Origin of the sequence: Klebsiella sp. LY (assembly GCF_004010915.1) — a bacterium.
Lineage (GTDB): Bacteria > Pseudomonadota > Gammaproteobacteria > Enterobacterales > Enterobacteriaceae > Klebsiella > Klebsiella quasipneumoniae.
The window spans coordinates 847,775-905,445 of the sequence record NZ_CP022444.1 but is presented as its reverse complement, the minus strand read 5'-3'; the positions used below and the strand labels follow the sequence as shown (position 1 = coordinate 905,445).

Sequence of the window (57,671 nt, the reverse complement as noted above, 5' to 3'; positions counted from 1 at the left end):
CCAGTCGCTAAACCTCAAACCCGCCAGCCTGCCGACGGTCAGCGCGCAGCTGCCGGATACCCTCGGCTATGAGCTGCTGGCGCGCCGCCCGGATCTGCAGGTCGCTCACTGGTATATCGAGGCGTCGCTGAGCGAAGTGGACGCGGCGAAGGCGGCGTTTTATCCGGACATCAACCTGATGGCTTTCCTGCAGCAGGATGCCCTGCACTTAAGCGATCTTTTCCGCCATTCGGCGCAGCAGATGGGCGTCACCGCCGGACTGACGCTGCCGATCTTCGACAGCGGTCGTCTCAATGCTAATCTGGATATCGCCAGCGCGCAGAACAGCCTGTCCATCGCCCAATACAACAAAGCGGTGGTGGACGCCGTCAACCAGGTGGCGAAAACCGCCAGCCAGGTTGAGACGCTGATGGCCAAAAGCCAACAGCAGCAGCAGGTTGAAAAAGACGCCCAGCGGGTGGTGGATCTGGCGCAGGCCCGAATGGCGGCGGGGATCCTGCCCGGCTCCAGGGTGAGCCTGGCGAAACTCCCGGCGCTGCAGGAGCGTATCACCGCCTTGCGCCTGCACGGCCAGTGGATTGACGCCAGCATTCAGCTGACCTCGGCCCTTGGCGGCGGCTACCATCAGACGGTGAAGTAACCGCCAACCACGGTGCGCCCGCGGGCGCGCCGCTCAGTCTTTCTTCTTACTCTCGCGCCGCCTGAGCCACCAGTGGGCGGCCACGACCACCACCACCGCGAGGATCAGCCAGATCCAATGCTTAAGATGGGCGTCCAGATGGTGCAGCCACGGGCCGACCACCTCGCCGCCAAGATAGCCTATGGTAGTAAACAGCAGGGCCCACACCAGCGCTCCGACAATATTCAGCGGCAGGAAAATGCGCGGCGGCAGGCGGCTGGCGCCGATCAGCAGGGGGCCGATCACCCGGAAGCCGTACATAAAGCGGGTGCCGATGACAAACAGCCACGGCCGGTGCTGGATCATGCGCTGCGCTTTCCGGATCCGCGCCTTCTGGCTGGCGAAACGGCGCAGAATGCGCCCGCCGAAGCGGCGACCAAGCAGATAGAGCAGCTGATCGCCAATCATCCCGCCGAGGGCGACGGCGATCACCACCAGGGGAAACTTCAGTAGCCCCTGATGCGCTGCGACGCCGCCCAGCAGGGTAATGGTCTCACCTTCCGCCATGCTGCCGACGATCAGCGCCGCGTAGCCATACTGGGAAATCAGGTGATTGATATCCATAAACAGCTTTTCTCCTTACCTCATCACCTCTTAATCATACACCCTGCTGACCAAAACGCGGCGAAGCAGATTTTTTGCGCTGTACACAAAATAATCTGCAGGGTGAATTATACTTGAATCAGTGCAGTACGAAGCCGTGACAAGGGGGACGCTATGAACCATGTCTGGGGGCTCTTCGCTCATCCCAACCGGGAGATGAGCGTGATTAAGAGCGAGAATGAAACCATTTCTCATCACTATACGCACCATGTGCTGCTGATGGCGGCGGTTCCGGTGGTTTGCGCCTTTATCGGCACCACGCAGTTGGGCTGGAACTTCGGCGACGGCACTATTATTAAACTGTCGATGTTGACCGGGCTGGCGCTGGCGGTGCTGTTTTATGCCGTGATGCTCGCCGGGGTGGCGATCATGGGGCGGGTCATCTGGTGGATGGCCAGGCAGTATCCACAGCAGCCTTCCCTGAAACGCTGCATGGTATTTGCCGGCTATGTGGCCACACCGCTGTTCCTGAGCGGGATTGTGGCGCTCTATCCGCTGGTCTGGCTATGCGCGCTGATCGGTACCATTGCCCTGTTCTATACTGGCTATCTGCTCTATCTCGGGATCCCGACCTTCCTGAGCATTAACCGGGAAGAGGGGCTCAGTTTCGCCAGCTCAACCCTGGCCATCGGGGTGCTGGTGCTCGAAGTCCTGCTGGCGATCACCGTGGTGCTGTGGGGGTATGGCTACCGACTCTTCTGATCGGACGTAACGGGTCAATATGCATTGCCGGCAAATATGTATTTTATGTCGGCAATGCAGCATTTCTTCACGATTCTTATTAGGCACAGGGCCTTACAGCGCGGTATGATGGCGTTTGCCAGCGAAGTTGCCCACTTAACCTCGCGGCGTACGTTGCATAACGTGCAAAAATACTTTTCAGAATGCCCATGATGCCGAAATTTCGAGTCTCTTTGCTCAGCCTGACCTTGCTGCTGGCTGTGCCTTTTGCGCCCCAGGCGTTAGCAAAAACCTCCGCGGCGGTGACCGCCTCGCAGCCGGACATCGCTTCCGGCAGCGCCATGATCGTCGATCTGGCCACCAAAAAAATCATCTACGCCAGCCAGCCGGATCTGGTGCGCCCGATGGCGTCGATCACCAAGGTGATGACCGCCATGGTGGTGCTCGATGCCCATCTGCCGTTGGATGAGATGCTGACGGTGGATATCAGCCATACCCCGGAAATGAAGGGGATTTACTCGCGCGTGCGTCTCAACAGCCAAATCAGCCGCCGCGATATGCTGCTGCTGGCGCTGATGTCTTCCGAGAACCGTGCGGCCGCCAGCCTGGCGCATCACTATCCGGGCGGCTACGACGCCTTTATTCGCGCGATGAACGCCAAAGCGCAGGCGCTGGGGATGACCCATACCCGCTACGTGGAGCCCACCGGTCTGTCAGTGCATAACGTCTCCACCGCCCGCGATCTGACCAAACTGCTGATCGCCAGCGAGCAGTACCCGCTGATCGGCCAGCTGAGCACCACCAAAGAAGAGACCGCCACCTTTGCCCATCCGGCCTACAGCCTGCCGTTCCGCAACACTAACCATCTGGTGTATCGCGACAACTGGAACATCCAGCTGACCAAAACCGGCTTCACCAACGCCGCCGGCCACTGCCTGATTATGCGCACGGTGATCAACCAACGCCCGGTGGCGCTGGTGGTGATGGATGCCTTCGGCAAATATACCCACTTTGCCGACGCCAGCCGTTTGCGCACGTGGATCGAGACCGGGAAGGTGATGCCGGTGCCGGCTTCGGCGCTGAGCTATAAGAAGCAGCGCGAAGCGCAGATGGCGGAGGCGATGCTGAAAGGCGGCGCCCAGACCGCGCAGAACGATTAATCTGCACATCCCCCGGATGACGGCGCATTGCGCCTTATCCGGGCTACGTGATTTGGCACCCGGTTCGCCCCCTTCGTAGGCCCGGCAAGCGCAGCGCCGCCGGGCAATCAGGCCGAGTGGCGGATGGTGGCTGACGCCTTATCCGGCCTGGGTGATTTGGCGCTGGGTTCGCCCCCTTCGTAGGCCCGGCAAGCGCAGCGCCGCCGGGCAATCAGGCCGAGTGCCGGTGGTTGTGGCGGATGGTGGCTGACGCCTTATCCGGCCTGGGGAACCGCGCTGAACGGTAGCCCGGCTGAGGCGTTTACGCCGCGAGCCGGGGATTTGACGCCGAATATTACTCCGGGAGCGTCCAGTCGCCGTCACCCAGCGCGCGCTGCATAATCAACGTATCCCGCCAGTCGCCCATCTTATAGCCGACGCTGCGCAGCTGACCCGCCACGGTAAAACTGAACTTTTTATGGATCGCCAGCGAGCCGGCATTGTTATGGCCATCGCCGATGATCGCCAGCATCTGCCGCCACGGGCCTTTCTCGCATTCGGCGATCAGCCGCGACAGCAGCGCGCTGCCGATGCCGCGCCCGCCCATTCCGGACTCCACGTAGATCGATTCCTCGAGGGTATAGCGATAGGCCGGGCGCGGGCGATAGAAAGTGGCGTAGCAGTAGCCGACGATAGCCCCGCGCCACAGCGCGACCAGCCAGGGCAGCCCGTTATCGCGCACGGTCTGGATCCGTTTACGCATTTCGTCAACGGTGGGGGGGATCTCTTCGAAGGAGGCGCGGCCATTAAGCACGTGCCAGACATACAGCGCGGCGATGGCGTGCGCATCGTCGGGCAGCGCTTCACGAATTTCTAAATCACTGTCGAGTAACGGGGCCTCTGCGGGCATGGCGGCGCTCCTGAATCTGCCGGAGAGACATTCTCCGGCGTGCAGCGTAATACAGAAGCGCCAGGCTGAATAGTCCTGCCGCCGATTATTGCGGATCCGCCGGGGAGACCGGCGCCGGGGCCGCTTCACCCCAATATTTCTGCTTACTGGTTTTACCAATCCCCGGGTTCATGCTGTTGGTCGGATCGTTCTGGCGATAGAACTGCTGCAGGCTCTCCGGCGCTTCATACAGATGACCCACGTTATGCTCCGCCGGGTACTGGGCGCCGCGCGCTTTCAGCAACTCCAGCATCTGCTCCTTCAGCGCATGGGCATCGACCCCTTTCTTGACGATGTAATCCTGATGGAACACATGACACATAAAGTGGCCATAGTAGAGCTTGTGCACCAGCTGGCTGTCGATCTCCGGCGGCAGATGTTCGAACCACTCGGTATCGTTGCGGCGCAGGGCGATATCCAGCGCCAGAATATCTTCGACTTCGTCGGCATGCACCGCCTGATAGCGGATCGCCGCGCCGGCGGCGGCAAAGCGATGGAGAAACGCCTTACTGCCTTCCTCCGGCGTACAGGCGAAGAAATCTCCCTCGGCCTGCTGGAAGTATTCCGTCAGCCAGCGCTGTGCTTCTTCGATGCCGTCGCCGGCCATCTTCAGCAGCAGATGGTGTTCATATTTGTCGCGCCAGGTTTTCATCCGCTCCGGTAAATGCGCCGGGAAGACGTGGCCGAGCTTCTGCATAAAGCGGTCGGTAAAGTGCGGTTTAAACAGCGACACTTTCTCCAGCATCGCGTCGGTTCGCCCCTTCATGGTGAAGAAGAACGGCATTTTGTCGGTGCCGAGCTTGTCGATCATCAGGAAGGTGTCTTTGCCATACTTCTCGGCGATATCGTAAATATCGCGGTGCATATATTCCCCGGCCACCGGCAGATGCTGGAACTCGGCGAGGATATGGCGGCGGATCTCGGTCAATACCTGCGGCTGGTTCGTGCCAATGTAAAACACCTGCTGGCGCTTTTCCGCCGGGAAGGTATCGAGACGCACGGCGAAAACCGCCAGCTTGCCGGCGCAGCCGGAGGATTCGAACAGGCGGTCCGGGTCAGCGTTGTAGCGTGCCGGGGTGTCGGCATCGACATCGCGCACGCGGGTAACATAGTCGTGATCGTGGGCGTGGCGGCCATCGTGCAGCACATCGCTATCGCTGATCCGCTCGTCGTCGAGTCGGCTGAGGATCTGCTCCGGCGTACTGCCGAGATCGATGCCCAGATGGTTGACCAGCTTCAGCTTGCCGTCGGCGTCAATCTGTGCGAACAGCGACATCTCGGTGTAGGCCGGCCCGCGCTGCACCAGGGAACCGCCGGAGTTGTTGCAGATCCCGCCGATCACCGACGCGCCGATGCACGATGAGCCGATCACTGAGTGCGGCTCGCGCCCCAGCGGTTTCAGCGCTTTTTCCAGTGAGTAGAGCGTGGTGCCGGGCCAGGCCAGCACCTGCTCGCCTTTGTCCAGCAGATGCAGTTTATCCAGGCGCAGAGTGCTGATAATCACGATCTCGCGATCGTAATCATTGCCGTTGGGGGTGGAGCCTTCGGTCAGGCCGGTGTTGGCCGCCTGCATCAGAATGATTTTATCGGCGTCGACGCAGGCGTTGAGCACGCGCCAGAGTTCCAAAAGGGTGCCGGGAAAGACAACCGCCAGCGCCTCGCCCTGACCGGAGCGGAAGCCTTTGCGGTAGCGCTGGGTTTTTGCCGGGTCGGTCAGCAGATGCGAAGGGCCAACCAGGCGCGCGAGGTCAGCCAGAAACGTTTTATTGGTGTTAGTGGGTGCAGATGACATGTTCCACTCCTTGTGGTGGTGCGCGAAATATCGAGGATAAGCATAGCGCTTTGTATGACAATTTGATGCATGAATGTTTCGCAAAAATCAGAGAAGAACCTTAGCATTCTGCGGGCGCGTTGTTTATATATATGGCAAACTGCGGTTTTTATTATGTTTTACCGAGTCCCCGTCTGAGAAAAAGCGAGATAACAATGAAATGGCTCTGCACTGTAGGCGTCGCCGTGAGTCTGGCGCTGCAACCCGCGCTGGCGGATGAACTGTTTGGTAACCACCCCCTGACCCCGCAGGCGCGGGATGCCTTTGTCACCGACCTGCTGAAAAAAATGACCGTAGACGAGAAAATCGGCCAGCTGCGTCTGATAAGCGTCGGCCCGGATAACCCCAAAGAGGCGATCCGTGAAATGATCAAAAACGGTCAGGTGGGGGCGATTTTTAATACCGTTACCCGCCCGGATATCCGCGTGATGCAGGATCAGGTGATGCAGCTCAGCCGCCTGAAAATCCCGCTGTTCTTTGCCTACGATGTGCTGCACGGCCAGCGCACCGTCTTCCCGATAAGCCTCGGCCTGGCCTCGTCGTTTAACCTCGACGCGGTGAAGACCGTGGGCCGGGTGTCAGCTTATGAAGCCGCCGATGACGGGCTGAACATGACCTGGGCGCCGATGGTCGACGTCTCCCGCGACCCGCGCTGGGGACGCGCTTCCGAAGGGTTCGGGGAAGACACCTATCTGACCACGATGATGGGTCAGGCGATGGTGGAGTCGATGCAGGGCAAAAGCCCGGCGGACCGCTATTCGGTGATGACCAGCGTCAAGCACTTCGCCGCCTACGGCGCGGTGGAGGGCGGGAAAGAGTACAACACGGTCGACATGAGCCCGCAGCGCCTGTTCAACGACTATATGCCGCCGTATAAAGCCGGGCTGGATGCCGGCAGCGGCGCGGTGATGGTGGCCCTGAACTCGCTGAACGGCACCCCGGCGACCGCCGATTCCTGGCTGCTGAAAGATGTCCTGCGCGACCAGTGGGGCTTTAAAGGCATCACGGTCTCCGACCACGGCGCCATTAAAGAGCTGATCAAGCACGGCGTGGCCTCCGACCCGGAAGACGCGGTGCGCGTGGCGCTCAAGTCCGGCATCAACATGAGCATGAGCGACGAGTATTACAGCAAGTACCTGCCGGGGCTGGTGAAGTCCGGCAAGGTGACCATGGCCGAGCTGGATGACGCCACCCGTCACGTGCTTAACGTCAAATATGATATGGGGCTGTTCAACGATCCGTACAGCCACCTGGGGCCAAAAGATTCTGACCCGCAGGACACCAACGCAGAAAGCCGTCTGCATCGTAAAGAGGCGCGGGAAGTCGCCCGCGAGAGCCTGGTGCTGCTGAAAAACCGGCTTGATACGCTGCCGCTGAAAAAATCCGGCACTATCGCGGTGGTGGGCGCGCTGGCGGACAGCAAACGCGACATGATGGGCAGCTGGTCGGCAGCGGGCGTGGCCGACCAGTCGGTGACCGTCCTGACCGGCATCAAAGAAGCGCTGGGCGATAACGGCAAAGTGATTTACGCCAAAGGGGCGAACGTTACCGACGACAAAGGCATTGTCGATTTCCTCAACCTGTATGAGAACGCGGTGCAGGTTGACCCGCGCTCGCCGCAGGAAATGATCGACGAAGCCGTCGCGGCGGCGAAGCAATCCGACGTGGTGGTTGCCGTAGTGGGCGAGGCGCAGGGCATGGCCCATGAGGCCTCCAGCCGGACCGACATCACCCTGCCGCAGAGCCAGCGCAACCTGATTGCCGCCCTCAAGGCCACCGGCAAACCGCTGGTGCTGGTGCTGATGAACGGCCGTCCGCTGGCGCTGGTGAAAGAGGATCAGCAAGCCGATGCGCTGCTGGAGACCTGGTTTGCCGGCACCGAAGGCGGGCATGCCATCGCCGACGTGCTGTTTGGCGACTATAACCCGTCGGGCAAGCTGCCGATGTCCTTCCCGCGCTCGGTGGGGCAGATCCCAACCTACTACAGCCACCTGAATACCGGTCGTCCGTATAATCCTGAGAAGCCGAACAAGTACACCTCGCGCTACTTCGATGAAGCCAACGGCCCGCTGTACCCGTTTGGCTACGGCCTGAGCTATACCACCTTTAGCGTCTCCGATGTCACCATGTCGTCGGCCACGCTGCCGCGCGACGGCAGCGTGACCGCCAGCGTGCAGGTGACCAACACCGGCAAACGCGAAGGGGCGACGGTCATTCAGCTGTATCTGCAGGATGTCACCGCCTCCATGAGCCGGCCGGTAAAAATGCTGCGCGGCTTTAAAAAGGTCAACCTCAAGCCGGGCGAAACGCAAACCGTCAGCTTCCCGATCGACGTCGACGCGCTGAAGTTCTGGAACCAGCAGATGAAATACGTCGCTGAGCCGGGCAAATTCAATGTCTTTATCGGCGTGGACTCCGCCCGCGTGAAGCAGAGCGAGTTTGAGCTGTTGTAAGACATAGCCCTTAAGCGCAACGTCACACTTAAAAGGCCGATTAATCGGCCTTTTCTTTTTCGTATCGCTGGCAAATGGACTACGCTTTTCTCTTAAGCTTCTGTAAGCGAAGCGCAAAAGAACTGAGGGATGCGGGATGAAGATGGCGACGAAATGGTCCGGCGCGCTGGCGCTGGCCGCCCTGATAAGTGTGCCGCTGCAGGCGGCAGAGCCGGTGAAGGTCGGCTCGAAAATTGATACCGAAGGGGCGCTGCTCGGTAATATGATCCAGCAGGTGCTGGAAAGCCACGGCGTCAAAACGATTAACAAAATCCAGCTCGGCACCACGCCGGTGGTGCGCGGGGCGATTGTCGCCGGCGAGCTGGATATCTACCCGGAATATACCGGCAATGGCGCTTTTTTCTTTAAAGATGAAAACGACCCGGCATGGAAGAATGCCCAGCAGGGCTATGAGAAGGTGAAGCGCCTGGATCAGGAGAAACATCAGCTGGTATGGCTTACCCCGGCGCCGGCCAACAACACCTGGACCATCGCCGTGCGTCAGGAGCTGGCGGAGAAAAATCACCTGACTTCGCTGGCCGACCTCAGCCGCTATCTGCAGCAGGGCGGCGAATTTAAGCTGGCGGCCTCGGCGGAGTTTATTGAACGCCCGGACGCGCTGCCGGCGTTTGAAAAAGCGTATGACTTTAAACTCAACCAGAACCAGCTGCTGTCGCTGGCCGGGGGCGATACGGCGGTGACCATCAAAGCGGCGGCGCAGCAGACCTCCGGTGTCAACGCGGCGATGGCCTACGGCACCGACGGCCCGGTGGCGGCCCTGGGATTACAGACGCTGAGCGACCCGCAGGGCGTGCAGCCGATTTACGCCCCAACGCCGGTGGTGCGCGAGACGGTGCTGAAAGCCTACCCGCAGATCGCCGACTGGCTGAAGCCGGTCTTCGCCAGCCTCGATGAAAAGACCCTGCAGCAGCTCAACGCCCGCATCGCAGTGGAAGGCCAGGATGCGAAGCGCGTGGCGGCAGATTATCTGCAGCAGAAAGGCCTGCTGAAGTAAGCCACCGGTGACCATTCGCTGTACTCACCGCGTCGGCCTGCTGCTGACAGGCCTGCTGCTGGTTACGCTGGCGCTGCCGTTTATCACTTACGCGCCGAATCGCTTACTCTCCGGGGAAGGGCGCGGGCTGTGGCAGGTGATGCCCTGGCTCGCCGGCGTTCAGCTGGCGGCAGCCCTCGCCGGGATCCTGCTCTGCTGGCTGCCGGGCAGGGTCGCGCCGCTTCTCCATCTGCTGCTGGCCGAACTGCTCTTCCCGCTGCTTATCTGGGGCAGCGGCCAGGCGGCGCTTGAGCTCTCCCGGCACGGCTCGCCGCTGGCGCGCACCTCGCCCGGCAGCGGCCTGTGGCTGTCGCTGGCGCTCTGCCTGCTGCTGGCCAGCGAGGCCATTCGTCATCTTACCGCCCGGCCGCTATGGCGCTGGCTGCTCAATGCGCAAGTCTGGCTTCTGCCCATCATCCTGCTCGCCGCCGGGGCGCTCGATCAGCTCTCGCTGCTGAAAGAGTATGCCAACCGCCAGGAGGTGTTTGACGACGCTCTGCGCCAGCATCTGCTTCTGCTGTTTGGCACCCTGCTGCCGGGCCTGCTGATCAGCCTGCCGCTGGGGGTATGGCTCTGGCGGCGTCCGCGCTGGCAGGCGCCGGCCTTCACCGTGCTCAATGTGATCCAGACTATCCCGTCGGTGGCGCTGTTCGGCCTGCTCATTGCCCCGCTTGCCGGTGTGGCGCGCTATTTTCCGGCGCTGGGCGAGCTGGGCGTCTCCGGGACCGGCGTGGCGCCGGCCCTGATTGCCCTGACGTTGTATGCGCTGTTGCCGCTGGTGCGCGGGGTGGTGACCGGCCTGCAGCAGGTGCCGCAGGATGCGCTGGAGAGCGCGACGGCGATGGGCATGAGCGCCGGGCAGCGCTTTCGTCAGGTGCAGCTCCCGCTGGCGATGCCGGTGCTGCTGCGCAGCCTGCGGGTGGTCAGCGTGCAAACCGTCGGCATGGCGGTGGTGGCGGCGCTGATCGGCGCCGGCGGCTTTGGCGCGCTGGTATTTCAGGGGCTGCTGAGCAGCGCGCTGGATCTGGTGCTGCTGGGCGTGGTGCCGACCATTGCCCTGGCGGTGGTGGTGGATGCTCTGTTCGCGCTGTGGGGCGCCTGGCTAAAAGGAGAGGCCAATGATTGAATTTCAAGGGGTCAGCAAAGCGTTTGCCGGCCACCCGGCGGTGAAGGACCTGACCCTGGAGCTGCGCGAAGGCGCCTTTTCGGTGCTGGTGGGGACCTCCGGCTCGGGCAAGTCGACGACGCTGAAAATGATCAACCGCCTGCTGGAGCCGGACCGGGGCATGATTCGCTTTGCCGGCGAAGACATCCGCCAGCAGCCGCTCCTGACCCTGCGGCGACGGATGGGCTATGCCATCCAGTCTATCGGCCTGTTTCCCCACTGGACGGTGGCGCAGAATATCGCCACCGTGCCGCAGCTGCAAAAATGGCCGCGGGCGAGGATCGCCGACCGGGTCGACGAGCTGATGGCGCTGCTGGGGCTGGAGGCGACGCTGCGCGACCGCTACCCCCATCAGCTTTCCGGCGGCCAACAGCAGCGGGTCGGGGTGGCGCGGGCGCTGGCGGCAGACCCGGAGGTGCTGCTGATGGATGAACCCTTCGGCGCTCTCGACCCGGTGACCCGCGAGGCGCTGCAGCAGGAGATGCTGCGCATTCACCGCCTGCTGGGGCGGACGATTGTCCTGGTGACCCATGATATTGACGAAGCGCTGCGTCTGGCGGACCACCTGGTGCTGATGGACGGTGGCGAGGTGGTCCAGCAGGGGGCGCCGCTGGCGATGCTCCTGCGGCCAGAGAATAGCTTTGTGCAGACCTTTTTTGGCCGCAGCGAGCTGGGCGTGCGCCTGCTGTCGCTGCGTGAGGTGCGGGACTATCTGCGCCCCGACGAGCGGCTGGCGGGCGAGGGGCTGATCGTCACCATGACCCTGCGGGAAGCGCTATCGCAGTTTGTCGCCCGGCGCTGCGAGGCGCTGCCGGTGGTGGATGCCGAGGGGCAGCCCTGCGGCACGCTGCATTTTGCCGATCTGCTGCGCCAGGAGGCGAGTCATGAAGGCGCTTCGTGAGCCGTTGTGGTGGCTTATCGCGCTGTTCATCGGCCTGCTGATGGGGCTACCCTACAGCGCGCCGCTGTTCAGCCGGCTGTTTCCGGAGCTGCCGCGGCCGGTTTACCAGCAGGAGAGCTTCTGGGCGCTCACTCTCGATCACGGCTGGCTGGTAGTGGTATCCAGCCTCGTGGCAACCGCCGTCGGGCTGGGGGCAGGGGTGGCGGTTACCCGGCCCGCGGGCAGCGCGTTTCGTCCGCTGGTGGAGACCATCGCCGCTATCGGGCAGACCTTTCCGCCGGTGGCGGTGCTGGCGATGGCGGTACCGGTGCTGGGCTTTGGCTGGCTGCCGGCGCTGATCGCCCTCGCGCTGTATGGCATACTGCCGGTGCTGCAGGGGACGCTGGCCGGGCTGGGATCGATACCGTCGGGCGTGTCAGATGTGGCAGAAGGGATGGGAATGACCGGCTGGCAGCGTCTGTATAAGGTGGAGCTGCCGCTGGCGGCCCCGGTGATCCTGGCGGGGATCCGCACCTCGGTCATCGTCAATATTGGTACCGCGACGATAGCCTCGACGGTGGGGGCCAATACGCTTGGGACGCCGATCATCATCGGCCTGAGCGGGTTTAATACCGCCTATATTGTGCAGGGGGCGCTACTGGTGGCGCTGGCGGCGATCATTGTCGACCGCGCGTTTGAGCGTCTGACCCGCTGGATCAGCCGACACCGCCACGCACAATAAAGGAATAGCCGGCCATCATTACGCCGCTGATCCCGCCGATGGCCATAAGTAAGAAGAGAGTGACGACCGCGATTTTCGCTGGCTTCATAATAGGCTCCTGATGTTAACAGGGGGATTATACGGTGAAGCGCAGGTGTTAATGAAACATTAATTGCGGTTTAGCGCGCCGCGCCGGGCTTTTTGCCTATTTGGCTGAGCAACGCGCCGCAAAAAAGTGTGATCCTGCCCGTCATTTTTCATTTTTATGCAGGGCTTCAAAGAAAGTTTTCGCCAGTCAGGGTATGGTACGCGCTTTCTGAAATGTGTGGTTTGCGGGTATGTACGAGTTTGATCTGGTGTTGCTGCTGCTTCAGCAGATGTGCGTATTTTTGGTCATCGCGTGGTTGATGAGCAAAACCCGACTGTTTATCCCCCTGATGCAAGTCACCGTTCGCCTACCGCACAAGCTGCTGTGCTACGTCACCTTCTCCATTTTCTGCATTATGGGGACCTATTTTGGTCTGCATATCGAAGACTCTATCGCCAACACCCGCGCCATCGGCGCCGTGATGGGCGGCCTGCTCGGCGGCCCGGTGGTCGGCGGGCTGGTGGGGCTGACCGGCGGCCTGCACCGCTACTCGCTGGGGGGGATGACCGCCTTAAGCTGTATGGTCTCCACCATCGTCGAGGGGCTACTGGGCGGTCTGGTGCACAGCGTGCTGGTCAAACGCGGCCGGCCGGACAAAGTCTTTAGCCCGCTCACCGCCGGGGCGATCACCTTCGTGGCCGAGCTGGTGCAGATGATGATCATTCTGCTGATTGCCCGCCCGTTCCAGGACGCACTGCATCTGGTGCAGAGCATTGCCGCGCCGATGATGGTGACCAATACCGTCGGTGCGGCGCTGTTTATGCGCATTCTGCTGGACAAGCGGGCGATGTTCGAGAAGTACACCTCCGCTTTTTCCGCCACGGCGCTGAAGGTGGCGGCGTCCACCGAGGGGATCCTGCGTCAGGGGTTCAACGAAGAGAACAGCATGAAGGTGGCCCAGGTGCTTATCCAGGAGCTGGATATCGGCGCGGTGGCGATCACCGATCGCGACAAGCTGCTGGCGTTTACCGGCATCGGCGACGACCACCATCTGCCGGGCAAACCTATCTCCTCGTCGTATACGCAACGGGCGATTGAGACCGGGGAGGTGGTGTATGCCGACGGCAACGAGGTTCCCTACCGCTGCTCGATTCATCCGCACTGTAAGCTGGGATCGACGCTGGTGATCCCCTTACGCGGTGAGAACCAGCGGGTGATCGGCACCATCAAACTGTATGAGGCGAAAAACCGTCTGTTCAGTTCGATCAACCGCACCCTCGGAGAGGGGATTGCTCAGCTGCTGTCGGCGCAGATCCTCGCCGGGCAGTACGAGCGGCAGAAGGCGCTGCTGACGCAATCCGAAATCAAGCTCCTGCATGCCCAGGTTAACCCGCACTTCCTGTTTAACGCGCTCAACACCCTGAAGGCGGTGATCCGTCGCGACAGCGAGCAGGCCGGCCAGCTAGTGCAGTATCTGTCGACCTTCTTTCGCAAGAACCTGAAGCGGCCGACGGAAATCGTCACCCTCGCCGATGAGATAGAGCATGTTAACGCCTATCTGCAGATTGAGAAGGCCCGCTTTCAGGCTAACCTGCAGATCCAGATGGCGGTGCCGGAAGGGCTGGCGCATCACCAGCTGCCGGCCTTTACCCTGCAGCCGATCGTGGAGAACGCCATTAAGCATGGCACATCGCAGCATCTTGGCGTCGGCGAAATTACCATTCGCGCCAGCCAGGACGATCGCTGGCTGCAGCTGGATATCGAAGATAACGCCGGGCTGTACCAGGCCAACCCTCAGGCCAGCGGGCTGGGGATGAATCTGGTGGACAGGCGGCTGCGGGCGCGTTTTGGCGCCGACTGCGGCATCAGCGTCACCTGCGAGCCGGAGCGCTTTACCCGTGTCACCCTACGTCTGCCCCTGGAGGAGAATGCATGCTGAGAGTATTGATCGTCGATGATGAGCCGCTGGCGCGGGAAAACCTGCGTATATTGCTGGAGACACAGCGCGATATCGAGATCGTCGGCGAGTGCGGCAACGCGGTGGAGGCGATTGGCGCGGTACATAAGCTGCGTCCCGACGTGTTGTTTCTCGACATCCAGATGCCGCGCATCAGCGGTCTGGAGATGGTCGGGATGCTCGACCCGGAGCACCGCCCCTATATTGTGTTTCTCACCGCCTTTGATGAATACGCGGTGAAAGCCTTTGAGGAGCACGCTTTTGACTATCTGCTCAAGCCGATTGAAGCTGCGCGGCTGGAGAAAACCCTCGCCCGCCTGCGCCAGGAGCGTAATCTGCAGGATGTGTCGCTGCTGGATGATGCTCAGCAGACGCTGAAATACATACCCTGTACCGGTCACAGCCGTATCTGGCTGCTGCAGATGGAGGATGTAGCCTTCGTCAGCAGCCGGATGAGCGGCATCTACGTGACCGACCGCGAGGGCAAGGAAGGGTTTACCGAGCTGACCCTGCGCACCCTTGAGAGCCGCACGCCGCTGCTGCGCTGCCATCGCCAGTATCTGGTGAATATGGCGCACCTGAAGGAGATTCGCCTGGAGGAGAATGGTCAGGCGGAGCTGCTAATGCGCGCCGGGCAAACGGTGCCGGTGAGCCGACGCTATTTAAAAAGCCTGAAAGAGGCGATTGGCCTGTAAAGCTGCTACACTGCGCCCCATTGCATCATCGACAGTAAAAGGCACTCATGCTCAGTAATGATATTCTTCGTAGCCTGCGCTACACCCTGAAAGTCAATAATAACGATATGGTGCGCATTCTTGCGCTATCCGCTATGGAATCCACCTCCGCCAGCTTCGACACCTGGACCACGAAAGAGGATGAAGAGGGCTTTGTCCGCTGCCCGGACATTATCCTGTCGGGTTTCCTCAACGGCCTTATCTATGACAAGCGCGGCAAAGACGATTCGGCGCCGGAGTTAGCGCTGGAGCGTCGGGTGAATAACAACACGGTGCTGAAAAAGCTACGGATCGCCTTCTCGCTGAAAACGGACGATATTGTGGCGATCATGAGCGAGCAGAAATACCGCGTGTCGGTGCCGGAAGTGACCGCCATGATGCGATCGCCTGACCACAAAAACTACCGCGAGTGCGGCGACCAGTTTCTGCGCAATTTCCTGCGCGGGCTGACCCAGCGGGTGCATCACCCGAAACCGTGATTTTTGCCGGGTGGCGGTTTCGCCTTACCCGGTCTACATAACCCGTAGGCCCGTGCAAGCGCAGCGCCGCCGGGCAAAAAAAAGCCGGATGGTTAATCCGGCTTTTTTATTATTTCACCTGCTGACCCGGCCTGGCGCCGTCGTCAGGGCTTAACAGGAAGATATCCTTCCCGCCAGGGCCGGCGGCCATCACCATCCCTTCCGAGATACCGAAGCGCATTTTGCGCGGCGCCAGGTTGGCGACCATCACCGTCAGGCGGCCAATCAGCGGCTGCGGATCCGGATAAGCGGAGCGGATGCCGGAGAAGACGTTACGTTTCTCGCCGCCCAGATCCAGCGTCAGGCGCAGCAGCTTGTCGGAGCCTTCAACAAATTCCGCGTTCTCAATCAGCGCCACGCGCAGATCGACTTTGGCGAAATCATCAAAGGTGATGGTGTCCTGAATCGGATCGTCCGCCAGCGGGCCGGTCACTGGCGCAGCTGCGGCTTTCACCTCTTCTTTTGACGCTTCAACCAGGGCTTCCACCTGTTTCATCTCGATGCGGTTGTACAGCGCCTTAAACGGATTGACCTTGTGCGCCAGCAGCGGCTGCTGAATGGCGTCCCAGCTCAGCTCGCTGTTGAGGAACGCTTCCGCACGCGCGGCCAGCTGCGGCAGGACCGGTTTCAGCCAGGTCATCAGCACGCGGAACATGTTCAGACCCATGGTGCAGATGGCCTGCAGGTCGGCGTCGCGGCCTTCCTGTTTCGCCACCACCCACGGCGCCTGCTCATCGACATAGCGGTTGGCCACGTCGGCGAGCGCCATGATTTCGCGGATGGCCTTACCGAACTCGCGGCTGTCCCACGCTTCGCCGATGCTTTCCGCCGCGTCGGTGAAGGTTTTGTACAGCGCCGGGTCGGCCAGCTCAGCGGCCAGCACGCCGTCAAAACGCTTGCTGATAAAGCCGGCGTTGCGCGAGGCGAGGTTAACCACCTTGTTGACGATGTCGGCATTCACGCGCTGGATAAAGTCTTCCAGGTTAAGGTCGATGTCATCGATGCGCGAAGAGAGCTTGGCGGTGTAGTAGTAGCGCAGGCTGTCGGCATCAAAGTGTTTCAGCCAGGTGCTGGCCTTGATAAAGGTGCCGCGCGACTTGGACATCTTCGCGCCGTTGACCGTCACGTAGCCGTGCACGAACAGGTTGGTCGGCTTACGGAACTGGCTGCCTTCCAGCATCGCCGGCCAGAACAGGCTGTGGAAGTAGACGATGTCCTTGCCGATAAAGTGATACAGCTCGGCCGTGGAGTCTTTCTTCCAGTATTCGTCGAAGCTGGTGGTGTCGCCGCGCTTGTCGCACAGGTTCTTGAAGGAGCCCATGTAGCCGATCGGCGCGTCCAGCCAGACGTAGAAGTATTTGCCCGGCGCGTTCGGAATTTCGAAGCCGAAGTACGGCGCATCGCGGGAGATGTCCCACTGCTGCAGGCCGGACTCAAACCACTCCTGCATTTTGTTCGCCACCTGCTCCTGCAGCGCGCCGCTGCGGGTCCACGCCTGCAGCATTTCGCTGAATGACGGCAGGTCGAAGAAGAAATGTTCGGAGTCACGCATCACCGGCGTGGCGCCGGAGACCACCGATTTCGGGTCGATAAGCTCGGTAGGGCTGTAAGTCGCGCCGCACACTTCGCAGTTATCGCCGTACTGGTCCGGAGATTTACACTTCGGACAGGTGCCTTTCACAAAACGGTCCGGCAGGAACATGCCTTTTTCCGGATCGTAGAGCTGAGAGATGGTACGGTTTTTGATAAAACCGTTCTCTTTCAGACGAGTGTAGATCAGCTCCGACAGCTCGCGGTTCTCATCGCTATGCGTCGAGTGATAGTTATCGTAGCTGATGTCGAAGCCGGCAAAATCGGTCTGATGCTCCTGACTCATCTCGCCAATCATCTGCTCCGGAGTGATACCGAGCTGTTGCGCCTTGAGCATAATCGGCGTGCCGTGGGCGTCGTCGGCGCAGATGAAGTTGACTTCATGGCCGCGCATTCGCTGGTAACGGACCCAGACATCAGCCTGGATGTGCTCCAGCATGTGGCCGAGGTGGATGGAGCCGTTGGCGTACGGCAGGGCGCACGTTACCAGAATTTTCTTCGCGACTTGAGTCATAGTGAGCATTACATCTTCTGTTGTAAAAAGGGCTTCCGATATTACCAAAAGGGCTGTGGGTGCGCCATAAATGGCTGCCCATATATGGATAATCCTTACCTGTGATAAACTCTGTGATTACTGAAAGCATCTCAAAACAACAAAGGAGTCGGGATGAATTCGCAATCCCAGGCCAAATCCCCCGAGCGCCTACGTGCGATGGTCGCCGGGACGCTGGCCAATTTCCAGCACCCAACCCTGAAGCATAACCTCACCACCCTCAAGGCGCTGCACCATGTCGCCTGGCTGGATGATACCATTCATATTGAGCTGCAGATGCCGTTCGTCTGGAGCAGCGCCTTCGAAGCGCTGAAAGAGCAGTGCAGCGCCGAGCTGCTGCGCATCACTGGCGCGAAGGCTATCGACTGGAAGCTGACCCACAGCATCGCCACCCTCAAGCGCGTGAAAAACCAGCCCGGGATCAACGGCGTGAAGAACATTATCGCCATCAGCTCCGGGAAAGGCGGTGTCGGTAAATCCTCCACGGCGGTAAACCTGGCGCTGGCACTCGCCGCGGAAGGGGCGAAGGTGGGCATTCTGGATGCCGATATCTACGGCCCGTCGATTCCGACCATGCTTGGCGCGGAAGACAGCCGCCCGACCTCGCCGGACGGCACCCATATGGCGCCGATCATGAAGTACGGGCTGGCCACCAATTCCATCGGCTACCTGGTGACTGACGACAACGCCATGGTCTGGCGCGGCCCGATGGCCAGCAAGGCGCTGATGCAGATGCTGCAGGAGACCCTGTGGCCGGATCTGGATTACCTGGTGCTGGATATGCCGCCGGGCACTGGCGACATTCAACTGACGCTGGCGCAGAACATTCCGGTCACCGGCGCGGTGGTGGTCACCACGCCGCAGGACATCGCGCTGATCGACGCCAAAAAGGGCATCGTGATGTTCGAGAAAGTGGAAGTGCCAGTGCTGGGGATCGTGGAAAACATGAGCATGCATATCTGCAGCAACTGCGGGCACCACGAGCCGATCTTCGGCACCGGCGGCGCGCAAAAACTGGCCGAGAAATACCACACCCAGCTGCTGGGCCAGCTGCCGCTGCATATTACGCTGCGGGAAGATCTGGATAACGGCACGCCGACGGTGGTGGCGCGTCCGGAAAGCGAATTTACCGACATTTACCGCCAGCTGGCGGGCCGGGTGGCGGCCCAGATGTACTGGCAGGGAGAAGTGATCCCGGGTGAGATTGCCTTCCGCGCCGTTTAAGGCCGCGGCGAGCGCATCAGCCAGTATCCGCCCTCGGGCGAGGCGCCCTGTGCTTCGATGGTCCAGCCGTGACGCTGGTAGAAGCGCAGGGCGTTTTTATTTTCCATCAGGCACTTCAGCGTCCCGCTGGCGGTAAAGGTCCGTTCGACCTGCGCCAGCAGCGCGCTGCCGATATGTTTGCCCTGCCAGTCCGGGTCGACGAACAGATGGTGAAGGAAATTATCGGCGGTCCATACGGCGGCAAAGCCCACCGGCAGGCCGTCGCATTCCGCGACCCACAGCTGTTCATCCGCGGTGGCGGCATCGAAATCTTCCAGCCGCCAGGTCGTGGAGGGAAGCCAGGTCCACGATACACTGCGCGCCCGCAGGAAGAGCTGGCGCAGCGCCGGAGAGTCCGCTGGTTCGCCGGGGCGGATGCGGATATTAAGCGGATCAGCGATGATAGAAGATCTCGCCATCGTACACCTTGAGGATTTTGCCTTCGGTGTCGGTGATCAGCACGTAGTTACCGCCCATATAGGTCCAGTGGCTGCCGGCGTCCGGCGCGGGAAGATTACGCTGCTGCCAGCCTTTGATGTTGTATTCCGGGGTAAGGTACATCGCCGGAACGGTGTCGCCAATGTGAAACTGGGTGAAGTCGGCGGTGAACTCTTTCAGCGCATACTGCTCGATCCCCGCGGCAGAAGCCGTCCAGCTGGCGCCAGCGGTGGCAAGGAGTACGCCCAGAAGCATCATTTTTGTTTTACGCATAATTTCCTCAATATTACCTGGACTCAAAATAGCAGCCTCGTATCATTCCTGATGCGTTGCTGAAATGGCAAGCACTGGATTTTTAAAAAGTGTAAGCAAAACACGGCGCAAGTCCGGCGCCGCTTGCGTTGCAGCGACGGTGATGCGTATTTTGGGAGCAATCTGAAGCAGGGGAGAATCGGCATGTTCAGGCTGGAAGATCTGACCTTATTTGTCCGCGCCGCGGCACTGGGCAGTTTTAGCGACGCCGCGCGCGAGGCGGGGCAGCAGCCGGCGCAGGTGAGCGCGGCGATTAAACGTCTGGAGACGATCCTCAATATTCGCCTGTTCGCCCGCTCGACCCGCAGCCTGCGCCTGACGCCGGAGGGGGAGACCTGGCTGCCGTATGCCACCCAGATGCTCGATACCCTCGAGGCCGGCCTGCAGAAGATCCAGACCCCGGATGATGAAATTCGCGGCATGCTGCAGATTGCCGTGCCGTCAGACCTCGGGCGTAACCTGCTCCTGACCTTGTTCCGCGACTTTCGGCAACGCCATCCGGCGCTGCGCCTGCGGCTGCTCTTTTCCGACCAGCTGACCGACGTGTTTAAAGATCCGGTGGACGTCGCGTTCCGCTATGGCAATAACGATGACGCCTCGTTTATTTCGCTGCCGGTGGCGCCGGAAAATCGTCGGGTGCTGGTGGCCTCCCCAGAGTGGATCGCCCGCCACGGCGAGCCGCAGACCCTTCAGGAGCTCGGCCAGCACAATGCGTTGATCTACATTTTGCGCGGCCGCCCGTTCGACCGCTGGTCACTGAGCCTCGACGGAGAAGTTCAGCAGCAGAAGGTCTCCGGCACGGTGATGAGCGACGACGCGGAGGTGATCCGGCGGCTGGCGGTGGCCGGGGAGGGCATTGCCTATAAATCGATGCTCGACGTCAGCGACGATCTGCGGGCGGGCCGCCTGCGGCGCCTGCTGCCGCGTTACCAGGGGGATATGGTGCCGTTGAACCTGATTTGTCCGCACCGCAAGCAGCTCTCTGCCGCGGTGCGTTTGTTATATGAAGAGGTGAAAGCACATTGTGAAGGGCTTAATGTCTGACTAAGGTCGCGAAGTAGTAGACCAGAGGGACGGCCAGCACCCACAGGCCAATCGGGATTTCCCGCCACTTGCCGGCGATGGCCTTGATCACAATGTAAAACAGCAGCCCGCCGGCGATACCGGTGCCGAAGCTGTTGGCGATGAGGGTGATCATCACCATCATCAGTACCGGCAGGCCGTCGGTGAAGTTGCCGAGATCCACTTTGCGCAGGCCGCTGAACATGTTCAGGCCGATCAGGATCAGCGCCGGGGCGGTGGCCTCCTTCGGGATCATCAGCGCCACCGGCGTGAACAGCAGCATCAGCAGGAACATCACCGCCGCCGACAGCGCGGTGAGGCCGGTTTTGCCGCCGGCTTCCGCTGCCGCCGAGGACTCGATCAGCGCCGTTGCCGCCGGAATCCCCACCCACGGGCCGAGCGCCGCAGCAATCGAATCGACCATAAACGGGCGATTAATCTGCGGCATGTTGCCTTCTTCATCCAGCAGACCTGCCTCGCCGCCCACCGCCAGCGTCGTCCCCATGGTGGAGAAAAACTCAGAAGCGAAAAAGACGAACAGGAACGGCAGGAAGGCGATGTTTAACGCCCCCAGCAGGTCGACCTGTCCCAGCACCGGCGCCAGCGAGTGGGGGACATCGATAAAATGCGTCGGCAGTTTGGTCACGCCGAACGGGATCCCCACCAGGGTAGCGCACAGAATGGCCCACAAAATGGCGCCCGGCACCTTACGCGCCTGCAGGGCTATCGCCAGGAACAGGCCGCACAGCGCCACCAGCGCGCTGGGGGCGAGAAAGTCGCCGAGCATCAGGGCGTTGGTTTTGGCATTGGCGAGCACCAGCCCGGCGTTGCGAAAGCCGAGAACGGCGACAAACAGGCCGATGGAGGCCGTCAGCCCCAGCTTGATCGACTGTGGCACCGAGCGGGTGACCACTTCGCGCAGGCCAAAGCGGGTCAGCAGGAAGAAGAGAACCCCTGACCAGCAGGCGATCCCGAGGCCTGTCTGCCAGCCAATCCCCTCGCTACCTGCCAGCGTGACCCCTACCAGCACCGAGCCGCCAATGCCCGGGCCGACGATAAACGGCAGGTTGGCGTAAAACGCCATCAGCAGCGAACCGACGACGAAGACCAGAATGGTGCCGGTGGTCGCGGCGCCTTTGTCCATCCCGCCGATCGCCAGCAGTCCCGGGATGACCACCAGTAAATAGGCGGCGGCGAGGAAACCGGTGATCCCGGCCAGGCATTCAGTGCGTAGCGTGCCGCCGCGCGAGCGCAGCGCAAAGCGGCGCTCCAGCCAGTTATCGCGGGCGGAAGAGTGAAGTGTGTTATCGGCCATGCTCAGGCTCCCTGAGGATTATTGTTGTGAGGCGTTGGCGCCGGGGTCTCCCGGCAGGCTATCAACGGGTCGACTATCTGGCGGCTGCCGCCGTCGGTGAGACCCAAATCGGTTAAATGCGGCCCGGCGTTACAGGCAAGACAGGTGCCTTCAATAGCCTTGAAGACCCGGTACGGCGGCTCCCAGTCAGCGACTCTGCTGCTCAGATCGCGCAGCTCGCGGAACTGACGCGCCAGCTCGACGGCCGGCAGATCCGACAGCATGCCGGCAATCGGCATCGCCACATGGGCGAGGATCTCGCCCTGTTGCGCCAGCGCCATCCCGCCGCCGGAGGCGATAAGCTGGTTGGCCGCCAGCGCCATATCCTCAGCATCGCGCCCGAGCACCACCAGATTGTGTGAGTCGTGGGAGTAGCTGGTGGCGATGGCGCCGCGCAGCTCGCCCCAGCCTTCAAGCAGGGCGATTTGCGGCGTCGCCTGATGGCGGCCGTGGCGGTGCTTGACCCAGATCAGGCTGAAGCCGGCGGGCAGCTGGACCTGGCCGTCGCGGATCTGCACCTCGACCTCACCCCACTGGGTGAAGCGCGCGCCGCGGATATGGCGCAGGCGGGCGACGCCGTGGCGAATGCCCTTGATGCGCAGGATAAAGTCATCGGCGGCGAGGGGGGCTATCTGTAAGGTATCGCGCGGCGGCGTTACGCCCGGCGCCGGGGCGATCGGCTTCAGCAGGCGGCCGGCCTGGGCCAGCCGTTCCCCGCCAACATAGACTTCGCGGGCCGCCAGTTTTTCCAGGGAGTCAAACACCACCAGATCGGCGCGCCGCCCGGCGGCAATCAGCCCGAGATCGTGGCGCTGCAGACGAATAGCGGCGTTGAGGGTGGCGAAACGCAGCGCGTCGACCGCCGGTAAACCGTGCTCGATCAGCAGGTTGAGCAGGGCGATGATCCCGCCTTTCTCCAGCAGCATATCCGGCGGCACGTCATCGGTGCAGACGGTGATCTGCGAGGAGAGGTGCGGCAGCGTTTTCAACGCCGCGACGATATCCGGCAGCAGATAGGGGTGCGAGCCGCGGATCTCGATCGTCAGTCCGGCGCGCAGTTTTTCCAGCGCGTCGTCCGCCGAGGTCAGTTCATGATCGGAGGTGACGCCGGCGGCGAGGTAGGCCTGCAGGTCGGCGCCGCTCAGGCCGCGGGCATGGCCTTCAATCAGTTTACCGCTGTTAAGACCGGCCTGGACAATCTCCTGCATCCGCTCGCTGCCGTGCAGCACGCCGTGCATATCCATCACTTCCGCCACGCCGCGCACTTCCGGCCAGCCGAGCATGGTCTCCATTTCCGCGCCGGCGAAATCGGCGCCTGACATTTCGAGGCCGGGGGTGGAGGGGACGCTCGACGGCGCGGCGACCATCACCTGCAACGGCAGGTGGCGGCTGGCGTCTACCGCGTAGCGCACGCCCTCGACGCCGAGGACATTGGCCAGCTCATGCGGATCCCAGAACACCGCGGTGGTGCCCTGGGTGAGGACGATTTCGGCGTAGCGCTCGGGTGGCAGATGCGAGCTTTCGAGGTGCACGTGGGTGTCCATCAGGCCGGGCGACAGATAGCTACCGGCCAGGGAACGCACTTTATGGGCGTCGGCGCGGCTGCCGCGGGGGTGGACGCTGGCGATCATCTCGCCGACGATACCGACGTCAGCGGGGCGAATTTCGCCCGTGGCCATATCGACGATCTGCGCATCGACCAGCAGCAGATCAAACGGGGATTCGCCGCGCGCGGCCTGCACGGCGCGACGGCGGACTTGAGCATTGCTGGACATAACCACTCCGGCACAAGGATAATGCGGATACTCTAGAGGCACAGCAAACGTTTGCCCAGATGAATAAATTTATCACCCGATAAGCTCGGGTTATTGTGCAGGACCACCGTAGCGAACCCGATAATGAAAGAACCCTGGCAGCGACTGCCCGCGCTCTCACTTAAACAGCTTCAGTATTTCGTCACCCTGGCCCAGCTGCGCCATTTTACCGATACCGCCAGTCGGCTGGCGATTAGCCAGCCGGCGCTGAGCAGCGCCCTGCGGCAGATTGAAACGGTGCTCGGCGGCAAGCTGGTCAACCGCACCGCTTCGGCGGTCACCCTGACTGAGCTGGGGGCGGCGATTTTACCCCACGCCCAGCGGATCCTCAGCGTGGCGCAGGCGGCCTTTTTCGATATGCAGCAGATCGTCGAGGCGGGCGGCGACGGGACGGTGCGCATCGGCCTGGTGCCGTCGGTCAGTTCGCTGCTGTTTCCTCTGCTGCCGCAGACCCTGGCCCAGGCCTTTCCCCGCCTGCGCATTGAATTTCACGATCAGACCAACGATGCGCTTATCCTGGCGCTGCAGCGTGGCGAGATTGATTTCGGCATCGGGGCGATCGACAGCTCACTGCCCGCGGAATTGCTGGTCTATCCGCTGCGCGACGATCCCTTCGTGGCGGTGCTGCACCGCGACGATCCGCTGGCCGCGCAGGCGCATCTGCCGTGGAAACAGCTGGTGGGGCGGGACATTGCCGTGTTCTCGAAGGGCAATATCCAGCGGCTGGTGGCGGCATTAGTGGAGAGCCATCGCCTGACGCTGACCACCCGCTACCAGGTGGACTATATCGAAACCCTGTATGGCCTGGTACGCTCGCGCTTAGCGGTGGCGATTCTGCCGGAGCTGTACACCACCCATCTGCAGGACCCGGCGCTCAAGGTCGCGCAGCTGCAGCAGCCGGCGTTGACCCGCACGGTGGCCCTGATGCGCGGGCCGCAGGCGCTGCCGCCGCTTATCGAAGACTGTTTTTCCCTGCTACAGGCCGCCTTGCGCTAGGGCAGGTGCTTGATCAGCACGTCTATGGTTAAGTGGTTGATGTACTCCAGCGAGTGTGAGGAGAGGACGCCCAGCAGCCGGTTATGGTGCCCGGCAATAATTAAATCGATCTGCCGCTGTCGAATGCAGGCTTCGACATCTTCAAACCGGCGAGTGGTCACCAGCGAGAGAGTATCCACCGGCAGGGAGACGGTGCAGGCCAGCTCGTTGAGCAGGGCTTTGGCCTGGATCACCTCCTGCGAGACCTGATCGTCGCGCAGGCTGTCGGAAACATAGTTCAGCGCCCGGTAGTCGGTGCTGATGTGGGCGATGGTGATGCGCATGCCGTTCTCTTCTGCCATTCTGGCGGCATGCTCGAGCAGCGGGACGCCGTCCTGACTGCTGTTGATCAGTACCAGCGCATGGTGATAAACGGCCATGGCGTATATCCTCGGTAGGCTAAATAGCGCGTGATGTCATCATTTTCTGCTCGCCAGCAGCGGAATGCAATCTCGCCCGGTCGATTGATAAGCATGATAGCCGCGATGGTGTCGTTGCAGGGCTAAAGGCTTGTTGTATGAACCGGTGAGTTGCGGTAAATTCCACAACGCTTAACAATTTCACTATTTTGACTCGGGGTGCCCTTCTTAAATGAAGGCTGAGAAATACCCGTACCACCTGATCTGGATAATGCCAGCGTAGGGAAGTCAGAGACCGCAGGGTCATTGCTTCTACCTCGTCTGGCGGGAGCAAACCATGCCTGAGCTGCTGAATCCCGCGCCTGTCGCGCACCTGCGCCATCTGCTGCGCGCCCATTCCCCCCTTGTGCACTGCATGACCAATGACGTGGTGCAGACCTTTACCGCCAATGTTCTGCTGGCCGTCGGCGCCTCGCCGGCGATGGTGATCGATCCTCGCGAAGCGGCGCAGTTCGCCGCCATCGCCGATGCGCTGTTAATCAACGTCGGCACCCTGACCGCAGACCGCGCCGTGGCCATGCGCGCCGCAGTGGAGCAGGCCCGCCAGGCCGGCAAGCCCTGGACGCTGGATCCGGTAGCGGTCGGCGCCCTGACCGTGCGCACGGCCTTTTGTCACGAGCTGCTGGCCCTGCAGCCGGCGGCCATTCGCGGCAATGCCTCTGAAATTCTGGCGCTGGCCGGGATGAGCGGCGGCGGGCGCGGGGTGGATACCACCGATACGGCCGCCGCAGCGCTGCCGGCGGCCCAGGCGCTGGCTCGTCAGCTGAGTACCGTAGTGGCGGTCACCGGCGAGGTGGACTACGTCACCGACGGCGAGCGGGTGCTCAGCGTGGCGGGCGGCAGCGCGCTGATGACCCGGGTGGTGGGCACCGGCTGCGCGCTGTCGGCGGTGGTGGCGGCGAGCGCGGCGCTGCCGGGCGACCGGCTGGAAAACGTGGCCGCCGCCTGCGGGCTAATGAAGCAGGCCGGGGAAATCGCCGCCCGTCAGGGAGGCCCAGGCAGCTTTATTCCGGCGTTTCTCGACGCGCTGTATCAGGAGGTGCAGGGATGAAACGCATCAACGCCCTGACCATCGCCGGCACCGATCCCAGCGGCGGGGCCGGTATCCAGGCCGATCTGAAAACCTTCTCCGCGCTGGGAGCCTATGGCTGCTCGGCGATCACCGCCCTGGTGGCGCAGAATACCCGCGGCGTGCAGTCGGTCTATCGTATTGAACCGGACTTTGTGGCGGCGCAGCTCGATTCGGTGTTCAGCGATGTGCGCATCGATACCACCAAAATCGGCATGCTGGCGGAAACCGATATTGTGGAAGTCGTGGCCGAGCGGCTGGCGCGCTACCGGGTGGCCAACGTGGTGCTGGATACCGTCATGCTGGCGAAAAGCGGCGATCCGCTGCTGTCGGCCTCGGCGGTGGAGACCCTGCGTCAAAGATTGTTGCCGCAGGTGTCGCTGATCACCCCGAACCTGCCGGAAGCGGCCGCCCTGCTCGATGCTCCCCATGCGCGCAACGAGCGCGAAATGCTGGAGCAGGGGCGGGCGCTGCTGGCGCTGGGCTGCGGCGCAGTATTAATGAAAGGCGGCCATCTCGACGATGCCGAAAGCCCGGACTGGCTCTTCACCCGCGAAGGGGAACAGCGATTTACCGCGCCGCGAGTGCAGACCAAAAACACCCACGGCACCGGCTGCACACTCTCCGCCGCGCTGGCGGCGCTGCGCCCGCGTCACGCCGACTGGGCGGCCACCGTTACCGAGGCCAAGGCCTGGCTGTCGGCGGCCCTGGCCCAGGCCGACTCCCTGGAGGTGGGCCACGGCATCGGACCGGTACACCATTTCCACGCCTGGTGGTAAATGGCAGCGTAACGGGACAGCAGAATCTCCTGAAAAAATGCCCTCCCGGCTGGAAAATAGGCTAAGTCGGTACCAGGCTTAACCTGCCCAAAATAATTGGGTTGGGATAATGCATGCCGGCTCCGGCCGGCCTTACGGGAGATTGCTATGACTGATATTACGCAGTTGCTGGGCAAAGATGCCGAGAGCCTTTTGCAGCACCGTTGTATAACCATTCCGGCCGACCAGCTGTATCTGCCTGGCGCAGATTATGTTGATCGGGTGATGGTGGATAACAACCGGCCACCGGCGGTGCTACGCAATATGCAAACCCTGTACAACACCGGACGTCTGGGGGGGACCGGCTACCTTTCCATTCTGCCGGTCGACCAGGGCGTGGAGCACTCGGCGGGGGCCTCCTTCGCCGCCAACCCGCTGTACTTCGATCCGAAAAATATCGTCGAGCTGGCGATCGAAGCCGGCTGTAACTGCGTGGCGTCGACCTACGGCGTGCTGGCCTCGGTGTCGCGCCGTTACGCGCATCGCATTCCTTTCCTGGTGAAGCTCAACCATAACGAAACGCTGAGCTACCCCACCGAGTACGACCAGACCCTCTACGCCAGCGTTGAGCAGGCGTTCAATATGGGGGCGGTGGCCGTGGGCGCGACGATCTATTTCGGCTCGGAACAATCGCGTCGTCAGATAGAAGAGATTTCCGCTGCCTTTGAGCGGGCGCATGAGCTGGGCCTGGTCACCGTGCTGTGGGCCTATCTGCGCAATTCGGCTTTCAAGAAAGACGGTGTCGACTATCATGTTTCCGCTGACCTGACCGGTCAGGCCAACCACCTGGCGGCCACCATCGGCGCCGATATCGTTAAGCAGAAAATGGCGGAGAATAACGGCGGCTACAAAGCGGTTAACTTCGGCTATACCGACGACCGGGTGTACAGCAAACTGACCAGCGATAACCCTATCGATCTGGTGCGCTACCAGCTGGCCAACTGCTATATGGGCCGCGCCGGGCTGATTAACTCCGGCGGCGCGGCGGGCGGGGAGACCGACCTTGCCGACGCGGTGCGCACGGCGGTGATCAATAAACGCGCCGGCGGCATGGGGCTGATCCTTGGCCGTAAAGCGTTTAAGAAATCGATGGCCGACGGCGTGAAGCTGATCAATGCCGTGCAGGATGTCTACCTCGACGGCAAAGTCACCATCGCCTAAGGCGAAAATCCGGGCGTCACCGCCCGGATTGCTCGTTGTTCCTACCCGATGTCGGGTTTATTAAGACTCCGCCGCGTTGGCGGTAAACGGTTTTGCACTCTGAGCACTGGTAAAGCCTGGCTGTTCAACGCGGATTAACGGGCACAGGAAGAAGGCCAGAATATATAAGGCGGTATAGGCAATAACCACCCCGATGGTGCTGAAATAGGGCAGCAGCACCACGGCGATCGCCGGCGCCAGAAAGTTCGACAGCCCGGCTGACAGGTTATAGACCGAAATCGCCGCGCCTTTATGGTTCGGCTCCAGCGCCGGGAACACCGCCGCCATCGGCACGAATGCGGCGACGAAAATACCCAGGGCAATAGCCGGCACCAGCGCCATCGCAAAGCTGTGGCCAAAGTGCTGAGGGATGTAGTAAAACGCCAGGCTGGAGAACGCCATCCCGATGCAGCCGAACCAGCGAATCACCTTCATCCAGCCCATTTTCTCCGCCACGATCCCCCAGAAAACGTTCGAAAAGATAGTGGTGAAGAAGAAGGCCGCCCACACCTGGAGCCACTCCGAGGTGGTAAACCCCAGCTCATCAACGAACATCATCGGCATAATCACCGCAAAACCAAACAGCGACAGGGTGTTAATAATGCGCACAATGCTCGAGAACAGGATGCTGCGGTTGGTATAGAGCAGCGTCGCGGCGCGCCCCAGTTCGGCGAGTTTCTCGCGAGTGGTCAGGTTCTGCATATGGCGCGGCGTTTCGGTATGACGCATCGACACCAGCGCAATGATGCCGCCGGTGGCGCAAAAGACCAGCGCCAGCCACAGGGTCCCCATTTCGCCAATGTGGGGAATGGTGAAACTCGGAATATAGCTGCCGAACACGCCGATGCCCACGGAGTAGACCGCCCAGAACCAGCCCAGCGCAGAGCTGGAACTGTCGCTGCGAACGTTGTGGATAATGGCGACGATAAATGAGTAGAGGAACAGCGGGTAGGCCAGGCCGCGGATGCCATAAAACAGCAGGATCAGCGCATAGTTGGCGCGACCGAGGCCGAAGACGAGGAACAGCACGTGGAACACGCACCACAGCACGAAGCCGATCATCATGGCCTTGCGTGGGGTGATGATCTCCGCTACCACGCCGGAGACCCACGCCGACAGGGCGGCGGCCAGACCGTATAGCGTAAAGGCAAAGGAAGCCTGCGCCGGGGTGAATCCGAGTGCTTTGATGTAGTGCGAGAGAAAAGCCAGCTCAAAGCCGTCGCCGGTCATAAACACGGCGATGGCGACATATCCCCAGATGAGGTTGAGCGGTAGACCGTACCACTGTTTGTTATTAACGGACATGTTGACCTCGATTTCAGAGTGCAGATGAGTGTCTCCGCTGCACAGCAGCGGAGCATTATTGTTATTAAAAAAGAGGGTTGTTATTCGCGAATCAGCCTGCCGGCCTGTTGTAGCGCCTTATAGGCCTCATACCTGCGCTGATGTAGCGAGCTAAACGCAGTCTCGCTGTGATAGGTGGCATCCACCTGAGTAAATTGCTTCATGGCCTCCGGCAGCGAAGCCGTGATTCCGCCCGCGACGGCGCCGAGGATGGCGGAGCCTAACAGCACCGGCTCGCTGCAGGCGGTGCTCACGACGCTAACGCCGCAGGCGTCGGCCAGCAGCTGCCGCACCAGCGGATGCTGTCCGGCCCCGCCGCTGATGACGATATTTTCACTCTCAATTCCGCAGGCGCGCTGGGCGTCGAGGATCTGTCGCAGGCCATAGCCAATCCCGCATAACCCGGCAACGTACAGCGCGGTCAGGTTATCCAGGTCCCGCTCCATCCCCAGCCCGGCAATCAGCGCTTTCGCGTGGGGGTCGGCAAGCGGCGCGCGGTTACCGAGAAACTCGGGCACCACGTGTAGACCGGCGGCCAGCTTGACAGCCTCAGAAGGCGAGGCAGCCTGCGCCAGTACGCGATCTGCCAGCCAGACCGGCAGAGGGACGCCCGCGGCTTTAGCCTGCTCGCAAGCCGCCGCCGCCGCCGGATGGAAGCTCAGCAGCTGGTCGATTGCTGCGCCGGCGGCGCTTTGTCCGCCTTCAATCAGCCAGTAGCCCGGGACCATCGCCGAATAGTAGGGGCCCCAGACGCCGGGGACGAACACCGCTTCCTCAGTGGTGGTCATGGTGCAGGAAGAAGTGCCGAAGACGTAGGCCATATTGTTGACCGCGCCGTTAAGCACCCCAACGGTGCCGATGCCGCCCGCGTGGGCGTCAATCATCCCCACCGCCACCGGCGTGCCGATCGGCAGGCCCATCTCTTCTGCCGCCGTGGCGCAAAGACCGTCGCCGCAAGGGGTTCCAGGGGCGACAATCCGCTGGCCGATGCGGACAAAATCTTCATCCGCCAGCTCGTCGAGGCCAATCTGGCGGAAGTAGCCGGCATCCCAGCGTTGTTCATGCGCCAGGTAGGTCCATTTACAGGTCACAGTGCAGACCGAGCGGGCGTCATCGCCGGTTGAGCGCCAGGTAAGGTAATCGGCGAGGTCGAAGAAGTGGCGCGCCTGCTGATAGATGTGCGGGCGATTCTCCTTCAGCCACAGAATTTTCGGCGTTTCCATCTCCGGCGAGATTTTGCCGCCAACGTACTGCAGTACCGGGTGGCCCGTCGCGTTGATCTTTTCCGCCTGCGCGGTGGCGCGATGATCCATCCAGACAATAATATTGCGGTCCGGATCGTCCGAAGGCCCGACCGCCAGCGGCGCGTCGTTATCGCCAATCACCACCAGCGAGCAGGTGGCATCGAAGCCGAGCCCGGCGATCGACGACGGCGGGACGCCGGCGCTGGCCACCGCGGTTTTAATGCAGTAGCACACCGCCAGCCAGATTTCACGGCTCGACTGCTCAACCCTATTCCCGGCGCTGCGAAACAGGGTAATTTCCCGGGTCGCGTGGGCGAGAAGCTCGCCCCGCAGATTGAAGACTCCGGCGCGCACGCTGCCCGAACCGACATCCACACCAATAATGTTTTGCGTATCGTTTTGCATCACATCCTCTCACAGGCTGGTTACGGGTCAGAGATCCACGCTGTTCGGCAGGATCACAATGTCGCGTACGGTGACGTTTTTCGAACGCGTCACCATAAACAGCACTGACTCCGCCACTTCAATCGGCTGCATCAGACTGCCGTTGGCCAGCGCTTCATCCATTTTGGCTTTTGGCCAGTCGTCCAGCAGCGCGGTCACCACCGGGCCCGGCAGTACGGCGCCGACGCGCACGCCATACTGCGCCACCTGACGACGAGTGGTGTGGACAAACGCCTGCACAGCGAATTTCGACGCGGTATAGACAGGCTCCCAGATCACCGGCACCACGCCCGCGATGGAGCTGGTGAAAATAATATCCCCGGATTGTTGCGCGATCAGATGCGGCAGGACGCTGCGCACGCAGCGGAAGGCGGCGTTGATGTTGAGGTGCAGCACGCGGTCCCAGACGTCCGGGTCGCCCTCGGCCACCGGCCCGCCGATATAGGCGCCGGCGTTGGCGTGGAAGATATCGAGACGCCCGGTAAGCTGCAAAATGCCCTGCAGAAGATTATCGACCTGTTCCGCCTGCATCAGATCCACCTGCAGAGCGAAGGCGTTTTCGCCAAGTTCGGCGACCAGTTTGTTGAGCTTTTCGCCTTCGCGGTCGATTAGCACTACTTTTGCGCCAGCCCCCAGCAGGGTCTTCGCGCACTCGAGGCCGATACCGGACGCCGCGCCAGTGATCGCGGCGACTTTACCGCTGAGGGAAGTATTCATAGAGGAGAAAGAGTGGTTCATTTTATAATCCTTTGCCGTGTCTGGTTAAAACTATCGAACCCGAGGGCATCGCGTTCGAGGTTATGGACAAAAACCTGGTAACATATTGAATATCAGCATCATTATTCAGGCTTGCTGGCATGTTAAGGCAGTATGCGCGCGTACTTCCTGGCGTGAAATGGATGCTCAATCGATGAAGCTATGTTGCGCTCGCTTCATCGATTGAGCAAGTGGGGAAATTAACAGCGACATGATTTTGTGACGCAAGTTGGAAAAATGAAGAAGATAACAATTTACGACCTGGCGGAGCTTTCCGGCGTTTCGGCGAGCGCGGTGAGCGCTATCCTCAACGGTAACTGGAAAAAACGCCGCATCAGCGCAAAGCTTGCCGAAAAGGTGACCCGGATTGCTGAGGAGCAGGGCTATGCGATTAACCGCCAGGCCAGCATGCTGCGCAGTAAAAAATCACACGTCATTGGCATGATTATCCCCAAATACGATAACCGCTACTTCGGTTCCGTCGCCGAACGCTTTGAGGAGATGGCCCGCGAGCGTGGCCTGCTGCCGATTATCACCTGTACGCGCCGAAGCCCGGAGCTGGAGCTCGAAGCGGTAAAAGCGATGCTCTCCTGGCAGGTTGACTGGGTGATCGCGACCGGGGCGACCAATCCGGATAAAATTTCCGCGCTCTGCCAGCAGGCGGGCGTGCCTACGGTCAATCTCGACCTGCCGGGGTCTCTCTCTCCGTCGGTGATTTCGGATAACTACGGCGGTGCGAAAGCGCTGACCCACAAGATCCTCGCTAACAGCGCCCGCCGTCGGGGATCGCTGGCGCCGCTGACCTTCATCGGCGGGCGCAGCAGCGACCATAACACCAGCGAGCGTTTACGCGGTTTCCACGATGCGCATCACGAGCAGGGGGTGAGCGTGCCGCAGGCGAATATTCTGGCTCCCGGCTATTCGAAAGGTCACGTTGAGGACTGCCTGCAGGAGCGGTTTGGCAGCGCGAAGACGCTATTGCAGGGGATATTTGTTAACTCGACGATATCCCTTGAAGGGGTTGTGCGCTGGCTGTCGCAGGTGGGGCTGACCGGCAGCGAGCAGCCGCCGATGGGCTGCTTCGACTGGGATCCGTTTGTCTATCTGCTGGGGCACGATATCGACATGGTGCAGCAGGACGTACCGGCGATGCTGGACGCTGTTTTTTCGATTATTGACGCCGGCGAAGCCAGCCAGCAGCGGATTGAAATTCCGCCGCGACTGATGAGCAGCAGCTGAGTCGCTGTTTGCCGTTAGCGCGTCAGCAGCCAGCGAGCGGTATGTTCATCGGTCACCAGGCCGTTGATCCAGCCGCCTTTAAGGGCGGCCAGGATCGCCGGTCGTTTGTATTCTCCACAGGCCGCGGCAATCCGCGGGCAGTGGTTCTGGCGGATATCATAGCTGGTGATCATGCGGTTGATCTCGCTGTCGACCACCTCGCCTTCTGCATCAATAAACCGCCCGAGGATCTCCCCGATGCCGCCGCGGGCGGTCAGCTCATCCATCTGCGCCTGATTGATAAATCCGTCTTTAAAGATCGGGCTTTGCGTGCCCAGCGGACCAATACCGACAAAAATCACGTCCGCCTCCCGGGCGACGCCAGAGACGCTGCGGAATAAGCGATTGGTGCACCACATCTCATACTCATCCGCGGTCTGGGCGTAGCGCGGCGCCGGCCACTGATAGTACTTGGCTTTTATTTTGCTCGTCAGCAGCAGGGGCACGTCATCGTAATAGTTGCACTGCCCGTCGGCGTCCATGGCGCTGATCAGCGCCACGCAGCGGGTATTCAGGCTGTCGAAATCGATGCGCTGCAGCGCTTTTTTCAGGGTCAGGCCCGAGCCCAGACCGATGATTTTCTCTTTATCATCCTGCAGGTAGCGAGCCATCAGCTGATAGCAGCCAAACGATACGCTATCGAGGGTGCTTTCTTCGCTAAAGGCGGGGACCACATTGCACTCAAGAAGCTGATACTTTTCCTGCAACAACTGCGCATAATCGAGGCAGTTCGCCACTGGATGGTGCAGATTAATCGACACAATCCCTTCTTCTTTCGCGGCGGCGATCAGCCGTTGCACCACCGGTCTGGAGGTGCCCAGCTGGCTGGCAATCTCGCTCTGATTCTGGCCGGCGATGTAGTACATCCATGCGGCACGCACCTTCTGATCCAACCGGATATCGTCTTCTTTACTCATGGTCTCCCGCCCTAAGTTGCTGGCCTGGGCACGCAATTGGCCCGGCGAATACCCGCATTCTCGCCGTGGTTGGCATAACTGGCAAGCTTTTGCTCTTGACTGGTCATTTGTAATTTAATTGAGTAATTGTTCTTTTGTGATCTGTGGCTCTTATTTTGGTCAAATGATCAATTACAGTGGCGCCATCAACTCAAGGAGAGCAGAACATGAACAATCAATTCACATGGCTTCACATTGGTCTGGGTTCTTTTCATCGCGCGCATCAGGCGTGGTATCTGCATCGTCTGATCGCTTCCGGGGATAAGCGCTGGCGCATCGCGGCGGGCAATATCCGCAACGACGCCGAGCAGGTGGTGCAGGCGCTGGCGGCGCAGGGAGGACGTTACGTGCTGGAGACCGTCAGCCCGGAAGGGGAGCGCGAATATGAAGAAATCACCTCTATTCAGAAACTGCTGCCGTGGCAGGCAGGGCTGCAGCCGCTGATTAACGAAGGGGCCAATCCGCAAACAAAAGTTATCGCCTTTACCGTGACGGAAGGGGGGTACTACCTGAACACCCGCCATCAGCTGGAAACCAGCAACCCCGATCTGCAGGCCGACCTGAAAGGCGAATGCAAAACCATTTACGGCACCCTCGCACGAATTCTGGAAAAGCGCATGGCGGACAACGCCGGGCCGCTGACCCTGCTCAACTGCGACAACGTGCGGCATAACGGTGAGCGCTTCCACGACGGGATGGTGGAGTTCCTGCAGCTTACCGGCAAACAGGCGGTGATTGACTGGATGGCCGTGAATACCACCTGTCCGAATACCATGGTGGACCGCATCACCCCGCGTCCGGCGGCCGATCTGCCGACCCGTATCAAAGCGCAAACCGGCATTGACGATAAGGCGCCGGTAATGGGCGAGACTTTTATCCAGTGGGTGGTGGAGAACAACTTCCGCGATGCCCGCCCAAATCTGGAAGCGGTCGGCGTGGAGATGGTCGAGTCGGTTATCCCCTATGAAGAGGCGAAAATCCGCATCCTGAACGCGTCCCACAGCTGCATTGCCTGGGCGGGGACCTTAATCGGCCAGCAGTATATTCACGAAAGCACGTTCACCGATGCTATCTACGCCATTGCCGACCGCTACGTCACGGAGGATGTCATTCCTTGCCTCGGCGATAACGGCATTGATCTGCCGACCTACCGCGATGTGGTGCTCAAGCGCTTTACCAACCCGCATATCCAGGACACCAACCAGCGCGTTGCCGCCGATGGTTTCTCAAAGATTCCGGCGATGATCGCGCCAACCTTGCAGGAGTGCTATCAGCGCGGCGTCCGTCCGGAAGCGACCGCCATGCTGCCGGCGCTGTTCTTCGTCTTTATGGAGCAGTGGCACAAGGGAACTCTGCCGTATCAGTACCAGGACGGCATCCTGGATGCGCAGGCGGTGCATGAGATGTTCGAGGCTCAGGATCCGGTGGCTGTCTTCGCCCGTGATAAAGCCCTGTTTGGTGATCTCGCCAACAACGCGGATTTCCTGGCGCTGATGCGCGAGAAAGTCGCCGCCGTTTACACGCTGATTAAATAAGAGGTGGCTATGTATCTGGGTATCGATCTTGGCACATCGGAAGTCAAAGCGCTGATCATTGATGAGAACAATCAGGTTATCGCCAGCCATAGCGCGCCGCTGAGCATTCAGCGGCCTCATCCGCACTGGTCAGAACAATCGCCGGAGTTATGGTGGGAGGCGACGGAGTACCTGATGGCCACCCTACGGGAAAAATGCGCTCAGCACTGGTCGGCCGTCAAGGCGATTGGCCTCTCCGGACAGATGCACGGCGCGGTGCTGCTGGATGAAAAGGGGGAGACGATCCGTCCGGCCATTCTGTGGAACGACACCCGCTGCGCCGCAGAGTGCGCAGAGCTGGAGGAGATGGCGCCGGAGCTGCATCAGGTGGCGGGCAACCTGGCGATGCCGGGCTTTACCGCGCCGAAGCTGCTGTGGGTGCGTCGTCACGAGCCGCAAAACTTTCAGCGCACCGCCACGGTGCTGCTGCCGAAAGATTATCTGCGCTACCGGATGACCGGGAAGAAAGTCTCCGATATGTCGGACGCCGCCGGAACGCTGTGGCTGGACGTGGCGAAGCGCGACTGGTCCGACTCGCTGCTGGATAAATGCGGCCTGTCGCGCAGCCAGATGCCGACGCTGGTGGAAGGCTGTGAGGTTTCCGCCACCCTTGACCCGCAGGTGGCTGCGCGCTGGGGGCTGAACGCCTCGGTGGTGGTGGCCGGGGGCGGCGGCGATAACGCAGTCAGCGCCATTGGCGTCGGCGCGGTCTCGCCGGGGGACGCGTTTATTTCGCTCGGTACCTCCGGGGTGCTGTTTGTGGTGACCGACGCCTATCGTCCGGCGCCGCAGTCGGCGGTCCATGCGTTTTGTCACGTTCTGCCGAACCTGTGGCATCAGATGAGCGTGATGCTTAGCGCCGCCAGCTGTTTGCAGTGGTTCTGCCGCCTCACCGGCACCACGGAGGTGGCGCTGCTGGCGGAGATTGCCGAGCTAAGCGAGGAGGAGAAAGCCAACGCGCCGTTCTTCCTGCCTTATCTCTCCGGGGAACGAACCCCGCATAACGATCCTGACGCCCGCGGCATCTTCTGGGGCATGACCCACTCCAGCCTGCGTGCCCAGCTCGGCTACGCGGTGCTGGAGGGGGTGAGCTTTGGCATCAATGACGGTCTGCAGGCATTGAAAGAGAGCGGGACGCCGATCGCGCAGTGCTCGCTGGTGGGCGGGGGCGCCCGCAGTCCGTTCTGGGCCCAGCTGCTGGCCGATATTCTCGCTATGCCGGTGGTGACCCACAAAGGCGGAGAGACCGGCGGCGCACTGGGCGCGGCGCGGCTGGCCTGCCTGGCGGCGGGCAAACCCATTGACGCGGTGTGTGAAAAACCGGAAGTCTGGCAGACCTGGCGTGCGGATCCTGTTCGCCACCACACCCTGATGCAACGCTACGCGCAGTTTAAGGCCCTGTATTTAAACGATCTGCACTATCGGCAGCACTAATTTTCACCACCACAGCCGCTTCGTTGAACGTCGCGGAGCGGCCACCCTGTACCCTGAAAACGAGGTCATTATGTCTATCAATAATAAACAGTGGCTCGGTTTACCCCTGAACCTGCTCTGGGGATACATCGCCATTGCCGTATTTATGACCGGCGACGGTTTTGAATTAGCTTTTCTCTCGCACTATATCAAAGCGCTAGGCTTCTCTCCGGCGGAGGCCTCCTTTGCCTTTACCCTCTACGGCCTGGCCGCCGCGCTGTCGGCGTGGATTTCCGGCGTGGTGGCGGAAATTATCACCCCGCTGAAAACGATGATGATTGGCTTCGTACTGTGGTGCGTGTTCCACGTGCTGTTCCTCGTTTTCGGCCTCGGTCACGCCAACTATGCGCTGATCCTGCTTTTCTACGGCATCCGCGGCTTCGCCTATCCGCTGTTCCTCTACTCGTTTATCGTGGCGATTGTCCATAACGTCAAAAGCGACAACGCCAGCTCGGCCATCGGTTGGTTCTGGGCGGTCTATTCCATCGGCATCGGGGTCTTCGGCAGCTATATTCCGAGTTTCACCATTCCGCATATTGGCGAAATGGGCACCCTGTGGCTGGCGCTGGCCTTCTGCCTTACCGGGGGGGGGATTGCTCTGGCTTCCCTGCGCCATATTCAAACGCCGCAGCATATGCAGAATCTCACCACCCGTGAGAAGTTTGCCGAGCTGGGACGCGCCGCGACGCTGCTGTATACCAACCGCAATATTCTGCTGTCGAGCATGGTCAGGATCATCAATACCCTCTCGCTGTTCGGGTTTGCGGTGATTATGCCGATGATGTTCGTTGATGAGCTGGGCTTTACCACTTCAGAATGGCTTCAGGTGTGGGCGGTCTTCTTCTTCACCACCATTTTCTCTAACGTGCTGTGGGGCATTTTGGGTGAAAAACTGGGCTGGATGAAGGTGGTGCGCTGGTTCGGCTGCATCGGGATGGCGCTCTCCAGCCTGGCGTTTTACTACATCCCTCAGCACTTTGGCCACAGCTTTGCGATGGCGCTGATCCCGGCCATCGCCCTTGGGATCTTTGTCGCCGCCTTTGTGCCGCTGGCCGCCGTGTTCCCTGCGCTGGAGCCGAAGCACAAAGGCGCGGCGATTTCGGTGTATAACCTGTCGGCGGGGATGTCTAACTTTCTCGCTCCGGCGATTGCCGTGGTGCTGCTGCCGTTCTTCAGCACCATTGGGGTAGTCATCGCCTATACCGCATTGTACGTGGTGGCCTTTTTCCTCTGTGCGTTTATCCGCGTGGAGCAGCCGGGATTTTCCCACAAGGAAGCGACTGCCCGTGAGCAGGTTGAATTCTCTTAAGGTGATGTGGCTGGCATGGGCTCCATGCCAGCCTTAATGAGGTGAACGAATGAGTATGCAGGCGGTTATTTTTGACATGGATGGCGTGATTATTGATTCCGAGGCGCTGTGGCGCCAGGCGCAGATTGACGCCCTCGCGCAGTGGGGAGCAACGGCGAGCGTGGCTGAGTGTGAAACCCTGACCAAGGGCAAGCGTCTCGACGAAATCGCCGACACCTGGTGCCGCTATTTTCAGCTTAACCTTGCCCCATCGCTGCTGGAAGAGGCCATATTGCAGCGCATCACCGGCCTGATTGCCGCCGATGGCGAGCCGATGCGTGGGGTGCAGGAGGCGTTAGGCTATTTTCGCGCTGCCGGCTATAAAATTGCGCTCGCCACATCATCATCCCGCCAGGTTATCGCCGCCGTGCTGAACAAGCTCTCGCTCTGGCACTTTTTTGACGCGATCTCCAGCGCAGATGATGAACCACGCGGCAAACCGCACCCGGCGGTGTACCTCACGACGCTGCGGAAGCTCAATCTCAACGCCAGCCAGTGTCTGGTGATTGAGGATAGCTTTACCGGCTTTTGCGCGGCCCAGTCGGCGGGGATTGCCACGATAGTGATTGCAGAAGATAGCCAGCACGCGCGTTTTCAGGCCGCCGCTGGCCGCTATCAAACCTTACCTGAACTGCTGGAAGCGCTTAGCGCGGAGCCAGCGGCGGCGGTTTAAGTCAGCCATTTGTGGGCGCAGACATTCCCGGGATGTAGCTGGTCGGTTAATCTCTTCTCTGCGCTCACGCCCTTTTTTCTCCTGGTCGATCTGCCTCACATTTCGCTCATCTTTTGTGAAAACAGTCACGTCTTGTTGTGCCAATGCCCAAATTTATGGCCTTGCTTAGCGGTGTTTGTCCGAGGCACTACTACGAAGTTGTGCTTAGATTATATATTGAAACGTATTTTCAATAATGTGAAACCGCTTTGCCGATTTGATTATGTCGATCGGATTTGGCCGTGATAAGGACCGAGCATGAAAATTGAATCTGTGAATGTCACCGTTTTCCAATATCCCACTCGTCGGGTTTCCGACAGCGCCGGGCACTCCCATCCGGGGGTTGAAAGCATGGCCAAAATGGCGATGCTGACCATCACCGCTGATGATGGGGCGCAGGGCTTTTCGTTTGCGCCTCCGGAAGTCGTGCGCCCGTTCGTGGTGAATACTTTTTTTCGCAAAGTGCTGGTGGGACAGGACCCGTTTAACCGTGAGCGTATCTGGCAGGATCTTAACCACTGGCAGCGCGGCAGCGCACATCAGCTAACGGAGCGCGCGCTGTCGTTTGTTGAACAGGCGCTGTGGGACCTGATCGGCCGCAGCCTTAAGATGCCGGTTTATAAGCTGCTCGGCGGCTATCGCGACACTGTCCCGGCTTACGGTAGCACCATGTGCGGCGACGATCTGCCGGGCGGCCTGTCGACCCCGGAAGAGTATGCCGCTTTTGCTGAGAAGCTGGTCGCCCGCGGCTACAAGGCCATCAAGCTGCACACCTGGATGCCGCCAATCTCTTTTGCGCCCAATCCCAAAATGGACATTAAAGCCTGCGCGGCGGTGCGCGAAGCCGTAGGGCCGGATATTGACCTGATGATTGATGGCTATCACTGGTACAGCCGCGCCGAGGCGCTGTGGATCGGCAAAGAGCTGGAAAAACTCAATTTCGCCTGGTTTGAAGAGCCGATGGAGGAGGATTCGATGTCCTCCTATGCGTGGCTGGCGGAAAACCTGTCGATTCCCATCGTCGGGCCGGAGAGCTTCGGCGGCAAGCACCACATGCGCGCCGAATGGGTGAAAGCCGGGGCCTGCGACATTCTGCGCGCCGGCGCTAACGGCGTGGGGGGGATTACACCGACCATGAAGGTGGCGGCGCTGGCGGAATCTTTCGGCATGGATTGCGAAGTCCACGGCAACGGAGCGGCAAGCCTCGCGGTGGTGGGCGCGATCCGCAACTGCCGCTGGTACGAGCGCGGCCTGCTGCATCCGTTCCTCGACTACGATGAACCGGCGGCCTATCTCAACAGCATTGTCGACCCGATGGATGACCAGGGATTTGTGCATTTGTCACAACGTCCGGGTCTCGGTGAAGACATTAATTTTGCGTATATCGAAGCCAATACCGTTAGCCACGACTGATTTAAAAAAATAAATACCCGATGGCGCTGCGCTTATCGAGCCTGCGGCCCGGTAGACCGGATAAGCCGAAAATGCCGCCATCCGGCAACATGTACCCTACAGTACAGGCAAACAGAGATATGAAAAAAACCTCCTTACTGGGAGCGTGTATTCTCGCGCTCGCCATGTCGATGGGGAGCGGGGAGGCGGTGGCGAAAACGCCGCCCGACCAGCTGATCATCGGCATGAATATGAATAACCTGCTCACCCTTGACCCGGCGGCGATGACCGGTAACGAAGTGGTGGGGATCGTGGTCAACCTCTACGACTCGCTGGTGGAGCTTGACCCTGAGCAGCTCACCACCGTCAGGCCCGCGCTGGCGAAATCCTGGGATATCAGCCCCGACGGCAAAACCCTGACCTTTCATCTGCGCGATGACGTTAAGTTTCACTCCGGCAACCCGCTGACCGCCGCCGACGTCGTGTGGTCAATGCGGCGCATCCTGCACCTCAACCTGGCCCAAGCCTCAGTATGGAAATCCTATGGCTTCAGTAAGAAAAATATCGACAGCCAGGTCAGCGCGCCGGACCGCTTCACGGTGCAAATCGTATTACCCAAAGATAACGATCCGCAGCTGGTGATTTACTCGCTGGCGGCGCTGGGCAACCTCGGAGTGCTGGGCAGTAAAACGGTGCAAAGCCACCAGCAGGATAACGACTGGGGTAACCGCTGGCTAACCACCCATGAAGCCGGTTCCGGGCCGTTTATCCTCGAAACCTGGCAGGCGAAAGATGTGCTGCGCATGAAGCGCAACCCTGACTACTGGCGCGGCGAGGCGAAAATGAGCCGCGTGGTACTGCGTCATTTCCAGGAGTCGCAAACTCTGCGCCTGATGATCGAAAAAGGCGACCTTGATATTGTCAACAATATGGCGGTTTCCGATATCAACGCCCTGCGCAGCGATCCGCAGCTGACCGTCGATGCGGTGCAGCGCGGCACCATGTACTACGTGGCGATGAGCATGAAAGAGGCGCACTTCGCCAATCCGAAAGTGCGCGAGGCGGTGCGCTATCTGATTGATTACCAGGGTATCAATAAAGCGCTGATGCCGGGCTACGGCGTGCTGCACCAGCGGCCTATCAAAGCGGGAATGCCGTCCACGCTACCCGATCCCGGCTACAGGCTGGATGTGGCGCGGGCGAAAAAGCTGCTGGCGGAAGCGGGATATCCCAACGGCTTTGATACCACGCTGCGGGTACTCTCCGATCAGCCATTTCTTAACATCGCTATCGCCGTGCAGTCGACGCTGATGCAGGCGGGGATTAACGCCAAAATCATCACCGGCACTGGTAACCAGATCTACGGCGCAATGCGCGAGCGTAAATTTGACCTGCTGGTAGGTCGCGGCGGCAGCGGGATGGAGCCGCATCCGCACTCCAGCCTGCGCGCGCTGGTCTATAACCCGGATAACAGCGATAAGGCGCGCCTGACCAACTTCCAGGGCTGGCGTACCGGTTTTTACGACCCGCAACTGAATACGATGATTGACCAGGCCCTGCTGGAACGCGATCCGCAAAAACAGGTGGCTGACTACCAGGCCATCCAGACACGCTACGACCAGCTGGTTCCGGCTTTAATTCCGCTTTCGCAGATGGTTGATTCGGTCGTCGTGCGCAACGAGGTACGGGAGTATCAGCCGCACCCCTCCGCCACCACTTTTCTGCGTGACGTCTATAAAGTCCGCGAAGGAGAGAAAGGATGAGTACCGCAATCCTTACGCCCGGCTCACGCGGCCGGCGCTTATCCAAACGGCTGCTGCAGGTGGTGATTACGCTGTTCGGCCTGCTGCTGCTGACCTTTACCATTGGCCGCGTCATGCCTATCGACCCGGTGCTGGCGATCGTCGGTCCGGATGCTGACCAGAGTACCTATCAGCAGGTTTACCAGCAGCTGGGGTTTGATAAATCGCTGACCACCCAGTTTGGCATCTATTTCGTCAACCTGCTGCACGGCGATCTGGGCAATGCGCTGCTGACCGGGAAACCGGTGGTGGACGATATTATCCGCGTCTTCCCGGCCACCATGGAGCTGGCGACGATGGCGATTCTCGTCGGCGCGGGTCTCGGAATTCCGCTGGGCGTGCTGGCGGCGGCGCGGCGCAATAGCGTCTCCGATTATGTGGTACGCATTATCAGCCTGGCGGGCTACTCGACGCCGATTTTCTGGGTCGGAATGATGGGGCTGCTGGTGTTCTATGCCTGGCTCGGCTGGGTGGGCGGCGCCGGGCGGGTAGACCTCGGTCTGGACGGCATTGTGCCGCGCCGTACCGGCCTGATGACCGTTGATGCGCTGCTGGCAGGAAACGGACAGGTGTTCTGGAACGCCATTAATCATCTGATTCTTCCCGCCTCGCTGCTGGGTTTTCACTCGCTGGCTTATATCAGCCGTATGACCCGCAGCTTTATGCTGGCCCAGCTGTCGCAGGAGTTCATTATTACCGCGAGGGTGAAAGGGCTGACCGAGCGTCAGGTCATCTGGAACCATGCGTTTCGTAACATCCTCGTGCAGCTGCTGACGGTGGTGGCGCTGGCCTACGGCGCGCTGCTGGAAGGCGCGGTGCTGATTGAAACCGTCTTCTCATGGCCGGGTTTCGGCTCCTATCTTACCGGTAGCCTGTTGCTGGGCGATATGAATGCGGTGATGGGCTGCGTGCTGCTGGTGGGAGTGATCTTCGTGATGCTCAACCTGCTCTCCGACATGCTGTATCAATTCTTTGACCCGAGGACAAAATCATGACCGTTTCTCTGGATTCGCCGCTTTCGGGTGGTGCGGGCGAAGGCCGTCAGCGGCTGCAACGCGCGGCGGCGCGGGCCGTCGGGTTTATCGGCAAAATGGCGCGCAATCCGCTCACGGCCATCGGCGGAGGAATTATCTTTATGCTGCTGGTGGTGGCGATTTTCGCGCCGCTGATTGCGCCTTATAACCCGCTGGTACAGGACCTGAATAGTGCGCTGGTCGCGCCGAATGCGCAGCACTGGTTCGGCACCGATGAGTTTGGCCGAGATATCTTTAGTCGCCTGGTGTACGGCTCCCGCATCACGCTCTATATCGTGCTGCTGGTCTCAGTGACCGTCGGTCCGCTCGGACTGCTGCTGGGCGTCAGTGCCGGCTATTTCGGCGGTAAAGTCGATATGGTGCTGATGCGCGTCACCGATATTTTCATCTCCTTCCCGAGTCTGGTCCTGGCGCTGGCGTTTGTCGCCGCTTTAGGACCGGGGCTGGAGCACGTGGTTATCGCCATCACGCTGACCGCCTGGCCGCCGATTGCCCGTCTGGCGCGCGCCGAAACGCTCTCTCTGCGCCAGGCTGATTTTATCTCCGCCGTGCGTCTGCAGGGCGCTTCATCGGCCCGCGTCCTCTGGCGCCATATCGTGCCGCTGTGTCTGCCCTCGGTCATTATCCGTATCACCATGAATATGGCCGGGATCATTCTGACCGCGGCCGGCCTAGGCTTTCTCGGCCTCGGCGCGCAGCCGCCAGAGCCGGAGTGGGGAGCGATGATCTCCAGCGGGCGCACTTATATGATGGAGTGCTGGTGGGTCGTAACCATTCCGGGGCTGGCGATTTTGATCAATAGCTTAGCGTTCAACTTCTTAGGAGATGGCCTACGTGACATCCTCGATCCCCGTAGTGAATAATGCACCGCTGCTCGACGTGCGCGATTTGTGCGTCGACTTTGTTAACGGTAGCGCGGTGACCCACGCCGTGCGCGGCGTCTCCTTCCAGCTGGGGCATGAGAAGCTGGCTATTGTCGGCGAGTCCGGTTCGGGTAAGTCCACCGTTGGGCGCGCGCTGCTGCAGCTGCATCCGAAAAAGGCCCGCGTCAGCGCCAGCCGGATGCAGTTTGCCGACCTCGATCTGCAGCATCTTAGCGAAGCGCAGATGCGCGGCGTACGCGGCAAACGTATCTCTATGATTATGCAGGACCCGAAATATTCGCTTAATCCGGTGGTCTGCGTGGGTAAGCAAATCGCCGAGGCCTGGCTTACTCATCATCCCGGGCGCAAAGATGAGGCGAAAGCCAGGGCGCTGGAGATGCTGGAGGTGGTGCGTATTCGCCAGCCGGAGCGCGTTTATCAGCTTTATCCGCATGAAATATCCGGCGGACAGGGGCAGCGCATCATGATCGCCATGATGCTGATTACCGACCCGGAGCTGATCATTGCCGATGAGCCCACCTCCGCGCTGGACGTGTCGGTGCGCCTGCAGGTGCTGGGCCTGCTGGATGACCTGGTCCAGTCGCGCGGGCTGGGGCTGATTTTTATCAGCCACGATATCAACCTGGTGCGCAGCTTCTGCGACCGGGTGCTGGTGATGTACGCCGGACGGGTAGTGGAGTCCATCGCCGCTAAAGATCTCGATCACGCCCGTCACCCCTACACTCAGGGATTGATTAACTCGCTGCCGGATATGCAGCATCGTCGCCCGATACTGCCGGTGCTGCAGCGTCAGGCCAGCTGGTTAACGGATTAAGGAGCGGATAATGATTGAAGTTCAACATCTCAACCTCGCGTTTGGCGAGGGGGAGAAGCGTAACCAGGTGCTGTATGACGTCAGTTTCCACGTTAAGCCCGGCGAGATCTACGGTCTGGTAGGAGAGTCCGGTTCCGGTAAAACGACGGTGCTCAAGTGCCTGGCGGGGCTGTTTACCCACTGGCAGGGGGAACTGACCATCGATGCTCAGCCCTTAGGGCATGAAATTAGCCGCGAGCGCTGCCGTCAGGTGCAGATGGTATTTCAGGACCCCTACGGATCGCTGCATCCCCGTCACACCATTGGCGATATCCTCGAAGAGCCGCTGCAGATCCATCGTATCAACGACCGCGACCGGCGGATCAATGTGCTGCTGGATAAAGTTGGCCTCAACCGCGCCTTTCGCGAGCGCTATCCGCATCAGCTCTCCGGCGGGCAGCGGCAGCGCGTGGCGATAGCCAGAGCGCTGATTCTTGAGCCTCAGGTGCTGCTGCTGGATGAGCCGACGTCGGCGCTGGATGTGTCGGTGCAGGCTGAGATCCTTAACCTGCTGGCAGAATTGCAGCGGGAGGCTAAGCTCACTTACCTGATGGTCACCCACGATCTTGGGGTTATTGCCCACTTATGCCAGAAAGTGGCGGTGATGCAGTACGGGAAGATCCTCGAAACCCTGACGGTCGATGCGCTGGTCAGCGGCCAGGCGCAGACGGCCTATACGCAGATGCTGGTTAACGCCAGTCGGCAATATACGCGCGAAATGGCGCGTGAGGTGGCGGAATACTAAGCTTTATGGCGCATTGTCTCACGGCAGATGCGCCCATTTTAATAGGTAACTATTTGATGTTATAGGTTTTTTGTGGTTGTAGGTATCGTCTATTAATGTAAGCGCGTTGTTTGGATCGATATCCTGCCTAGGTTTTTCCTGCAGCCGCAGGTGCCGTTTTACCTTAACATTCAGAGGCTCAATCAACGAACCCGGCTGCTGTATACCAGCCGGGCACCGTCTTTGCTTTGCGAAGCCTGATCAGCGTAGCAGCGGGCAGTCGGGCGGCAGCCGGCAGCGCAGGGCCGCCGGTAACAGCTCCATACGGAAGGTTTTTCCGCTGAGCGGCTCGCCGTCGAGGTTAAACGTCATCTCATGGGGGGCGGTGATCTCAAACCAGGAGGAGACGCCGTCGACAATATTCGGCGAGTTTTCCGGATTCGCCAGGGTGCTGAAGAGGGCAGGGATCAGCTCTTCGCCGGTGAAAATGCGCAGATGCAGCAGACCATCGTTAATCAACGCCTCCGGACATAGCTGCTGGCCGCCGCCCGCCTGGCGGCCGTTGCCGATGCCGATGACCAGCGCATCGCCCTGCCAGTGAAAGTTCTCCCCGCGGATCTCGCAGCGGTCCGGCTTCAGGGTATCCATGCGCATCAGGCCGTGGATTAAATAAGAGACACCGCCAAGCGCGGCTTTAAGCTTTTCCGGCGTTTCGGTGGTGATCCGGGTGCCGAACCCGCCGGTCGCCATATTAATAAAGCCGGTCTTATCATTAACCCGGGCGATATCTATCGGCACATCGCGACCGACGATCGCCAGCTTGAGGGCGCTGGCCAGATCCTGTGGAATACCGACGCTGGTGGCGAAGTCGTTGGCCGTGCCCAGCGGTAAAATCCCCAGCGCCATGTTGCTGCCGCGCTCCACCAGCGCGGTCGCCACTTCATTAATCGTGCCGTCGCCGCCGCCGGCGATCACCGTTTCAACGTTCAGCTGCAGGGCTTCATCGATAAACCGCGCGGCATCGCCCTTTTCCCAGGTCACGCGGACGTGAATATCAATCCCTTCATCGCGTAACAGGTTAACCGCTTCGCGTAGCTGCGGTTCATTGGCACCTTTGCCGTTAAGGATCAGTAAGCTGGCAGGAAACGTAGACATCATCAAGGGAACCTTTATTGCTCAATGTTGCATAAAGTGTACCGCATGACGCAAGTGAAGGCCGGAAGAGAGGCAAAAAAATAAGCCCGCGTAAGGGAGATTACGCAGGCTAAGGAGGTGGTTCCTGGTACAACTAGCATTTATGGGTTATGTTTTTCAGCGAAATGGATGATACCTGTTTCGATCGAAACGGTATGTGATCCGATTCTAATATCCTTACATCGTGAAAAAATAACGCAAATTAACTAGTTACCGTGCGGGTTTCTGGTTGTCTGACCAGTAAAGTTGCGCATCAGCAGCGCATACTGCAGGGGCAGGTCGTCCGGCACAGGCAACCATACGGTATAGCCGTCGCCCGGGGCCACCGGCATGGCTTCGCCTTTGCCATTTACCATATGCTCGAGGGTGAAGTTGACGTTACCCTGCGGAGTCATCAGTTCAAGGCTGTCGCCAACGCTGAACTTATTTTTGACCGCCACTGCCGCCAGCGGGCCGTTCCGCTCCCCGGTGAATTCGCCGACAAACTGCTGGCGTTCGGAGAGGGAGTAGCCATATTCGTAGTTCTGGTAATCGTCATGGGTATGGCGGCGCAGGAAGCCTTCGGTGTACCCGCGATGGGCCAGCCCCTCAAGGGTTTCCAGCAGGCTGGTATCGAACGGTTTGCCGGCGGCGGCATCATCGATCGCCTTGCGGTAAACCTGGGCGGTGCGCGCGCAGTAGTAGAAGGATTTGGTGCGGCCTTCGATCTTCAGCGAGTGAACGCCCATCTGGGTCAGACGCTCAACGTGGGCGATAGCCCGCAGATCTTTCGAGTTCATGATGTAGGTGCCGTGCTCATCTTCGAAGGCGGTCATGTACTCGCCCGGACGTTTGGCTTCCTCGATCATAAAGACTTTATCGGTCGGCGCGCCAATGCCGAGGGTTGGCTCCACGGTCTGCACCGGAATCGGCTCATATTTGTGAACGATGTTGCCGACGTCGTCCTCTTTACCTTCCGCCACGTTGTATTCCCAGCGGCAGGCGTTGGTGCAGGTTCCCTGATTCGGGTCGCGCTTGTTGATATACCCGGAGAGCAGGCAGCGGCCGGAGTAGGCCATGCACAGCGCGCCGTGGACGAAAATCTCAATTTCCATCTCCGGCACCTGGCGGCGGATCTCTTCGATTTCATCCAGCGACAGTTCACGCGACAGGATCACGCGGGTGAGGCCCATCTGCTGCCAGAATTTGACCGTCGCCCAGTTGACGGCGTTGGCCTGCACCGAAAGATGGATCGGCATATCCGGAAAGTTTTCCCGCACCAGCATGATTAAACCCGGATCGGACATGATCAGCGCGTCCGGACCCATCTCCACCACCGGCTTCAGATCGCGAATAAACGTTTTCAGCTTGGCGTTATGCGGGGCGATGTTGACCACCACATAGAATTTTTTACCCAACGCGTGGGCTTCATTGATGCCGAGCTGCAGATTTTCGTGATTGAATTCGTTGTTACGCACGCGCAGCGAGTAGCGCGGCTGGCCGGCATAAACGGCATCGGCGCCATAGGCGAAAGCGTAACGCATATTCTTCAGCGTTCCCGCCGGGGAAAGGAGTTCTGGTTTAAACATGGTGTTCTCGTTCTGATGACAGGTCAGATTCGCCGCACCTGGTGCGGCGAGTTGGGGAGTGTCCCCACATTAAGGGCGGGCATTGTAGCGCCGCGGCGAAGGGGAGTAAATATCAGATGGGTATCTTTCAGTATGGCTAATTTGTTTGCCATTTTGAACCTGGGCAGTGCTCACACTGACAGCGCTCATAACGCCTGGTGGGATAGACTCTATGGAGTTTCCCGGGTTGCGGCGTAAACGCCTTACCCGGGCTACGGATTGCAGAGGGCGGTGGACTTGTAGCCCGGCTAAGCGCAGCGCGAGCCGGGAAAAGGCTCACTACGCCAGCCGACAGGCGTCGGCTTCCCAGCGGTAGCCAACCCCGTACACGGCGCGGATGAACGACTGTTCGGCGTCCAGCGCCTCCAGCTTGCGCCGCAGGTTTTTGATGTGGCTGTCAATGGTGCGGTCGGTCACTACCCGATAGTCGTCATACAGATGGTTGAGCAACTGTTCGCGGGAGAAGACCTTCCCCGGCTCCTGGGAGAGGGTTTTCAGCAGCCGGAACTCGGCGGGGGTGAGGTCCAGCAGCTTGTCGCGCCACGAGGCCTGAAAACGGCCCTCGTCGACAATCAGCGGACTCTGCGCGTCCAGCGCCTGCAGGTCGCGCTGCGGCTTGCAGCGGCGGAGAATGGTTTTCACCCGGGCGACCACTTCCCGCGGGCTATAGGGCTTGCAGATATAGTCGTCGGCGCCAATCTCCAGCCCCAGCAGGCGGTCGATCTCTTCGATTTTCGCCGTCACCATCACCACCGGAACGTCGGAGAAGCGGCGAATTTCGCGGCACAGCGTCAGGCCGTCGGTACCGGGCAGCATCAGATCCAGCAGGATCAGGTGCGGCGGAGTCTGGCGAACGTAGGGCAGGACCTTGTCGCCATGGTTAATCAGCGTAGGCGCATAGCCGGCGGCCTGCAGATAATCAATCAGCAGCTGGCCGAGCTTGGGTTCATCTTCCACGATAAGAATGCGCGGGGTGTTTTCATCTACAGGCAATTCAGTCATACGTCTCTCGGTAAATCATGTTCCAGAGGTAACTCAACTTTAATGCTAACCCCGCCAAAAGGCGAATGGTCGGCACGCAGGGTGCCGCCGTGGGCCGCTACGATATTGAGGCAAATCGCCAGCCCAAGGCCGGAGCCGCCGCTGGCGCGGTTGCGCGATCCTTCTGCCCGGTAAAAGCGCTCGCACAGGCGGGCCAGCTGCTCATCGCTGACCCCGGGGGCGCTGTCGGCGAAGTCGATCACCAGCATCCGTCCGCTGCGGCGGGCGGTGATGTGCAGGCTGCCGCCGCTGTCGGTATAGCGCAGGCTGTTTTCCAGCAGATTGTTAAAGAGCTGCATCAGGCGGTCGCGGTCGCCGAAGATCATCGCCTGCTCCGGGAGCGACACCTGGATGCTCAGCTGCCGGCCGGCGAAGCGCTCGCGAAAAGCGCCTGCAGCCACCTCCAGCAGGGTGATGATATCCAGCGAGGTTTTCTGGTAGGCCAGCGCTCCCTCATCGGACATCGACAGCTGATGGAGATCGTCTACCAGCTTGGTGAGGGTGGCCACTTCAGCCTGCAGAGAGGGAATGGATTCAGGGGTAAAACGCCGGACCCCGTCCTGAATCGCCTCCAGCTCGCCGCGCAGCACCGCCAGCGGGGTACGCAGTTCATGGGAGATATCGGCCATCAGATCGCGACGCATCTGCTGGTTGCGCTCCAGGGTGCTGGCGAGCTGGTTAAAATCCTGCGCCAGGCGGCCGAGCTCATCGCCGCCGGTCACCGTCACGCGGGTGGAAAAGTCGCCCGCCGCCAGCTTATGGGTGCCTTCCACCAGCCGTTTCACCGGCGCCAGCAGGCCGCGGGCCAGCGGGAAGGTGGCCAGCGCGGCAAGCAGGGTGGCGAGGGCGACAATCAGCCAGCTGGTGCGCTTCTGCTGCCGGTCAAAGTTAATGTCGGTATTGCGGGTTAGCCGCTCCACCGGCGAGGCGATCACTCTGCCTACCTCCACGCCGTTGACCATAATGCTGCGCTGGCTGCCGTCCTCCGGCACGCGCTCGCGGGGGCCCACCAGCACCCGGCCAGACTGATCGACCACCCAGAACATGGTGCGCCAGCCGTGGGGCGGCATTTCCGGCCTCGGGCGCGGGCCGTCAGGGGGACCATCCGGCGGCGGCCCATCGGGACCGGCGTCCGGCGCGTCCATCGCCCCCGGCTTCATGGCGTGCCCCGGCGGCGAGCGGTCGTCATTATCCCGTTCGAAGGTGCGCAGCAGCTGGAAGATAAAGCGGTCATTGTTGCGCAGAAACGCCCAACTGCCGTGCTGGGCATACTGCTCGCTCAGCGCGTCGCTAAGCATGGTTAACCGCTGCTCATTGCCGCGCTTGATGTAATCGATAAACCCGCGTTCGAAACTGATGCGCACCGCCCAGTGCATGCTGATCAGCAGCACGATGCAGGTGGCGAAAATAGCGAGGAACAGCTTGCCGGTAATGCCCGGGCGCCAAAATTTCACGATCCACTCCTGTTGCGTCGACGGATGACGGTATTGCTGCCGACGTCATCCGGTACCCGGGAAAAGATGAGCGCCGGCAGGGCGATGATCGCCGCCATGCTCAGATAGGTATAGAGAAAGACCTGATGGGTGCCGGCGGCGTCGAGGCTCAGATGCTGCTGGCCGTACAGCCCCAGCAGCAGCCCGGCGATGGTCACGCCAATACTCATCGACAGCTGCATCACCATCGACAGCAGGCTGTTGCCGCTGCTGGCCAGATCGTCCGGGAGATCTTTCAGGGTCAGGGTATTCATCGACGAGAAGCGGCTGGCGTTGATCATCCCCTGCAGAAACAGGATCAGCGGCAGCGCGTAATACCAGCCCGCCAGGGCGCAAAACATAAACAGCAGGCTGACCGCCGCCAGCCCCAGAGTGCTGGCGACCAGCACCCGACGGTAGCCGAAGCGGTTGACCACCTGGACCACGATCCGCTTCATCCCCATGCTGCCGAGCACCATCGGGATCATCATCAGCCCGGCGTGGAAGGGGCTAAAACCGAGGCCGATCTGCAGAAACACCGGGGTCATAAACGGCAGCATGCCGCTGCCGATGCGCCCGGCGAAGCTGCCGCCGAGGCCAAGGGAGAAGGTGCGGTTGCGAAACAGGTTAAGGCTGAACAGCGCCCGGGCGTTACCGCGAGCGTGCCACAGGTAGAGCAGCAGGGCGGCGAGGCCGACGGCCACCAGTCCCGCCAGCCAGGCGGGGGAAATGCCGAGCCCTTTCTGGCCATCCAGCGCCAGGGTCAGGGTCGCCATCCCGGCCGCCAGCAGCACAAAGCCGGCGAGATCGAAGCGTCGGGTCTGCATGGTGTAGTTGGGCATCAGGCAGAGGGTGGCGATGGCGCCGACGATCCCCACCGGGATGTTAATGAGGAAGATCCAGTGCCAGGAGGCGTACTCCACCAGCACCCCGCCCAGCGCCGGGCCGAGCAGCGGGCCGATCTGGCCCGGCAGGGTAACGAAGGTCATCGCTGCCATGTACTGATCGCGCGGGACGATCTTCATCACCGTCAGGCGGCCGACCGGCACCATCATCGCGCCGCCGATACCCTGCAGCACCCGCGCCATCACCAGCTGGTCAAGGGTGCTGGCCTGGGCGCAAAACAGCGATCCAGCGGTAAACAGCACGATGGCGGTAAAGAAAATATTGCGCACCCCGACCCGGTCGGCCAGCCAGCCGCTGGCCGGCAGCATCACCGCCACCGTCAGGACATAGGAGACGATGATCATATGCATATGCAGCGGACTCTCCCCGAGGCTTTTGGCCATCGAGGGGAGGGCGGTGTTGACGATGGTGGTGTCCAGCGACTGCATAAAGAAGCCGAACGCCACTATCCATAGCTGCCAGCGCACGCTGGCCGGGAGGTCTGTCATCTTATTCGCTTACCGGTTGAGTGGAATGACGCGAAAAACGCAGCCGCAAACGGTCAAAGAAAAGATAGACCACCGGCGTGGTGTAGAGCGTTAACAGCTGGCTCATCACCAGGCCGCCGACGATAGTGATCCCCAGCGGCTGGCGCAGTTCGGAGCCGTCGCCGCCGGAGAGCACCAGCGGCAGGGCGCCGAACAGCGCGGCGAGGGTGGTCATCATAATCGGCCGGAAACGCAGCAGACAGGCCTGGAAAATCGCCTCTTCCGGCGTCAGGTTGCCGGTGCGCTGCGCCTCAAGGGCAAAATCAACCATCATGATGGCGTTTTTCTTCACGATGCCAATTAATAACATGATCCCGATAAGGGCGATTAGGCTGAACGGGGCATCGAATATCTCCAGCGCCAGCAGCGCGCCCACCCCGGCGGAGGGTAGCGTCGAAAGGATGGTCAACGGATGTACATAGCTCTCGTAGAGCATCCCCAGCACGATATAGACCGTGGCAATGGCCGCGAGGATCAGGATCACCTGCGCGTTCATGGTCTGCTGGAACACCTGAGCGGTACCGGCAAAGGAGCCACGTACGGTGGACGGCACCCCGAGCTGGGTCATCGCGCGGTTAATCGCCTCGCTGGCTTCCGACAGCGAGCGGCCGGTGGGCAGGTTAAAGGAGATTGTGGACGCCGCCGACAGCCCCTGGTGGTTCACCGACAGCGGGGCGTTGGCCGGCTGCCATTTGGCGAAGTAGGCCAGCGGGATCGGCTTGCCCTCGCTGTTGATGACAAACATCTTATCCAGGGCGCTGACGTCCTGGGTGTAGGCCGGATCCACCTCCATCACCACCTTGTACTGGTTAAGCGGCTGGTAGATGGTGGAGATCTGCCGCTGGCCGAAGGCGTTGTTCAGCAGGTTGTTAGCGTCCTGAACGCTGATGCCGAGGCGCGACATGGTATCCCGGTCATAGACCAGGTCCATTTCGGCGCCATTGTCCTGCTGATCCGAGTTGACGTCCGCCAGCTCAGGCAGCGCCGCCAGCGCTTTGCGGATCTTCGGCTCCCACTCGCGCAGCGCCGACAGGTCATCGGACAGCAGGGTGTACTGATAGCTGGCGTTCGACTGCCGGCCGCCGACGCGGATATCCTGCACCGCCATCAGGAACAGGTTAGCCCCGGGCTCGTTGGCCAGCTTTTTGCGCAGCCGGTCAATCACCTGCTGCGCCGTCTCGTGGCGCTGGTCGCGCGGCTTGAGGGTGATAAACATCATCCCGCTGTTGACCCGCGAGCCGCCGGTAAATCCGGTGACGTTATCCACCGCCGGATCTTCGCGAATGATTTTCATAAAGTCCTGCAGCTTGCCGCGCATCGCCTGAAAGGAGATGCTCTGGTCGGCCTGAATGCCGCCCATCAGCACGCCGGTGTCCTGCTCCGGGAAGAAGGTTTTCGGGATCGAGATATAGAGCCAGACGCTGAGGGCGATGGTGCCCAGCACCACCAGGCCGGTCAGGCGGCTGTGCTTCAGCACCCATTTTAACGATTTACCATAGCCGCCCTGTACAGCCACCAGCAGGCGGCCAAAGCCGCGGTTGCGCGTCGGCTGGTGGGGTTTGCCGCTTTTCAGCAGCCAGCCGCACATCATCGGCGTCAGGGTGAGGGAGACCGCCAGCGAGATGCCGATCGCCACCGACAGGGTGACGGCGAACTCGCGCAGCAGGCGGCCGGGCAGGCCGCCCATCAGCAGCAGCGGCAGAAACACCGCCACCAGCGACAAGCTCATCGACAGGACGGTAAAGCCGACCTCGCGGCTTCCCTGCAGCGCCGCCTGCAGCGGTTTCATCCCCGCCTCCAGATGGCGGGAGATATTCTCCAGCACCACGATGGCGTCATCCACCACGAAGCCGGTGGCGATAGTCAGGGCCATCAGCGACAGGTTATTGAGGCTGAAACCGCATAAGTACATCGCGGCGAAGGTGCCGATTAAGGAAACCGGAACGGCGACGGCGGGGATCAGCGTGGCGCGTCCGGAGCGCAGGAACAGGAACACCACCAGGATCACCAGCGCCACCGAAATCACCAGCGTCTGCTCCACCTCCTCCAGCGAGGCGCGGATGGTCGGCGAGCGATCCTGGGCGATCTGCAGGTCGATGGCCGCCGGGATGGTCTGCTGTAGCTCCGGCAGGCGGGCGCGGATGCTGTCCACCGTCTGAATGATATTGGCTTCCGGCAGTTTGCGGATCATCAGCAGGATCGCCGGCTTGGCGTTGGTCATCCCGGCGTTGCGCACGTCCTGCACCGAATCTGAGACGGTGGCAACATCCCCCAGCCGCACCGCGGCGCCATTCTGGTAGTGGACGATCAGCGGCTGATAGTCGGCGGCGGTCTTCAGCTCATCGTTGGTATGCACCTGCCAGCGGTGGGCGCTGTCCTCCAGCGCCCCCTGCGGCTTGCGCACGTTGGCGTCGCTGATGGCGGTGCGCACCGCGTCCAGCGACACGCCCTGGTTGAACAGCGCCTGCGGGTTGAGGTCGACGCGCACCGCCGGCAGGGAGCTGCCGCCGACGTCGACATCGCCGACGCCGTCAATCTGCGCGATGGTCTGCGCCAGCTGGGTGGAGGCGAAATCATACAGCTCACCCTGGGAGTAGGTGTCGGAGGTCAGCGTCAGGATCATGATCGGCGCATCCGACGGGTTGGCTTTGCGGTAGGTCGGCCGGCTGGGCATCCCGCTCGGCAGCAGACTTTGCGCGGCGTTGATCGCTGCCTGGACATCGCGCGCCGCGCCGTTGATATCGCGGTCGAAGTTAAACTCGAGAATGATGCGGGTGCTGCCGAGTGAACTGGAGGAGGTCATCTCATTGACCCCGGCAATCCGCCCCAGGGAGCGCTCCAGCGGGGTGGCCACCGACGAGGCCATGGTCTCCGGCGAGGCCCCCGGCAGCGAGGCGCTGACCATAATCACCGGGAAATCGACCTGCGGCAGCGGGGCCACCGGCAGCAGCCGGAAGCCGAGAATGCCGCACAGGGTGATGGCCAGCGAGATGAGGATCGTCGCCACCGGGCGGTAAATGAAGAGGGCGAAAAACTTCACTTACGCCTCCTCTTCCTGACGCGGGAAGCGGCGCTTCAGGTGCAGCGACAGGCGGTCGAACAGCAGATAGATCACCGGGGTGGTGAACAGGGTCAGCACCTGGCTGAGCATCAGGCCGCCAACCATGCCGATCCCCAACGGACGCCGCAGCTCCGCGCCGACGCCGGTGCTCAGCATCAGCGGCAGGGCGCCGAGCAGGGCGGCGAGGGTGGTCATCAGGATCGGTCGGAAGCGGAGCAGACAGGCCTGGTAGATCGCCTCCCGCGGCGGCATGCCCTGCTCGCGCTCGGCGGCCAGCGCGAAGTCGATCATCATGATGGCGTTCTTCTTCACGATGCCGATCAGCAGAATGATGCCGATGATGGCGATCACGTCCAGCTCGCTGCCCGCCAGCCACAGCGCCAGCAGCGCCCCGACCCCGGCCGTGGGCAGAGTGGAGAGAATGGTGATCGGATGGATAAAGCTCTCATATAGCACCCCCAGGACGATATACATCGCCACCACCGCGGCCACGACCAGCCAGACGGTGCTGCCCAGCGCCGACTGGAAGGCCAGCGAGCTGCCCTGGAACTGAGTGCGAATATCGCTCGGGAAATCCAGCGACTGTTCGGCGGTGAGGATTGCCTCTACCGCTTCGCCCAGCGAGTAGTTGTCCGGAACGTTAAACGAGATGGTGGTCACCGGGAACTGATCGAGGTGGTTCACCGACAGCGGGGTAAAGCGCTGCTCCACCGTGGCGATGGCGGTCAGCGGCACGATGCCGCCGTCGCTGCTGGTCAGGCGGATATTATCCAGCGCCGCCAGGCCCGGGGTCGCCTCGGTATCCTGCTCTAGCACCACGCGATACTGATTCGCCTGGGTGTAAATGGTGGAGATCAGCCGCTGGCCGAAGGCGTTGTACAGCGCGTTATCGACATCGGCCATCGAGATGCCGAGGCGGCTGGCGCTGTCCCTGTCCACCTTGATATAGGCGGCCAGGCCTTTGTCCTGCCAGTCGCTGCTGACGTCGGCCAGCTGCGGCTGGGCCTGCAGGCGACTGAGCAGCGGCGGCACCCAGGTGCTCAACGCCTCGAGGGAGTTCGCCTGCAGAGTGAACTGGTACTGGGTGCGACTCACCGTGGTGTCGATGGTCAGATCCTGGGTCGGCTGCAGATAGAGCGCCACGCCCGGGACACCGGCCACCGCCTGCTGCAGACGGCTAATCACCGTCTGGACGCGGTCGTCGCGTTCATCCAGCGGCTTGAGGTTGATCTGCAGGCGGGCGCTGTTCAGCGCCGGGTTGGTGCCGTCGACGCCGACGAACGAGGTCAGGCTCTCCACCGCCGGATCCTTGAGAATAATGTCGGAAACCTGCTGCTGGCGCTGGGCCATACTGGCGAAGGAGACCGACTGCGGCGCCTGGAGGGTGCCCTGGATAATGCCGTTATCCTGGATCGGGAAAAAGCCTTTCGGGATAAAGACCCACAGGAGGATCGACAGCGCCAGGGTGCTCAGGGCGACGCCGAGCGTCAGCCAAGGATGGTTCAGCACCCGGCTCAGCCAGCGGCCATAGACGGCGATCACCCGGTCAAAGAAGCGCTCGCTGGCCCGCGAGAAGCGGTTCTGCTTACGCAGCGATTCGTGGCTTAACATGCGGGCGCACATCATC

The 57,671-nt window shown here is 60.9% G+C and carries 49 protein-coding genes and 1 riboswitch (2 of these 50 running past the window's edge); of the genes, 28 read left to right on the top strand and 21 right to left on the bottom strand.

The genetic code is table 11. The features are described 5' to 3' along the window. Positions 1–640 carry the final stretch of a multidrug resistance outer membrane protein MdtQ gene (gene mdtQ / locus CE636_RS07195; protein ID WP_017899333.1) on the top strand. Its footprint begins 800 nt before the window's first position, so only the last 640 of its 1,440 coding nucleotides appear in the window; its start codon lies off the left edge, out of view; its stop codon occupies positions 638–640. 33 nt (positions 641–673) lie between these two features. On the opposite strand, the gene CE636_RS07190 is transcribed toward mdtQ, so the two are convergent. Beyond that, the gene (locus tag CE636_RS07190) at positions 674–1,243 is read right to left on the bottom strand and encodes a DedA family protein (RefSeq protein ID WP_017899334.1); all 570 of its coding nucleotides are present in this window, start codon (positions 1,241–1,243) and stop codon (positions 674–676) included. Positions 1,244–1,396: 153 nt separating this feature from the next. Between CE636_RS07190 and CE636_RS07185 the strand changes: the two genes are divergently transcribed. Beyond that, positions 1,397–1,984 (top strand): Yip1 family protein, encoded by a 588-nt coding sequence (locus CE636_RS07185; RefSeq protein ID WP_004201605.1) that lies wholly within the window; start codon positions 1,397–1,399, stop codon positions 1,982–1,984. Between the two features lie 188 nt (positions 1,985–2,172). After that, on the top strand, positions 2,173–3,123 hold the full coding sequence (pbpG, locus tag CE636_RS07180; RefSeq protein WP_017899335.1) for a D-alanyl-D-alanine endopeptidase: 951 nt from the start codon (positions 2,173–2,175) through the stop codon (positions 3,121–3,123). A gap of 334 nt (positions 3,124–3,457) precedes the next feature. On the opposite strand, the gene CE636_RS07170 is transcribed toward pbpG, so the two are convergent. Both CE636_RS07170 and dld read right to left on the bottom strand, forming a co-directional pair. After that, the gene (locus CE636_RS07170) at positions 3,458–4,012 is read right to left on the bottom strand and encodes a GNAT family N-acetyltransferase (RefSeq protein WP_017899336.1); all 555 of its coding nucleotides are present in this window, start codon (positions 4,010–4,012) and stop codon (positions 3,458–3,460) included. Between the two features lie 85 nt (positions 4,013–4,097). After that, a complete protein-coding gene (gene dld, locus CE636_RS07165) occupies positions 4,098–5,843 on the bottom strand; it encodes a D-lactate dehydrogenase (RefSeq protein ID WP_004201602.1) in 1,746 nt (581 codons plus the stop codon). 194 nt (positions 5,844–6,037) lie between these two features. On the opposite strand from dld, the gene bglX reads away from it, so the two are divergent. From bglX to CE636_RS07140, 5 genes are all read left to right on the top strand, one after another. After that, entirely contained in the window at positions 6,038–8,335 is a 2,298-nt protein-coding gene (bglX, locus tag CE636_RS07160) for a beta-glucosidase BglX (protein WP_004201601.1), read from the top strand. A 136-nt stretch (positions 8,336–8,471) separates the two neighbouring features. Then, on the top strand, positions 8,472–9,389 hold the full coding sequence (locus tag CE636_RS07155) for an ABC transporter substrate-binding protein (RefSeq protein WP_004201600.1): 918 nt from the start codon (positions 8,472–8,474) through the stop codon (positions 9,387–9,389). 7 nt (positions 9,390–9,396) lie between these two features. After that, positions 9,397–10,554: an ABC transporter permease gene (locus CE636_RS07150; protein WP_017899337.1), complete on the top strand. Its 1,158-nt coding sequence runs from the start codon at positions 9,397–9,399 to the stop codon at positions 10,552–10,554. After that, positions 10,547–11,494, top strand: coding sequence for an ABC transporter ATP-binding protein (locus CE636_RS07145; RefSeq protein WP_017899338.1), 948 nt, complete (start codon positions 10,547–10,549; stop codon positions 11,492–11,494). Before CE636_RS07150 ends, CE636_RS07145 begins: the two co-directional genes overlap by 8 nt. Continuing rightward, entirely contained in the window at positions 11,478–12,215 is a 738-nt protein-coding gene (locus CE636_RS07140; protein ID WP_017899339.1) for an ABC transporter permease, read from the top strand. The genes CE636_RS07145 and CE636_RS07140 overlap by 17 nt, the downstream gene beginning before the upstream one ends. On the opposite strand, the gene CE636_RS07135 is transcribed toward CE636_RS07140, so the two are convergent. Further along, complete coding sequence (locus CE636_RS07135) at positions 12,190–12,303, bottom strand: protein YohO (protein ID WP_017899340.1); 114 nt, start codon at positions 12,301–12,303, stop codon at positions 12,190–12,192. The two genes, CE636_RS07140 and CE636_RS07135, sit on opposite strands and share 26 nt — an antisense overlap. A gap of 229 nt (positions 12,304–12,532) precedes the next feature. Between CE636_RS07135 and CE636_RS07130 the strand changes: the two genes are divergently transcribed. From CE636_RS07130 to CE636_RS07120, 3 genes are read left to right on the top strand one after another with little or no spacing between them, the layout of a single operon-like run. Next, on the top strand, positions 12,533–14,221 hold the full coding sequence (locus tag CE636_RS07130; protein ID WP_004201596.1) for a sensor histidine kinase: 1,689 nt from the start codon (positions 12,533–12,535) through the stop codon (positions 14,219–14,221). Further along, positions 14,215–14,934 (top strand): two-component system response regulator BtsR, encoded by a 720-nt coding sequence (btsR, locus tag CE636_RS07125; RefSeq protein WP_004144215.1) that lies wholly within the window; start codon positions 14,215–14,217, stop codon positions 14,932–14,934. Before CE636_RS07130 ends, btsR begins: the two co-directional genes overlap by 7 nt. A gap of 47 nt (positions 14,935–14,981) precedes the next feature. Beyond that, positions 14,982–15,452: a DUF1456 family protein gene (locus CE636_RS07120; RefSeq protein WP_017899341.1), complete on the top strand. Its 471-nt coding sequence runs from the start codon at positions 14,982–14,984 to the stop codon at positions 15,450–15,452. 109 nt (positions 15,453–15,561) lie between these two features. On the opposite strand, the gene metG is transcribed toward CE636_RS07120, so the two are convergent. Further along, entirely contained in the window at positions 15,562–17,595 is a 2,034-nt protein-coding gene (gene metG / locus CE636_RS07115) for a methionine--tRNA ligase (protein WP_004201594.1), read from the bottom strand. A 153-nt stretch (positions 17,596–17,748) separates the two neighbouring features. Between metG and apbC the strand changes: the two genes are divergently transcribed. After that, positions 17,749–18,858 (top strand): iron-sulfur cluster carrier protein ApbC, encoded by a 1,110-nt coding sequence (apbC, locus tag CE636_RS07110; RefSeq protein ID WP_004201592.1) that lies wholly within the window; start codon positions 17,749–17,751, stop codon positions 18,856–18,858. Here apbC and CE636_RS07105 read toward each other — a convergent pair. After that, on the bottom strand, positions 18,855–19,316 hold the full coding sequence (locus CE636_RS07105; protein ID WP_017899343.1) for a GNAT family N-acetyltransferase: 462 nt from the start codon (positions 19,314–19,316) through the stop codon (positions 18,855–18,857). The two genes, apbC and CE636_RS07105, sit on opposite strands and share 4 nt — an antisense overlap. Beyond that, a complete protein-coding gene (locus CE636_RS07100; protein WP_017899344.1) occupies positions 19,291–19,608 on the bottom strand; it encodes an RcnB family protein in 318 nt (105 codons plus the stop codon). The genes CE636_RS07105 and CE636_RS07100 overlap by 26 nt, the downstream gene beginning before the upstream one ends. A gap of 183 nt (positions 19,609–19,791) precedes the next feature. On the opposite strand from CE636_RS07100, the gene CE636_RS07095 reads away from it, so the two are divergent. Next, positions 19,792–20,691, top strand: coding sequence for a LysR family transcriptional regulator (locus tag CE636_RS07095; protein ID WP_004201589.1), 900 nt, complete (start codon positions 19,792–19,794; stop codon positions 20,689–20,691). Here the strand turns inward: CE636_RS07095 and CE636_RS07090 are convergent. Together CE636_RS07090 and CE636_RS07085 are read right to left on the bottom strand one after the other, a co-directional pair. After that, complete coding sequence (locus CE636_RS07090) at positions 20,681–22,024, bottom strand: NCS2 family permease (RefSeq protein WP_004201588.1); 1,344 nt, start codon at positions 22,022–22,024, stop codon at positions 20,681–20,683. The genes CE636_RS07095 and CE636_RS07090 overlap by 11 nt on opposite strands. 2 nt (positions 22,025–22,026) lie before the next feature. After that, positions 22,027–23,838: an adenine deaminase gene (locus CE636_RS07085; protein ID WP_017899345.1), complete on the bottom strand. Its 1,812-nt coding sequence runs from the start codon at positions 23,836–23,838 to the stop codon at positions 22,027–22,029. 120 nt (positions 23,839–23,958) lie between these two features. Here CE636_RS07085 and CE636_RS07080 point away from each other — a divergent pair, with 120 nt between their 5' ends. Beyond that, positions 23,959–24,873, top strand: coding sequence for a LysR family transcriptional regulator (locus CE636_RS07080; protein WP_025999155.1), 915 nt, complete (start codon positions 23,959–23,961; stop codon positions 24,871–24,873). On the opposite strand, the gene CE636_RS07075 is transcribed toward CE636_RS07080, so the two are convergent. Beyond that, a complete protein-coding gene (locus CE636_RS07075) occupies positions 24,870–25,292 on the bottom strand; it encodes a universal stress protein (protein WP_017899346.1) in 423 nt (140 codons plus the stop codon). The two genes, CE636_RS07080 and CE636_RS07075, sit on opposite strands and share 4 nt — an antisense overlap. A gap of 184 nt (positions 25,293–25,476) precedes the next feature. Then, positions 25,477–25,574, top strand: a riboswitch (TPP riboswitch). Positions 25,575–25,608: 34 nt separating this feature from the next. Here CE636_RS07075 and thiM point away from each other — a divergent pair. From thiM to fbaB, 3 genes are all read left to right on the top strand, one after another. Next, positions 25,609–26,382 (top strand): hydroxyethylthiazole kinase, encoded by a 774-nt coding sequence (gene thiM, locus CE636_RS07070; protein ID WP_004201581.1) that lies wholly within the window; start codon positions 25,609–25,611, stop codon positions 26,380–26,382. After that, positions 26,379–27,179 (top strand): bifunctional hydroxymethylpyrimidine kinase/phosphomethylpyrimidine kinase, encoded by an 801-nt coding sequence (gene thiD, locus CE636_RS07065; protein WP_017899347.1) that lies wholly within the window; start codon positions 26,379–26,381, stop codon positions 27,177–27,179. Before thiM ends, thiD begins: the two co-directional genes overlap by 4 nt. 147 nt (positions 27,180–27,326) lie before the next feature. After that, on the top strand, positions 27,327–28,379 hold the full coding sequence (gene fbaB, locus CE636_RS07060) for a class I fructose-bisphosphate aldolase (protein WP_004201578.1): 1,053 nt from the start codon (positions 27,327–27,329) through the stop codon (positions 28,377–28,379). A 60-nt stretch (positions 28,380–28,439) separates the two neighbouring features. Here the strand turns inward: fbaB and CE636_RS07055 are convergent, their stop codons facing one another. The 3 genes from CE636_RS07055 to CE636_RS07045 all read right to left on the bottom strand — a co-directional run bounded on the left by CE636_RS07055 (position 28,440) and on the right by CE636_RS07045 (position 32,188). Next, complete coding sequence (locus tag CE636_RS07055; protein ID WP_004201577.1) at positions 28,440–29,723, bottom strand: RbtT/DalT/CsbX family MFS transporter; 1,284 nt, start codon at positions 29,721–29,723, stop codon at positions 28,440–28,442. An 80-nt stretch (positions 29,724–29,803) separates the two neighbouring features. Beyond that, positions 29,804–31,411: an FGGY-family carbohydrate kinase gene (locus CE636_RS07050; RefSeq protein WP_017899348.1), complete on the bottom strand. Its 1,608-nt coding sequence runs from the start codon at positions 31,409–31,411 to the stop codon at positions 29,804–29,806. A 27-nt stretch (positions 31,412–31,438) separates the two neighbouring features. Further along, positions 31,439–32,188, bottom strand: coding sequence for an SDR family oxidoreductase (locus tag CE636_RS07045; protein WP_017899349.1), 750 nt, complete (start codon positions 32,186–32,188; stop codon positions 31,439–31,441). Between the two features lie 255 nt (positions 32,189–32,443). Here CE636_RS07045 and CE636_RS07040 point away from each other — a divergent pair, with 255 nt between their 5' ends. Then, positions 32,444–33,445 (top strand): substrate-binding domain-containing protein, encoded by a 1,002-nt coding sequence (locus CE636_RS07040; RefSeq protein ID WP_017899350.1) that lies wholly within the window; start codon positions 32,444–32,446, stop codon positions 33,443–33,445. 14 nt (positions 33,446–33,459) lie between these two features. Here CE636_RS07040 and CE636_RS07035 read toward each other — a convergent pair whose 3' ends face one another. After that, positions 33,460–34,401 carry a sugar-binding transcriptional regulator gene (locus tag CE636_RS07035; RefSeq protein ID WP_017899351.1) on the bottom strand — a complete coding sequence of 314 codons (942 nt, stop codon included), beginning with the start codon at positions 34,399–34,401 and terminating at the stop codon, positions 33,460–33,462. A gap of 206 nt (positions 34,402–34,607) precedes the next feature. Between CE636_RS07035 and dalD the strand changes: the two genes are divergently transcribed. The 10 genes from dalD (at position 34,608) to CE636_RS06985 (ending at position 46,257) form a co-directional block, all read left to right on the top strand. Then, positions 34,608–35,975, top strand: a complete 1,368-nt coding sequence (gene dalD / locus CE636_RS07030) for a D-arabinitol 4-dehydrogenase (RefSeq protein ID WP_017899352.1) — start codon at positions 34,608–34,610, stop codon at positions 35,973–35,975. A 9-nt stretch (positions 35,976–35,984) separates the two neighbouring features. Continuing rightward, positions 35,985–37,448 (top strand): xylulokinase, encoded by a 1,464-nt coding sequence (gene xylB / locus CE636_RS07025; protein WP_017899353.1) that lies wholly within the window; start codon positions 35,985–35,987, stop codon positions 37,446–37,448. Positions 37,449–37,518: 70 nt separating this feature from the next. Next, the gene (gene dalT / locus CE636_RS07020; protein ID WP_004201568.1) at positions 37,519–38,796 is read left to right on the top strand and encodes a D-arabinitol transporter; all 1,278 of its coding nucleotides are present in this window, start codon (positions 37,519–37,521) and stop codon (positions 38,794–38,796) included. Positions 38,797–38,845: 49 nt separating this feature from the next. Next, on the top strand, positions 38,846–39,508 hold the full coding sequence (locus tag CE636_RS07015) for an HAD family hydrolase (RefSeq protein ID WP_017899354.1): 663 nt from the start codon (positions 38,846–38,848) through the stop codon (positions 39,506–39,508). A 297-nt stretch (positions 39,509–39,805) separates the two neighbouring features. Continuing rightward, a complete protein-coding gene (locus CE636_RS07010) occupies positions 39,806–40,960 on the top strand; it encodes a mandelate racemase family protein (protein ID WP_002912648.1) in 1,155 nt (384 codons plus the stop codon). Between the two features lie 119 nt (positions 40,961–41,079). Continuing rightward, complete coding sequence (locus CE636_RS07005) at positions 41,080–42,702, top strand: ABC transporter substrate-binding protein (protein ID WP_017899355.1); 1,623 nt, start codon at positions 41,080–41,082, stop codon at positions 42,700–42,702. Further along, positions 42,699–43,736, top strand: a complete 1,038-nt coding sequence (locus tag CE636_RS07000; protein WP_017899356.1) for an ABC transporter permease — start codon at positions 42,699–42,701, stop codon at positions 43,734–43,736. The genes CE636_RS07005 and CE636_RS07000 overlap by 4 nt, the downstream gene beginning before the upstream one ends. After that, positions 43,733–44,638: an ABC transporter permease gene (locus tag CE636_RS06995; protein WP_004200464.1), complete on the top strand. Its 906-nt coding sequence runs from the start codon at positions 43,733–43,735 to the stop codon at positions 44,636–44,638. Before CE636_RS07000 ends, CE636_RS06995 begins: the two co-directional genes overlap by 4 nt. After that, positions 44,610–45,473, top strand: coding sequence for an ABC transporter ATP-binding protein (locus CE636_RS06990; RefSeq protein WP_004175147.1), 864 nt, complete (start codon positions 44,610–44,612; stop codon positions 45,471–45,473). Before CE636_RS06995 ends, CE636_RS06990 begins: the two co-directional genes overlap by 29 nt. Before the next feature lie 10 nt (positions 45,474–45,483). Next, the gene (locus CE636_RS06985) at positions 45,484–46,257 is read left to right on the top strand and encodes an ABC transporter ATP-binding protein (protein WP_004180550.1); all 774 of its coding nucleotides are present in this window, start codon (positions 45,484–45,486) and stop codon (positions 46,255–46,257) included. 240 nt (positions 46,258–46,497) lie between these two features. Here the strand turns inward: CE636_RS06985 and yegS are convergent, their stop codons facing one another. The 7 genes from yegS to CE636_RS06950 form a co-directional block, all read right to left on the bottom strand. Beyond that, on the bottom strand, positions 46,498–47,394 hold the full coding sequence (gene yegS / locus CE636_RS06980) for a lipid kinase YegS (RefSeq protein WP_017899357.1): 897 nt from the start codon (positions 47,392–47,394) through the stop codon (positions 46,498–46,500). A 242-nt stretch (positions 47,395–47,636) separates the two neighbouring features. Then, positions 47,637–48,998, bottom strand: coding sequence for a tRNA 5-hydroxyuridine modification protein YegQ (gene yegQ, locus CE636_RS06975; RefSeq protein ID WP_017899358.1), 1,362 nt, complete (start codon positions 48,996–48,998; stop codon positions 47,637–47,639). A 318-nt stretch (positions 48,999–49,316) separates the two neighbouring features. After that, on the bottom strand, positions 49,317–50,039 hold the full coding sequence (baeR, locus tag CE636_RS06970; protein WP_004201558.1) for a two-component system response regulator BaeR: 723 nt from the start codon (positions 50,037–50,039) through the stop codon (positions 49,317–49,319). Next, entirely contained in the window at positions 50,036–51,532 is a 1,497-nt protein-coding gene (gene baeS / locus CE636_RS06965; protein WP_017899359.1) for a two-component system sensor histidine kinase BaeS, read from the bottom strand. Before baeS ends, baeR begins: the two co-directional genes overlap by 4 nt. Beyond that, on the bottom strand, positions 51,529–52,944 hold the full coding sequence (locus CE636_RS06960; RefSeq protein ID WP_017899360.1) for an MFS transporter: 1,416 nt from the start codon (positions 52,942–52,944) through the stop codon (positions 51,529–51,531). The genes baeS and CE636_RS06960 overlap by 4 nt, the downstream gene beginning before the upstream one ends. Before the next feature lies 1 nt (position 52,945). After that, positions 52,946–56,023, bottom strand: a complete 3,078-nt coding sequence (gene mdtC / locus CE636_RS06955) for a multidrug efflux RND transporter permease subunit MdtC (RefSeq protein ID WP_004201555.1) — start codon at positions 56,021–56,023, stop codon at positions 52,946–52,948. Further along, positions 56,024–57,671 carry the 3' portion of an MdtB/MuxB family multidrug efflux RND transporter permease subunit gene (locus CE636_RS06950; protein ID WP_017899361.1) on the bottom strand. It continues 1,475 nt past the right edge of the window, so the window shows 1,648 of its 3,123 coding nt (coding positions 1,476–3,123); the start codon falls outside the window, past its right edge — the gene reads right to left on this strand; the stop codon is at positions 56,024–56,026. It lies immediately after the preceding gene.

Coding starts and splice junctions, on each gene's coding strand:
- CE636_RS07190 (WP_017899334.1), bottom strand. CDS start 1,243: ATGGATATCAATCACCTGATTTCCCAGTATGGCTACGCGGCGCTGATC.
- CE636_RS07185 (WP_004201605.1), top strand. CDS start 1,397: ATGAACCATGTCTGGGGGCTCTTCGCTCATCCCAACCGGGAGATGAGC.
- pbpG (WP_017899335.1), top strand. CDS start 2,173: ATGATGCCGAAATTTCGAGTCTCTTTGCTCAGCCTGACCTTGCTGCTG.
- CE636_RS07170 (WP_017899336.1), bottom strand. CDS start 4,012: ATGCCCGCAGAGGCCCCGTTACTCGACAGTGATTTAGAAATTCGTGAA.
- dld (WP_004201602.1), bottom strand. CDS start 5,843: ATGTCATCTGCACCCACTAACACCAATAAAACGTTTCTGGCTGACCTC.
- bglX (WP_004201601.1), top strand. CDS start 6,038: ATGAAATGGCTCTGCACTGTAGGCGTCGCCGTGAGTCTGGCGCTGCAA.
- CE636_RS07155 (WP_004201600.1), top strand. CDS start 8,472: ATGAAGATGGCGACGAAATGGTCCGGCGCGCTGGCGCTGGCCGCCCTG.
- CE636_RS07145 (WP_017899338.1), top strand. CDS start 10,547: ATGATTGAATTTCAAGGGGTCAGCAAAGCGTTTGCCGGCCACCCGGCG.
- CE636_RS07140 (WP_017899339.1), top strand. CDS start 11,478: ATGAAGGCGCTTCGTGAGCCGTTGTGGTGGCTTATCGCGCTGTTCATC.
- CE636_RS07135 (WP_017899340.1), bottom strand. CDS start 12,303: ATGAAGCCAGCGAAAATCGCGGTCGTCACTCTCTTCTTACTTATGGCC.
- CE636_RS07130 (WP_004201596.1), top strand. CDS start 12,533: ATGTACGAGTTTGATCTGGTGTTGCTGCTGCTTCAGCAGATGTGCGTA.
- btsR (WP_004144215.1), top strand. CDS start 14,215: ATGCTGAGAGTATTGATCGTCGATGATGAGCCGCTGGCGCGGGAAAAC.
- CE636_RS07120 (WP_017899341.1), top strand. CDS start 14,982: ATGCTCAGTAATGATATTCTTCGTAGCCTGCGCTACACCCTGAAAGTC.
- metG (WP_004201594.1), bottom strand. CDS start 17,595: ATGACTCAAGTCGCGAAGAAAATTCTGGTAACGTGCGCCCTGCCGTAC.
- apbC (WP_004201592.1), top strand. CDS start 17,749: ATGAATTCGCAATCCCAGGCCAAATCCCCCGAGCGCCTACGTGCGATG.
- CE636_RS07105 (WP_017899343.1), bottom strand. CDS start 19,316: ATGGCGAGATCTTCTATCATCGCTGATCCGCTTAATATCCGCATCCGC.
- CE636_RS07100 (WP_017899344.1), bottom strand. CDS start 19,608: ATGCGTAAAACAAAAATGATGCTTCTGGGCGTACTCCTTGCCACCGCT.
- CE636_RS07095 (WP_004201589.1), top strand. CDS start 19,792: ATGTTCAGGCTGGAAGATCTGACCTTATTTGTCCGCGCCGCGGCACTG.
- CE636_RS07090 (WP_004201588.1), bottom strand. CDS start 22,024: ATGGCCGATAACACACTTCACTCTTCCGCCCGCGATAACTGGCTGGAG.
- CE636_RS07085 (WP_017899345.1), bottom strand. CDS start 23,838: ATGTCCAGCAATGCTCAAGTCCGCCGTCGCGCCGTGCAGGCCGCGCGC.
- CE636_RS07075 (WP_017899346.1), bottom strand. CDS start 25,292: ATGGCCGTTTATCACCATGCGCTGGTACTGATCAACAGCAGTCAGGAC.
- thiM (WP_004201581.1), top strand. CDS start 25,609: ATGCCTGAGCTGCTGAATCCCGCGCCTGTCGCGCACCTGCGCCATCTG.
- thiD (WP_017899347.1), top strand. CDS start 26,379: ATGAAACGCATCAACGCCCTGACCATCGCCGGCACCGATCCCAGCGGC.
- fbaB (WP_004201578.1), top strand. CDS start 27,327: ATGACTGATATTACGCAGTTGCTGGGCAAAGATGCCGAGAGCCTTTTG.
- CE636_RS07055 (WP_004201577.1), bottom strand. CDS start 29,723: ATGTCCGTTAATAACAAACAGTGGTACGGTCTACCGCTCAACCTCATC.
- CE636_RS07050 (WP_017899348.1), bottom strand. CDS start 31,411: ATGCAAAACGATACGCAAAACATTATTGGTGTGGATGTCGGTTCGGGC.
- CE636_RS07045 (WP_017899349.1), bottom strand. CDS start 32,188: ATGAACCACTCTTTCTCCTCTATGAATACTTCCCTCAGCGGTAAAGTC.
- CE636_RS07040 (WP_017899350.1), top strand. CDS start 32,444: ATGAAGAAGATAACAATTTACGACCTGGCGGAGCTTTCCGGCGTTTCG.
- CE636_RS07035 (WP_017899351.1), bottom strand. CDS start 34,401: ATGAGTAAAGAAGACGATATCCGGTTGGATCAGAAGGTGCGTGCCGCA.
- dalD (WP_017899352.1), top strand. CDS start 34,608: ATGAACAATCAATTCACATGGCTTCACATTGGTCTGGGTTCTTTTCAT.
- xylB (WP_017899353.1), top strand. CDS start 35,985: ATGTATCTGGGTATCGATCTTGGCACATCGGAAGTCAAAGCGCTGATC.
- dalT (WP_004201568.1), top strand. CDS start 37,519: ATGTCTATCAATAATAAACAGTGGCTCGGTTTACCCCTGAACCTGCTC.
- CE636_RS07015 (WP_017899354.1), top strand. CDS start 38,846: ATGAGTATGCAGGCGGTTATTTTTGACATGGATGGCGTGATTATTGAT.
- CE636_RS07010 (WP_002912648.1), top strand. CDS start 39,806: ATGAAAATTGAATCTGTGAATGTCACCGTTTTCCAATATCCCACTCGT.
- CE636_RS07005 (WP_017899355.1), top strand. CDS start 41,080: ATGAAAAAAACCTCCTTACTGGGAGCGTGTATTCTCGCGCTCGCCATG.
- CE636_RS07000 (WP_017899356.1), top strand. CDS start 42,699: ATGAGTACCGCAATCCTTACGCCCGGCTCACGCGGCCGGCGCTTATCC.
- CE636_RS06995 (WP_004200464.1), top strand. CDS start 43,733: ATGACCGTTTCTCTGGATTCGCCGCTTTCGGGTGGTGCGGGCGAAGGC.
- CE636_RS06985 (WP_004180550.1), top strand. CDS start 45,484: ATGATTGAAGTTCAACATCTCAACCTCGCGTTTGGCGAGGGGGAGAAG.
- yegS (WP_017899357.1), bottom strand. CDS start 47,394: ATGATGTCTACGTTTCCTGCCAGCTTACTGATCCTTAACGGCAAAGGT.
- yegQ (WP_017899358.1), bottom strand. CDS start 48,998: ATGTTTAAACCAGAACTCCTTTCCCCGGCGGGAACGCTGAAGAATATG.
- baeR (WP_004201558.1), bottom strand. CDS start 50,039: ATGACTGAATTGCCTGTAGATGAAAACACCCCGCGCATTCTTATCGTG.
- CE636_RS06960 (WP_017899360.1), bottom strand. CDS start 52,944: ATGACAGACCTCCCGGCCAGCGTGCGCTGGCAGCTATGGATAGTGGCG.